Annotated in this window: 49 protein-coding genes and 9 pseudogenes (2 of these 58 cut by a window edge); 50 read left to right on the top strand and 8 right to left on the bottom strand. The window is 49.3% G+C overall.

Annotation, left to right across the window (positions count from 1 at the left end; all coding sequences use genetic code 11):
- From SCU88_RS16110 to SCU88_RS16025, 18 genes are all read left to right on the top strand, one after another.
- Positions 1–684 carry the end of a hypothetical protein gene (locus tag SCU88_RS16110; RefSeq protein ID WP_175342269.1) on the top strand. It extends 1,392 nt beyond the left edge of the window, so the window shows 684 of its 2,076 coding nt (coding positions 1,393–2,076); the start codon falls outside the window, past its left edge; it ends in the stop codon at positions 682–684.
- Positions 685–754: 70 nt separating this feature from the next.
- Complete coding sequence (locus tag SCU88_RS16105; RefSeq protein ID WP_175342268.1) at positions 755–1,756, top strand: Ig-like domain-containing protein; 1,002 nt, start codon at positions 755–757, stop codon at positions 1,754–1,756.
- Positions 1,757–2,977: 1,221 nt separating this feature from the next.
- The gene (locus tag SCU88_RS16100; RefSeq protein WP_175342267.1) at positions 2,978–4,837 is read left to right on the top strand and encodes an autotransporter outer membrane beta-barrel domain-containing protein; all 1,860 of its coding nucleotides are present in this window, start codon (positions 2,978–2,980) and stop codon (positions 4,835–4,837) included.
- Between the two features lie 203 nt (positions 4,838–5,040).
- Entirely contained in the window at positions 5,041–5,391 is a 351-nt protein-coding gene (locus tag SCU88_RS16095; protein ID WP_175342266.1) for a hypothetical protein, read from the top strand.
- Between the two features lie 1,192 nt (positions 5,392–6,583).
- Positions 6,584–6,820, top strand: a complete 237-nt coding sequence (locus tag SCU88_RS16090) for a Flp family type IVb pilin (RefSeq protein ID WP_431810025.1) — start codon at positions 6,584–6,586, stop codon at positions 6,818–6,820.
- A 49-nt stretch (positions 6,821–6,869) separates the two neighbouring features.
- Positions 6,870–7,316 (top strand): prepilin peptidase, encoded by a 447-nt coding sequence (locus SCU88_RS16085; RefSeq protein ID WP_175342265.1) that lies wholly within the window; start codon positions 6,870–6,872, stop codon positions 7,314–7,316.
- Between the two features lie 17 nt (positions 7,317–7,333).
- On the top strand, positions 7,334–8,254 hold the full coding sequence (locus SCU88_RS16080) for a hypothetical protein (protein ID WP_175342264.1): 921 nt from the start codon (positions 7,334–7,336) through the stop codon (positions 8,252–8,254).
- The gene (locus SCU88_RS16075; RefSeq protein WP_175342263.1) at positions 8,251–9,510 is read left to right on the top strand and encodes a pilus assembly protein N-terminal domain-containing protein; all 1,260 of its coding nucleotides are present in this window, start codon (positions 8,251–8,253) and stop codon (positions 9,508–9,510) included. Before SCU88_RS16080 ends, SCU88_RS16075 begins: the two co-directional genes overlap by 4 nt.
- Positions 9,497–9,970 carry a hypothetical protein gene (locus tag SCU88_RS16070; RefSeq protein WP_175342262.1) on the top strand — a complete coding sequence of 158 codons (474 nt, stop codon included), beginning with the start codon at positions 9,497–9,499 and terminating at the stop codon, positions 9,968–9,970. The genes SCU88_RS16075 and SCU88_RS16070 overlap by 14 nt, the downstream gene beginning before the upstream one ends.
- A complete protein-coding gene (locus SCU88_RS16065) occupies positions 9,960–11,096 on the top strand; it encodes a hypothetical protein (RefSeq protein WP_175342261.1) in 1,137 nt (378 codons plus the stop codon). Before SCU88_RS16070 ends, SCU88_RS16065 begins: the two co-directional genes overlap by 11 nt.
- Before the next feature lie 3 nt (positions 11,097–11,099).
- Complete coding sequence (locus tag SCU88_RS16060; protein WP_175342260.1) at positions 11,100–12,353, top strand: ATPase, T2SS/T4P/T4SS family; 1,254 nt, start codon at positions 11,100–11,102, stop codon at positions 12,351–12,353.
- The gene (locus tag SCU88_RS16055) at positions 12,346–13,269 is read left to right on the top strand and encodes a type II secretion system F family protein (RefSeq protein ID WP_175342259.1); all 924 of its coding nucleotides are present in this window, start codon (positions 12,346–12,348) and stop codon (positions 13,267–13,269) included. The genes SCU88_RS16060 and SCU88_RS16055 overlap by 8 nt, the downstream gene beginning before the upstream one ends.
- Positions 13,266–14,177 carry a type II secretion system F family protein gene (locus SCU88_RS16050; protein WP_175342258.1) on the top strand — a complete coding sequence of 304 codons (912 nt, stop codon included), beginning with the start codon at positions 13,266–13,268 and terminating at the stop codon, positions 14,175–14,177. The genes SCU88_RS16055 and SCU88_RS16050 overlap by 4 nt, the downstream gene beginning before the upstream one ends.
- Entirely contained in the window at positions 14,174–14,923 is a 750-nt protein-coding gene (locus SCU88_RS16045; RefSeq protein ID WP_175342257.1) for a hypothetical protein, read from the top strand. Before SCU88_RS16050 ends, SCU88_RS16045 begins: the two co-directional genes overlap by 4 nt.
- Positions 14,923–15,387 carry a hypothetical protein gene (locus SCU88_RS16040; protein ID WP_175342256.1) on the top strand — a complete coding sequence of 155 codons (465 nt, stop codon included), beginning with the start codon at positions 14,923–14,925 and terminating at the stop codon, positions 15,385–15,387. The genes SCU88_RS16045 and SCU88_RS16040 overlap by 1 nt, the downstream gene beginning before the upstream one ends.
- Positions 15,371–15,895 (top strand): tight adherence pilus pseudopilin TadF, encoded by a 525-nt coding sequence (gene tadF / locus SCU88_RS16035; protein ID WP_175342255.1) that lies wholly within the window; start codon positions 15,371–15,373, stop codon positions 15,893–15,895. The genes SCU88_RS16040 and tadF overlap by 17 nt, the downstream gene beginning before the upstream one ends.
- Positions 15,896–15,906: 11 nt before the next feature.
- Positions 15,907–17,562 (top strand): hypothetical protein, encoded by a 1,656-nt coding sequence (locus SCU88_RS16030; protein ID WP_175342254.1) that lies wholly within the window; start codon positions 15,907–15,909, stop codon positions 17,560–17,562.
- Positions 17,549–18,202: a hypothetical protein gene (locus SCU88_RS16025; RefSeq protein ID WP_175342253.1), complete on the top strand. Its 654-nt coding sequence runs from the start codon at positions 17,549–17,551 to the stop codon at positions 18,200–18,202. The genes SCU88_RS16030 and SCU88_RS16025 overlap by 14 nt, the downstream gene beginning before the upstream one ends.
- Before the next feature lie 431 nt (positions 18,203–18,633).
- On the opposite strand, the gene SCU88_RS16020 is transcribed toward SCU88_RS16025, so the two are convergent.
- From SCU88_RS16020 to SCU88_RS16010, 3 genes and pseudogenes are all read right to left on the bottom strand, one after another.
- The gene (locus SCU88_RS16020; protein ID WP_431810192.1) at positions 18,634–19,581 is read right to left on the bottom strand and encodes an F-box protein; all 948 of its coding nucleotides are present in this window, start codon (positions 19,579–19,581) and stop codon (positions 18,634–18,636) included.
- A gap of 21 nt (positions 19,582–19,602) precedes the next feature.
- A pseudogene (locus SCU88_RS16015) lies at positions 19,603–19,662 on the bottom strand (hypothetical protein); the annotation flags it as partial.
- A 430-nt stretch (positions 19,663–20,092) separates the two neighbouring features.
- Positions 20,093–21,205 carry a hypothetical protein gene (locus SCU88_RS16010; RefSeq protein WP_175342342.1) on the bottom strand — a complete coding sequence of 371 codons (1,113 nt, stop codon included), beginning with the start codon at positions 21,203–21,205 and terminating at the stop codon, positions 20,093–20,095.
- Between the two features lie 477 nt (positions 21,206–21,682).
- On the opposite strand from SCU88_RS16010, the pseudogene SCU88_RS16005 reads away from it, so the two are divergent.
- Positions 21,683–21,742 (top strand): annotated as a pseudogene (locus SCU88_RS16005) (hypothetical protein); the annotation flags it as partial.
- A gap of 21 nt (positions 21,743–21,763) precedes the next feature.
- Positions 21,764–22,639, top strand: coding sequence for a hypothetical protein (locus SCU88_RS16000; RefSeq protein ID WP_431810191.1), 876 nt, complete (start codon positions 21,764–21,766; stop codon positions 22,637–22,639).
- Between the two features lie 403 nt (positions 22,640–23,042).
- Here the strand turns inward: SCU88_RS16000 and SCU88_RS15995 are convergent.
- Positions 23,043–23,411: pseudogene (locus SCU88_RS15995) on the bottom strand (autotransporter outer membrane beta-barrel domain-containing protein).
- A gap of 449 nt (positions 23,412–23,860) precedes the next feature.
- Between SCU88_RS15995 and istA (SCU88_RS15990) the strand changes: the two are divergent.
- From istA (SCU88_RS15990) to SCU88_RS15980, 3 genes and pseudogenes are all read left to right on the top strand, one after another.
- Positions 23,861–25,360: an IS21 family transposase gene (gene istA, locus SCU88_RS15990; RefSeq protein WP_175342317.1), complete on the top strand. Its 1,500-nt coding sequence runs from the start codon at positions 23,861–23,863 to the stop codon at positions 25,358–25,360.
- Positions 25,357–25,777, top strand: a pseudogene (locus tag SCU88_RS15985) (ATP-binding protein). Before istA (SCU88_RS15990) ends, SCU88_RS15985 begins: the two are co-directional and overlap by 4 nt.
- A gap of 53 nt (positions 25,778–25,830) precedes the next feature.
- Positions 25,831–25,974 carry a glycogen/starch synthase gene (locus SCU88_RS15980; RefSeq protein ID WP_175342327.1) on the top strand — a complete coding sequence of 48 codons (144 nt, stop codon included), beginning with the start codon at positions 25,831–25,833 and terminating at the stop codon, positions 25,972–25,974.
- 116 nt (positions 25,975–26,090) lie between these two features.
- On the opposite strand, the gene SCU88_RS15975 is transcribed toward SCU88_RS15980, so the two are convergent.
- A complete protein-coding gene (locus SCU88_RS15975) occupies positions 26,091–26,615 on the bottom strand; it encodes an NlpC/P60 family protein (RefSeq protein ID WP_175342318.1) in 525 nt (174 codons plus the stop codon).
- A 714-nt stretch (positions 26,616–27,329) separates the two neighbouring features.
- On the opposite strand from SCU88_RS15975, the gene SCU88_RS15970 reads away from it, so the two are divergent.
- From SCU88_RS15970 to SCU88_RS15950, 5 genes and pseudogenes are all read left to right on the top strand, one after another.
- Positions 27,330–27,515, top strand: coding sequence for a hypothetical protein (locus SCU88_RS15970; protein ID WP_175342319.1), 186 nt, complete (start codon positions 27,330–27,332; stop codon positions 27,513–27,515).
- Between the two features lie 159 nt (positions 27,516–27,674).
- Positions 27,675–29,510 (top strand): Wzy polymerase domain-containing protein, encoded by a 1,836-nt coding sequence (locus SCU88_RS15965; RefSeq protein ID WP_431810172.1) that lies wholly within the window; start codon positions 27,675–27,677, stop codon positions 29,508–29,510.
- Between the two features lie 7 nt (positions 29,511–29,517).
- On the top strand, positions 29,518–30,288 hold the full coding sequence (locus SCU88_RS15960; RefSeq protein ID WP_175342321.1) for a thioredoxin domain-containing protein: 771 nt from the start codon (positions 29,518–29,520) through the stop codon (positions 30,286–30,288).
- A 53-nt stretch (positions 30,289–30,341) separates the two neighbouring features.
- The gene (locus tag SCU88_RS15955) at positions 30,342–30,989 is read left to right on the top strand and encodes a DsbA family protein (protein WP_175342322.1); all 648 of its coding nucleotides are present in this window, start codon (positions 30,342–30,344) and stop codon (positions 30,987–30,989) included.
- A 47-nt stretch (positions 30,990–31,036) separates the two neighbouring features.
- Positions 31,037–31,281, top strand: a pseudogene (locus SCU88_RS15950) (Hha/YmoA family nucleoid-associated regulatory protein).
- A 77-nt stretch (positions 31,282–31,358) separates the two neighbouring features.
- Here the strand turns inward: SCU88_RS15950 and SCU88_RS15945 are convergent.
- Positions 31,359–32,516, bottom strand: coding sequence for an RHS repeat-associated core domain-containing protein (locus tag SCU88_RS15945; RefSeq protein ID WP_175342323.1), 1,158 nt, complete (start codon positions 32,514–32,516; stop codon positions 31,359–31,361).
- A 388-nt stretch (positions 32,517–32,904) separates the two neighbouring features.
- Between SCU88_RS15945 and SCU88_RS15940 the strand changes: the two genes are divergently transcribed.
- The 13 genes and pseudogenes from SCU88_RS15940 to SCU88_RS15880 all read left to right on the top strand — a co-directional run.
- The gene (locus SCU88_RS15940) at positions 32,905–33,498 is read left to right on the top strand and encodes a lytic polysaccharide monooxygenase (RefSeq protein WP_175342324.1); all 594 of its coding nucleotides are present in this window, start codon (positions 32,905–32,907) and stop codon (positions 33,496–33,498) included.
- 1,289 nt (positions 33,499–34,787) lie between these two features.
- Positions 34,788–35,369: pseudogene (locus tag SCU88_RS15935) on the top strand (phage integrase N-terminal domain-containing protein); the annotation flags it as partial.
- A pseudogene (gene tssD, locus SCU88_RS15930) lies at positions 35,285–35,729 on the top strand (type VI secretion system tube protein TssD). The pseudogenes SCU88_RS15935 and tssD, both read left to right, overlap by 85 nt.
- 313 nt (positions 35,730–36,042) lie before the next feature.
- Entirely contained in the window at positions 36,043–36,564 is a 522-nt protein-coding gene (locus SCU88_RS15925; protein ID WP_175342326.1) for a hypothetical protein, read from the top strand.
- 232 nt (positions 36,565–36,796) lie between these two features.
- Positions 36,797–37,384: a TIGR03757 family integrating conjugative element protein gene (locus SCU88_RS15920; protein WP_431810024.1), complete on the top strand. Its 588-nt coding sequence runs from the start codon at positions 36,797–36,799 to the stop codon at positions 37,382–37,384.
- Positions 37,385–37,397: 13 nt separating this feature from the next.
- On the top strand, positions 37,398–38,420 hold the full coding sequence (istA, locus tag SCU88_RS15915; RefSeq protein WP_431810023.1) for an IS21 family transposase: 1,023 nt from the start codon (positions 37,398–37,400) through the stop codon (positions 38,418–38,420).
- Positions 38,420–39,199 carry an IS21-like element ISSen3 family helper ATPase IstB gene (gene istB, locus SCU88_RS15910; RefSeq protein WP_431810022.1) on the top strand — a complete coding sequence of 260 codons (780 nt, stop codon included), beginning with the start codon at positions 38,420–38,422 and terminating at the stop codon, positions 39,197–39,199. The genes istA (SCU88_RS15915) and istB overlap by 1 nt, the downstream gene beginning before the upstream one ends.
- Before the next feature lie 367 nt (positions 39,200–39,566).
- The gene (locus SCU88_RS15905) at positions 39,567–41,732 is read left to right on the top strand and encodes a TonB-dependent siderophore receptor (protein WP_175341702.1); all 2,166 of its coding nucleotides are present in this window, start codon (positions 39,567–39,569) and stop codon (positions 41,730–41,732) included.
- A gap of 10 nt (positions 41,733–41,742) precedes the next feature.
- Positions 41,743–42,732: an ABC transporter substrate-binding protein gene (locus SCU88_RS15900; RefSeq protein WP_175341706.1), complete on the top strand. Its 990-nt coding sequence runs from the start codon at positions 41,743–41,745 to the stop codon at positions 42,730–42,732.
- Between the two features lie 17 nt (positions 42,733–42,749).
- Positions 42,750–43,808, top strand: a complete 1,059-nt coding sequence (locus SCU88_RS15895; protein WP_175341701.1) for an iron chelate uptake ABC transporter family permease subunit — start codon at positions 42,750–42,752, stop codon at positions 43,806–43,808.
- On the top strand, positions 43,805–44,572 hold the full coding sequence (locus SCU88_RS15890) for an ATP-binding cassette domain-containing protein (RefSeq protein WP_175341700.1): 768 nt from the start codon (positions 43,805–43,807) through the stop codon (positions 44,570–44,572). Before SCU88_RS15895 ends, SCU88_RS15890 begins: the two co-directional genes overlap by 4 nt.
- A 116-nt stretch (positions 44,573–44,688) precedes the next feature.
- Positions 44,689–45,132 (top strand): annotated as a pseudogene (locus SCU88_RS15885) (helix-turn-helix domain-containing protein); the annotation flags it as partial.
- Between the two features lie 111 nt (positions 45,133–45,243).
- A pseudogene (locus tag SCU88_RS15880) lies at positions 45,244–45,360 on the top strand (IS200/IS605 family transposase); the annotation flags it as partial.
- Between the two features lie 77 nt (positions 45,361–45,437).
- Here SCU88_RS15880 and SCU88_RS15875 read toward each other — a convergent pair.
- Together SCU88_RS15875 and SCU88_RS15870 are read right to left on the bottom strand one after the other, a co-directional pair.
- Positions 45,438–46,232, bottom strand: a complete 795-nt coding sequence (locus SCU88_RS15875; protein ID WP_175341699.1) for a DeoR family transcriptional regulator — start codon at positions 46,230–46,232, stop codon at positions 45,438–45,440.
- A gap of 37 nt (positions 46,233–46,269) precedes the next feature.
- Entirely contained in the window at positions 46,270–47,166 is an 897-nt protein-coding gene (locus SCU88_RS15870) for a PfkB family carbohydrate kinase (protein WP_175341698.1), read from the bottom strand.
- Between the two features lie 173 nt (positions 47,167–47,339).
- On the opposite strand from SCU88_RS15870, the gene yihU reads away from it, so the two are divergent.
- The 9 genes from yihU to SCU88_RS15825 form a co-directional block, all read left to right on the top strand.
- Positions 47,340–48,230 carry a sulfolactaldehyde 3-reductase gene (yihU, locus tag SCU88_RS15865; RefSeq protein ID WP_175341697.1) on the top strand — a complete coding sequence of 297 codons (891 nt, stop codon included), beginning with the start codon at positions 47,340–47,342 and terminating at the stop codon, positions 48,228–48,230.
- 23 nt (positions 48,231–48,253) lie between these two features.
- The gene (locus tag SCU88_RS15860) at positions 48,254–49,138 is read left to right on the top strand and encodes an aldolase (RefSeq protein ID WP_175341696.1); all 885 of its coding nucleotides are present in this window, start codon (positions 48,254–48,256) and stop codon (positions 49,136–49,138) included.
- Between the two features lie 31 nt (positions 49,139–49,169).
- The gene (locus tag SCU88_RS15855; RefSeq protein ID WP_175341695.1) at positions 49,170–50,180 is read left to right on the top strand and encodes an alcohol dehydrogenase catalytic domain-containing protein; all 1,011 of its coding nucleotides are present in this window, start codon (positions 49,170–49,172) and stop codon (positions 50,178–50,180) included.
- A 70-nt stretch (positions 50,181–50,250) separates the two neighbouring features.
- Positions 50,251–51,681 carry an MFS transporter gene (locus SCU88_RS15850; RefSeq protein WP_175341694.1) on the top strand — a complete coding sequence of 477 codons (1,431 nt, stop codon included), beginning with the start codon at positions 50,251–50,253 and terminating at the stop codon, positions 51,679–51,681.
- A gap of 109 nt (positions 51,682–51,790) precedes the next feature.
- Entirely contained in the window at positions 51,791–53,146 is a 1,356-nt protein-coding gene (locus SCU88_RS15845; RefSeq protein WP_175341693.1) for an MFS transporter, read from the top strand.
- A gap of 1 nt (position 53,147) precedes the next feature.
- Positions 53,148–54,038: an aldose 1-epimerase gene (locus tag SCU88_RS15840; protein WP_175341692.1), complete on the top strand. Its 891-nt coding sequence runs from the start codon at positions 53,148–53,150 to the stop codon at positions 54,036–54,038.
- A gap of 1,522 nt (positions 54,039–55,560) precedes the next feature.
- Positions 55,561–56,151: a fimbrial protein gene (locus SCU88_RS15835; protein ID WP_175341691.1), complete on the top strand. Its 591-nt coding sequence runs from the start codon at positions 55,561–55,563 to the stop codon at positions 56,149–56,151.
- Positions 56,152–56,207: 56 nt separating this feature from the next.
- Positions 56,208–56,894 carry a fimbria/pilus periplasmic chaperone gene (locus SCU88_RS15830; protein WP_175341690.1) on the top strand — a complete coding sequence of 229 codons (687 nt, stop codon included), beginning with the start codon at positions 56,208–56,210 and terminating at the stop codon, positions 56,892–56,894.
- A gap of 47 nt (positions 56,895–56,941) precedes the next feature.
- Positions 56,942–57,671, top strand: the beginning of a protein-coding gene (locus tag SCU88_RS15825; protein WP_431810021.1) for a fimbria/pilus outer membrane usher protein. The gene runs 1,796 nt beyond the window's last position; only the first 730 of its 2,526 coding nucleotides appear in the window; it begins with the start codon at positions 56,942–56,944; the stop codon falls past the right edge of the window.

Below are 57,671 nucleotides of genomic sequence, written 5' to 3'. Positions count from 1 at the left end.
GCGGTTGATATTATCGAAGGCGGAACCATCAACGTGCACGAACAAAAAGAATCCACTACGGATTTGATCGTGCAGATTGAATCTGACCCAAATAGCCTAAGCAAACGCGGCGTAACATTTTCTGTAACAGATCCGAACGTGCTGCTGTCTGATGGCACGGGCACCCCTGGTAGCAGTCAGACTATCTATACCAATAGTCAAGGTGTGGCCTCGGTCCATGTCGTTGGGGGAAAGAATGCAGCGGATAACGTTCCCGTCACTGTAGTCTGTGCTGGAAAACAACCGGCTACCCCTCCTGTTGTTAATGTCCGTCCTATGCCAACTACTCTGGGATTACAGGATCCTTCTACGTGGACATGCAGGCCGGGGAGTGAGGCCGTTACTCCCTTTGTTATTACGCTTACTGGTGCTGCTGCCGGTGAGGCGATTGACCTGGATTTTGAGCATTACGGAGACGATGCCTCTTCTGCTCATCTCTATGATAATATTAATAAAAAACCTGTTGATCATTCGTCGTTGAAAGGATTGCTTGTAACAGATAGCAGCGGAACGGTGACGCTGGCGAAAACTGAAACGTACGGTATTTTCTGTGGCAAAAACATGAAGTCCTTAGTAGTAACAGTAAACTACGAGTCTGAAGATCCTACTTTAACGAACAGCGAGACCTATGCTGTGAAGATTTAGTAATTTTCTGTTCCGACCCGGGGATAACGTCCCCGGTTTTTTCTGTCTACAATGAATGGGTTCGATATCTATGAAAGCGAGTGATTATCCTTATACCATATCTTTGTCTGCTGCAAGCTTGCAGCTCTATCCGGAAGCGCCTTGTGCACTGACTGCCTGGGTTTTTTATGATGTTGGAAGCCCTCCTCCTACCCAAAACATTTCCATTCAGGTTGAGGGAGATGATGAGGGCCGTCCTGAAGTCAGCCTTAGAGGGGATGTATGGAAACACCACCTATCAACACCGGTTGGCAGCGACGGGACTGTCACCTTTTTTGTCAGGGGAGGAACACTGTACGAAAAATTCCAGCTGGAAGTATCCATGCCTGGAAGTGCCAATCCAGCCCCCTGCAAGCTTGACGTCAAAGAGCGCATTAACCCTGACCCGACTCCGTATGTTACTGCGCTGAAATATATATCAGGCAACAACCAGTTTGCCTGGGACCTTAGCCAGTATGATCTGTTTCATGAGCCGTTAATAGTCCAGGCCCTGGATGCGAAGGGACAGGTAGTAAAGGATGCACAGGTGGAGTTCAGCACAACTTCATCCTCTGTTTTGCCCTGTTCTGCGCCTCAGTTGACGGACCAGGATGGGAAAACTACCAGCGCATATTTGAGGGCAATCAGCATGAGTACTCAGGGAGCCACGGTTACCGCGACGTGTAACAAAATTCCATGTCAGTTTGAGCAGTTATTTGTCGTCAGCAAAGATCTGCAGGCTGATTTAGATTCCCCGGGTGTCATCAGAGTCGGGGGAAGGAAAGTTTATACCTTCACTGCCGCAACTGCCGATGGGAAAGCATGGGATGGATTGTCTTTGCAATTGAGCATGGAGAAGGGGGAGAACAGTGCCTTCTATTTTCCAGACTCAGATAGTGATTATTTAATAACAGTTCAGTGCGATGCAGAGGGGAAGGCCAAGCTCACTATTGGCTGCCACGACGGTATAACAAATGGTTACAAGGAAAATATGACAATTCAGGCTCAGGGCCGCCCGATTTTGCCATCCATCGAATTAGAGGCTATAAAATAAGATTATAAATCTCGATTTTATAGCTGGTAATAACATCATCTCCTTTCTATTGTACTGGTCTATCTGTTACTTGTTGATTTCATTATGGTTATACCATTAGCCTATTGCAGTAAACGAATGATGAAGTCAGTAGTCAGGGATAAGGTGATGCCATCAGTCAATGGCGTGTAATACCAGAAACAATGCTAGTATTAAACCTCAGTCGTTTTATTTTAAGTTTAGTCATGTCCTAAGTTTAATAGTGCCTTCTGCTGGCCTGAGAGGGTAAAGACAATCTATCCCACTACTATCCTCTAATTTTCTGAATTCGGAAGGATAGTTGATGGACTACTATACATACTAACAATGTTATTAAATATGAAACTAAATCAATTCCATATGAAAGCATACCCACTCCGGTTCCTTGCTGGGGTGATATCACTCTGCGCCACGTCAGTTATGGCAGCCCCCGGGGTCCATGTTATTGATGACGGGAACAACCACTCGATAGATAAAAATACGCCCAATGAAGCGTATGATATTGAAAATAATAGCCAGTTAATTATTGAAAACGGTGGCGTTGCTGGTAATAACAGCAGCAATAACTGGATTGGGACTGGGGTGGTAGAGGTAAAAGGAGGAGGGGTACTGACAGGGCGATGGACAACCAGTCAGGGGAAACTGCTGCTGTCTGGCTGCAGCGGAGCCGCGGCCAGACTCAATGGGGGCGCGACCCTGCAGGGGGGCGAAGTATCTCTTGATAATGCAATTGTTGATGACTCGTCGGATGTCTTTACGTTTCTTTTGTTAGGCGGCGGAACGCTGAATACCACGTCCCGCTCAATCATCCATGCAGGGGATACCGCTATAGCGACCATGCCTGGTTTTGATGGAAACACAATAAATATCAATGGGAGCCAGGTGACGGCGGATAAATATGGCATTTATTTAGACGCAACTGAAAGCGCAGTAACGCTGAATCAGGCCGTTGTTAGCGCAGGGACGGCAGCTCTGGCTGTTAGTGATATTAAAAATACAATTCAGATTCACGGTAGTACATTGATTTCAACAGGGAAAGAACCACTTGATCTTGATTCCGTCCCTGCCCCGGATGTCAAAAGTGGTGCGATGATTTTCGATCTTTATACACCGGGTGATGACGGCTCCGGTGAATCCTCATTTGCTGTGGATTCCGGCTCTCTTCTTGAAGATGTGACGCCAGATGGTACGGGGCTTCTTATCATGAACAGAGACGATATGCCTGTTTCTGGCACCATTGCGGACAGTACCGTCCACGGTGGTATCTATGGTGTTTATATCGGTACCGATCCCCGTAGCGACAATCCTGCCGGTGTCACGAACCTGGAGCTGGATCACTCCCTGGTCTCCGGTGATGGCGGTGCTGCTATCCGGGTAGGCAACGGAGCAACGCTTAATCTTGAACTGAAAAATGGTACCCAGCTTACCGGAAGGGACAATATCCTGGCTTCGGTCGACAGCGGAAGTCAACTTAATCTGTCCGTGACAAATGCCGGCCTGACGGGAAACCTGTTAAATAATGAGGGGGGAACAGAAAACGTCTCTCTGAATAAAGATGGAATGCTTACCGGCATGATGCAGGGCATCAGCTCACTGACGCTGGCAAAAGAGTCTGCCTGGAACCTGACCGGCAATTCCACCATCGCCGGCAACGTGGCGAACGACGGTACCATTTCCCTGGCGTATGACAGTACCCCGGGCACGGTTCTGACCGTTGGCGGTAACTACACCGGCAACAACGGCAATCTGCTGTTCAATACCGCTCTTGGCGGAGATAACTCCCCCACCGACAAACTGGAAATTAAAGGCAATGCCGGTGGCAGCACGAACGTCTCCGTCACCAATGCCGGCGGTACCGGCAACAAAACGCTGGACGGTATCGAGCTTATCCATGTGGACGGCACTGCTACCGATGGTGCCTTTAAACAAAAAGGGCGTATTGTGGCCGGGATGTTTGACTATACGCTGGATAAAAAGGGCAACAGCTGGGTACTGGACAGCAGCTATTCCGGCCCTAATCCGGGGCCGATACCCGGGCCTAATCCTGGTCCCAACCCAGGCCCTGACCCGATTCCTGATGACCACAGGGTGCGCCCGGAGGCCGGCACCTACATTGCCAACCAGGCCGCTTCCTCCATGTTCCTGACCACCCTGCATGACCGTGCCGGGGAGAACCGGTATATGAATGTGCTGGATAACGCAGGGAATGTCACCAGCCTGTGGCTGCGCCAGGTGGGTACCCACAACCGTTTCCGTGACAGTACCGGCCAGCTGCGCACTACCGGTAATACCTGGGTGGCCCAGCTGGGTGGCGACCTGGCACAGTGGAGCAGTGATGACCACGACCGCTTCCATCTGGGGCTGATGGCCGGATACGGCAACAGCCACAACAATACGCAGTCTTCTGTGTCCGGGCATGGTTCAAAAGGCTCAGTAACCGGCTACAGCGTCGGGCTGTACGGTACCTGGTACCAGAATGATGCAGATAACACGGGTGCCTATGTGGACAGCCAGGTGATGTACAGCTGGTTCGATAATCATGTGAACGGCGATGATATCAGTTCAGAGAAGTACAAATCGAAAGGGGTGACGGCGTCAGTTGAGACCGGTTATACCCTGGCGGTGGGACAGTCTGGTGCGCAGGACAACCCGACCCGCTACTTTATTGAACCCCAGGCGCAGGTCACCTGGATGGGTGTAAAGGCGGATGATCTGACGGAAGCCAACGGTACCCGGGTCAGCAGCCAGGGAAATGACAATGCCCAGACCCGGCTGGGGATGCGTGCGTTCATGAAGGGACACCGTGGTCTGGACACCGCAAAGAACCGGACCTTCCAGCCGTTTGTGGAAGTGAACTGGTTGCATAACACGAAGCGCAACGGTGTGACCATGAACGGCGTATCGCTGGAGCAGGCGGGGGCGACCAACATCGGCGAGATGAAACTCGGTGTGGAAGGTCAACTGACAAACCGGACGGCCCTGTGGGGTAACGTGGGTCAGCAGCTTGGCGATAAGGGCTACAGCAATACTGAAGCCACGCTGGGCGTTAAATACAGCTTCTGAGTCTGGTTCCTCGCCCGCTTTTCCCGGGCGGGGTTTGCCATTTACTCTGAAGGGTACCGGTAAATGACGTACAATCATTCGTGGTCAGGCTTATTTCGCTTTCGTTGGGGCGGGCATGAGGGGGCTGATGAGAAATAATGCTTTTTTATTAGTGTATTATCTTCTGATGGCTCCTTTCTCATTTTTAAAATCAGCGTATTGTTATGGTAGATAAATCCACTAAAGATATGATTACCCATGCGCAAAGGCTGGAAGTTGCTGGCTATTTACGGCGAGCGATATCGGCATGGCAGAGTGTTATTTTGCACTCGGGAGCCACATCACAAGAGCAGGAGTTTGCATGCGATTGTATTGTAAGAATCAATGAATTATTGCAGCACAGGGGACTTTCCGGACAACAGGATAACTCACAACGTAAGTCGCGTCGGGAGCGTGTTAGTCAGGATAAAGAGGCGGTACGAAAGTATCTGGAAGAGGGGAGGAGACCTGAAGAAATTGTCTTTATCACCCAACGGTCTCGGGCGTTTGTTTATAAGTGTATGAAAGAACTATAATAATCAGAGCACCAGGGCAACAGGCGCATAACGTCATTCAGTCGGGTAGTATCAATAACATCCGGGAGGATTCTCGCTATTAGCCCATTATGCTATTACCAGTGGCAGTATTAAGGGGAGCTATTTTAAGTAATGTGATAGTGGTGTGGTAAAAAAAATCCCGCCGGTTCAGGCGGGAAAAATGATCAAACGTTCTCAATTCTCATAGAGAGTATATGCATCCGACATGCCTTTAATCCACCTTTGTTAATGAGATTAACGGTTTTAATAATGCATTCAGGAGCCCGATCTGGCAGTCATCGTGCCGGATTTCATTCCAGCGATGAACCTGCTGATTTCATCTGAACTCTTCTTTGTGCCAGACAAGGCTCCGTACAGCTATAGCGCGGATAGCGTCCCTCAATTTCATCCTGCATCAGAGTAATTTCCCACGAGGCATGCCGACTCCGGCATAGATTCATTAGCTTGCCGTGTTACGAGGCCCTGTGGGTCTCGCCTTCTCAGGGCCGCACAAAGTGCGTTCAAATTTGTTCCTGACAGCTTTGTCACCCCAGCCACATAGTTTTAGCTATGCTCCTGGGGATTCCGAGCCTGCGGCTCACCCTACAGGCCAACGAAAGCGTTGTTCAAACCGATAAACCGATTTGTCGTTCGCGGTGCCGTGCATGGATGCGTAAATGTCGCGAACACATGGATGTGCAGGAGCGACCCGCCTGGAAGCCGCTCGAATTATTTAGGGTATAAAACGGACATGCTTACAGTTGTTTTATCCGGACGCTGTTTTTTGTTGATTTAAACTCTTTCGGGATTGTCTTATTTGATATTATATATATCATAATTAAAATGTTGAAATTTGTGGTGATGATTGTTCAATTTTTTGTGACCGTGCGCTAAGAATGCATCGTCGTTATTTAGCTGATTCAGAAGCATTTTCCTGACCTTTGTTATCAAATAGATCGACACAAACGATCGAATGGCATTTTTTAATAGGAAAATTCTATTAAAAAAGATTTTTCCGATCGAAATAACCATTTTCTTTTTTTTCGACAATCATTAATAATTCGCCGCGATTTATCAGCTTTAGCTGTCTGGTATTTCCGGGTTTGAGTAGGCTGGCGTTTTTTGGTTCGTTAATCATTAACGCCAGTATATACAAGCACTCAGTGTCTTTAATTTTGTTTTGGTACTTATTATGATTGACGATATGGTTTTAAAATCGTGTACAACGCTTCAGGTAGGCCTGCAATCCGTTACTGCGCGTCTGCGCCGTGAAGATGGTATTACCGCTATTGAATATGCCATTATTGGTGTAGCAATGGCCTCTGTGCTATTTTTTATTTTCGATAAAGGTGGGTTCCTTAAAGCGCTGGAAGGTGCCTGGAGTACGATGAGCACCAAAATTACCGGTGTTGAAAGTATTATTAAATAAAGATATCATTTTTAGACAGGCTGGCTGCTGTTGTAGCCAGCAATATCATATGATCTACCATATATTTATTGTTGCTATATCCATCTATATTGTGTTTATGGATATCCGCTATCGCAGAATTCCTGACGCGGCAGTCAGTGCCTTAGTGCTGGTTGGCTTTTGCTATATGTTGAATTATCAGAGTTATTCGCACCACATTACTGGCGGTGTCATTATTCCGCTGGTCGTGTTTGGCGTGGGCTTCATGCTGGCAGTTCACAATATTATTGGTATGGGGGATATAAAATTACTCAGCGTGACATTACTGCTATGCCCTGCCCCATGGCAACCCGATATTATCTACTTCGTGATTTTTAGCGGGGGAGTCTGGGCGCTAATGTGGCACTTTCTGCTAACCAGGATATCTATGGTTTTCAGGATTGATACGGTTAAAGAGGGAATTCCCTATGGCATTCCCATTGCGGCGGCTCTGTGTTTGTTTACTTTCATTCGTTAAGTTGAAAGGTAAAAGTTATGCGCTATCGATATATAGCAATTCTGGCCATTATTATGATGTTTGTTGGCGTAGCGGGAATTTATAAAAGCTTTAGCCCCGCCCCGAAGCAGCAAAATACTCACGATAGCGTTGAATATAGCTACTTTGTCGCTACACATGGCATTATTGCCGGTACCATTGTAAACGGCAGTTTTTTCATGCGTAAGACAATAAAACTGCGACCCGGTGAGCATCCGGCCGCTCTGGCAGGTGCACTTAATGAGAAAAGCCTGTCAGAGGTGCTGACCGGCGGAGCTGTCGCTATTACAGATATTGCCCGGGAACAGGCAATTACAGCGAAAAATGTTAAGAATTTGCCTGATAAAATCAATGCCGAACTTATTGCCTTCCCTTTGTCTGTCAGTGCTGAAAGTATACTGAACCCGGATGTCGGAGACTATGGCTTTGTAAATCTCTATCTGGTTTCTAATGATAATAGTATTTATCGGGAGGATATTTATCAGCAAGATCGGAGTGGCGGTTCGGGATTGGGCAAAGAGTATAAAGATACACGAGTGAAGAAATTTGCCAGTAATGTCTGGATGGTAAAACGTCTTGCCGATCGTAATGGGAAAAATAACACGACTAACCTGTCCGCCGTTTCAAAAGGGCAGGTCCTTCAGGATCAAGCGAGTGAAATCGGCAAAATCGGTAACGAATTGGCAACGAGAATCGTCTACGCCTATTTTAATAAAAGAGATATTGATAGTGTTATTCAGGCCCAGGTACTGGGCACGTTTGTGGTTTCACCGGTTAAAGTGAATGTACTGAGAAATAAACTTTCCAGCATCGATATAGATTCCCGGGAGGTTACGGCTGCTGATATTGTCTCTGGTGCTCCTCTGGCAGTGAAGAAACCAAAAGTGATAGAAATTAGAGGGAGCGGGAGCCGTCAATGAATGCGATCACCAAATCAATCCTGGCTTTAATTATACTGGCTGTTAGCCAGGTTTGCCTGGCACTGGATATTGATGTTAACAAAGCCAGGGAGTATACCACTGATTTCACTGTCGGTACCGTTGTCGTAGGCTCACCTGAGGTGGCCGACTTTAAAGTTATTGACGACCATAGTATCTATATTTTCGGGAAGTCCAGCGGCCAGACAAATATTATCATTAATGGTAAGCAGGGTGAAACACGTACCCTTCCTGTTACCGTCAATGATTTTCACGGCCAGGCAACAACAATTAATACATTACTGGCTAATGAAGGGTTTAAAGACGTCAGAGCTATTGATATGGGGAGTTCATTAACCATCAGTGGCAATGTCAACACCAGTGAAGATATCGACTATATCAAAAAGCTGGTTCAGGAGCACTTTGCTGAGGATCAGATTAAATATTCTCTGATTACCCAGAAAAACCAGCAGATAAAAATACGGGTTACCGTAGCGGAAGTCTCAAAAAAGGTGACAGAGACCTTAGGAATTGACTGGGGTAATGGCACGCTTTCTGGCTCTAATAGTGCGCTGTCAATTAGTGGTGGTCTTTATAGCTCCATGATCAGGGGAATGAATTTTAGTTCACTGGGGGTGGCTATCAATGCATTAGCTAAGAATAATCTGGCAAATGTCCTGACGACACCGAGCCTGACGGTAACCAATGGTAAAACCGCCAGCTTTCACGGCGGTGGGCAAATCCCCATTTTCCAGCGTAGCGAAAACGGCTCTAGTGTAGAATGGAAAGATTATGGTGTGAAACTTAATTTTGCACCGGTAATCAATACCGACTCATCTATCAGCATGGATGTAACGGTAGAATCATCACAGCTGGGTGGCTCTTATAAATATGAGGATACCGAACTGCCCATTATTAATACACGTAATGTGGCCACGTCGGTTCGCATGCGCGATGGTGAGAGCTTTGTGCTGGGGGGGTTGATCGACAATAGTCAGACCCAATATGTCAACAAAATTCCGGGTTTGAGTGATATCCCGATACTGGGGGCGCTGTTTAAGTCTGCCAGCTTCGATTCCGGAAGAAGCGAACTGGTTATCTTTGCCACTGTAGAATATGTGAAACCAACAGAGAGAAGTGAGATTAATCTTCCCTTCTCCAGATTGTCCAGCCCCTGGCAAACCTTTTTTGATATTAATGATTCAAACGATAAATCCACCGTGGAAATATTAAAGGAAGCAGACTATGTCATTGATTAAAACTATCGGCAGCGGGTTACTGACTGTCTTTCTGACATCCTGTTCAGCTCCGGTCAGTTGGTCCTCCGCTAAAGATAATGATGTGTTTGCAATCAAAATGACAGACCGGCCGGGGAGCTATGACTTCACACGTATTGAACGGGCCATCGTTGAGAAAGTTCCTGAAGGATTTACCGATGTCAGTATTTTTAGCAATGCACAAAACCATATGGCGGCACAGCGAGTCAGTGATTATTTTGAAAACACATTCTCGATAAAACCACATATGCAAGTGATCGATGATTTTGCTGATATTCAGATACAGCTGGCAAGATACCGACAAGCAGAGTGCTACACCAGTCAACTTGATGATTTCAACTGGTATAAGAGTTCCGCGACTGAGCTACATCAATATATCCAGTTAGCCCCCTGCGCGACTAATATAAATGACCGGAATCTAAGGGTTTATAATGAATCTTGATAAACTGAAGAAACGCTTTGGTACGGCCAGAAAAAGAGATTTGGTTATTATCATGGGGAATCCTGGCCAGCAATTCTCAAAAGTAGCAGAGGCATTGCATATCTATGGTATTGGCGTTGAATATCACCAGTCGGCACCGGCTGATATTATTGCGATTATCGAAAGTAACATTTCGAACCGGCTGTGGTTTATTATTGAGGGGAGTGCTTACAATGACAGTGCCGTGGCTGAGTTCTCAATGATATTACGGGGACGCTATCCTGCTGTTCTGACCGGTAGCAGCAATTCCCTTGATGCATCATGGAAAGCAGAAGAGCAGGGCTATGCCGCTTATTTTACTGAAGGTGGTGACGTTACTCGTCTGACTAAAGTGCTTTTAAAGGGCTTCGGCTATATTCGCACCCGGGCATCAATGATCATTTCGCTGTGCAACACCACACCGGATGTGAACCTGAGCTACCACGTTTTTAATAATTTGAAAGATAGCGCATTATTGAAGTCTTACTCAACGTTGCTAATCAACTGTGACCTTGCGAATATTTATTACGATGCCGAACTGGGGGTGCGCGCTAATCCCCAGGCTGTTCAGCATATCACCCGTGATGGTGAGGAACTGGATGCGCCATCTTCTCATAAATTAATTAACAAATTTAACGACCATTTTGATTATATTTCATTTAATTTGTTAATGGATGATATTGATGTAGCCAGCACAGATTCATTAGTGAAAGGAATTGATACATTCATTGACTCTGTTTCCGGTATTTATGGATTTATTTTTATTAATCTGCCTTATTATTTAATTACCTCCCATTCAGGGTTGGATCTACTGGCAAATAGCGATATCAGAGTTTTATTGACTAATAGTCAAATAGAATCTATCTACAATCTCAATTATTTGCAGGAAAGGATTTCCTTCAAAAAGGATAATGATGGAAAAAGTAGGGATAAACTATTTTGCCTCCGGACACCGCAGCAGTATTCAGGGTTGCGGATAACCGATGGCGATATCCAGTCAAAACTGGCAATGAAGGTGGATTTTTCAGGTCATCTGGGGGGAAACCATAGGTTCATCCCATGGTTAAAAAAATCTAACGCCAACCTGATTGATGAGATTTTTAGGTGATATATGCAAGCTTCTGAATATGAAAAAGTTCGCAGTATTCTGATAGACCGTCTGAATATCGATGCTGCTGAACAGCAAGAGATGGAAGAAACACTAAAGTCAATTGATCAGCTGCTGGCCATTATCCTTGACCAGGAAAATATTATTGTTACCCGACGTAATATGGATAAGCTGGTGAAGAGCTATTATGACGATATATTTGGCCTTGGTCCACTCCAGGAGCTTCTGAACGATGGGTCAGTGAATGATATTATGGTTAATGGTACCTCGTCTTTGTATATTGAACGAGCGGGTAAGCTTATTCGCCAGGATGGTGTATTCAAGACTAACGATCAAATTATGCGTATTGCACAGCGTATTGTTGCACCAATTGGCAGACGCGTAGATGAAAGTTCCCCAATGGTTGATGCGCGTTTGCAGGACGGTAGCCGGGTGAATATTATTATTCCCCCGGTGGCGTTAGATGGCTGCACGATATCCATCCGAAAATTTAAGGAGGACAAGCTCGATCTTGCCGACCTGATTAACTTTAATTCTATGACGGTAGATATGGCTCACTATCTGAGTCTGATGGTCCGGGCCAAAGCCAATATTATTATTTCAGGTGGCACCGGTTCAGGAAAAACGACACTGTTAAACGCGATCTCTAACGAAATAGATGATGGCGACCGCATTGTGACAATTGAAGATGCCGCGGAATTACAAATTCAAAAGGCCCATGTGGTACGGTTAGAATCCCGCCCGCAGGGTGCTGATGGCGGGGGAAGTATCACTATCCGGGATCTGGTTATCAATTCACTGCGTATGCGTCCGGACCGTATTATTATTGGTGAGTGTCGCGGTGAAGAGGCTTTCGAAATGTTGCAGGCAATGAATACCGGACACGATGGCTCTTTCTCAACAATCCACGCCAATACGCCAAAAGACGCTCTGGTTCGGCTTGAAAGTATGTTAACGATGGCCAATGCAAACATTCCAACCCGTACTCTGAAAGGTCAAATATCACAGGCGGTGGATATTATTGTTCAGTGTGCCCGTTTACCATCAGGTGAGCGTAAAATTACCTGTATTAGTGAGATTGGTGGAATAGAGGAAGATGTGGTGCAAAGTCAGGATGTGTTTGTACTGAATAGCACTAAGCAGCCGGATGGCTCAATGATCTACGAACATCAGTGTAATATTTCCTGTACTTTGCTGGAGCGTAAAGTCTCTTTTAGTGGCTTACAGCAGGAGATAAAGGAAATCCTTAATGGCTAGTTTCTTTGAGCTCCTGTTATGTTGCATTCTGGCGGGCTGGGGAGTCTATATCAAAATAAGGGGACAGCTGCTGCAACGCAAACTACGGCTGGTCTTTGGTGAGGAGTTTTCGAGCAGAAGACCAAAGATAAAGGTAGCACCAAAGCAGAAGAGGCGCTTATTCATCAACTCAACATTACAGTCTCCTGATTTTTTGTTGGTTTATGGCGTTAAAAATATTGTCATCACATCTCTGATTGTAGCAGGGTATGCGATCTTCGCTATTTTTTGTTGTATGACATTTGATACTTCGCCGGTCGTCTATGTTTTATCTGCTGGCGTTATACTGATCAGTGCCGGCATGATAGTGACTAAGAAGTATAAAAGAGCCTTCAGCGATTATTTTGAGAGTCAGTTCCCCTACGCGCTGCGTCTGATTAGTCGTAATCTGGCGGTGGGGCAAACTATTTATCTCGCCGTTGACGCCGCCGCATTGAATCTGAATGGAATTATGCAACGCGAATTTAAAAGGATTTCTTCACAGTTAAAGAATGGTATTAGTTTTGAAGAAATTCTTGATAAAGGCGAGCGTATCTACCCCTATAAGGGATATTATGTTTTTAGCGCTTATCTTAAAATCTCTTTACAGAAGGGAAGTAGTTTGAAGGAAACGCTGATGGCGCTGGCCGATGACCTGGTATCAGCACAAGTGATTAAAAAGAAAACCCGGGCGCTGACCTCTGAGGCTCGCGGTGCTGCTAAAATTCTGGCCATACTTCCGGTCATCATGGTAGGTATTCTTTATTCCTTTGCCCGTGATAATTTTATTTATATGTTTAGTGCCTTGTATGGACACTATATTGTCATTTATGTCGTCATTAGCGTATCGCTGGGCTTTGTTATTGCTGCCAAAATGATCAATAAGGTTGAACTATGATTAAGGCCATTTCGATTATATGCTTTGCTGCCGGAATACTGGTTTTTTTTCTGATTGTTCGCAAGCAAAAAGTCGAAGAGGAATATTACGATCGCTTTTATTTTATTGTTTCGAAACATAACACATTCTCAGAATATATTAAGTTGAGTAACAAGCTAAGAGATGCATTTATATATGTTCGTGCACGACTCTACAAATTCAATGAGAAATATTTGTTCAAAACCCAGTTCCATAACTTGGTTCTGAAAGCAGGCTATTATAAAACAGGAGAGGCCACTCTTTTTTATCTTATTGCATCAATTGTTTATTTGATTGTACTTATAGTATTAGTGATCAAAGTACTATCCGCCAGTGTCTCTGTTGCGAGTTTGCCCTGCTTTAGTATCGTATACTATATCGCGGTTAAATTCTATCTGGAGCGTAAGCATATGCAGGAGATAAGAAAATTTAGAACCAATTTCATATATTTCCTGGACTTAATGGCTACCTGTATTAAAACGGGAATGACATTCAATGCATCTCTTGATGTTATTTTACCTTTGTTACACCGCTTTTCACCTCTTTTAGGGCATAGTATGCAAGACTTTAGTAACACTCTTAAATATGCATCGCTTGATGAGGCCTGCGACCGTATTTATCAGGAAGTGCCATTAACTGAAGTCCAGGAGTTTAATGCAACAGTTAAAAACTCGATTCAGTTTGGGACGGGGATGTCATCCAGCCTTCAGACTCTGGCAATGGAAATACGTCAGTTTCACTTTATTGAGACAGAAGAAAAGATAGGGGCAGTTAACGCAAAAATGGGGATCCCGCTAATCCTTTTTATTATGTTTCCGGTTATTGTTGAAATTATTGCCCCCGGCCTGTTACGTGCCATGCAAAATATGTCACTGGATATGATCTCATGAAAAAATTTCTTATATTACTTGTGTTATCTACCTGTTCATGTTCGCAGATTCACGCGTCACATCAGACACAGGATACTGCCGAACTTGCCGTAGAGGTTGGAGCATTAGATAAAGCACTGGAGCTGACACGAGCGCAGGTACAAAAAAATGTCCATGATGTTACGGCCCGTTTTCATCTTGCTGACATTTATCATAAGCTGATGCGCTATGATATGGAATCTGACGAATTAACGGCCCTTGAAAAAGAGATCGATTCGTCACAAAAGGACTACCCCCGATTACAGATGGCGCTGATGCGTAATGCCCTGCAGCGTAACGAGTTTGATACTGTCATACAGAAGTATGCTGATTTTATTCATTCCTCTGCTTTACGTTCTGACACAGAAAAGGGAAAAAGTATGATGTATGCAGCGGTCGCACACTGTAAGAAGAATGAACTGGATATTTGTTTAGATATGTTGGATAAGGCTAAATCATTTTTACCCGGCGATGATGCACTGGCACAAAATATTAGTCTTGCGTCATGGATGAAGAAAGCAAGAAGTGGTAAGGCGTTGCGCGGAGACGATAACCTCTATCAGGCATATCATGATGTTAGTTCCCCACAGATGTTTTCCAATCTAGTTCTTAGTTTAATTAGCGAAGGTGATAATGGGCATGCTTATGAGTTATTACTTTCGCGCTATTCTGCCCAGCAGGCAAATAACATACTGGATGACCTTAAAAACATCAAGGTCATCCAGTGATGAACAGTTATACTGACACGCTCTCCTGCGAGAGAGGGGTTGCCACAATAGAAATGTCTATGGTTTTTATGATTATTTTTGTTTTCATTGTATTCACTTATGAACTTCTAAAGTTTCAAAATGATGTAATGATGATAGCATTTAATGAAGATCTGGCAGTTGCTCGCATCGATCTGGCGAAGTTAAATGACAACCCGGTTCAGCTGGCCACGGATTTTGACCAACAAATACAATCTTCCGGACAGTGGGAATATTTTAATTCCCTGAGTTATAAGCCCTCTCAGATTCAATGCTTTGATAATATTTCCCAGCGAACTCCTGGAAATTGCAGTGAAAAGAGTAAACTTATTAAATTTACCTATCAGGTTGAGCGGGAGAAATCTGCTGAAGAAATCTGTGAACTTTTGGGGCTACCAATTACACTTTCACGAGAGGTTATAACAGTAAATGATTATTTTAAATAACTCTATTGATTGTGAGAAAGGAAGTGTCGCTATTGAAGCTGTTTTCGTACTTATGTTTTTTTCGGGACTGTTTATCTATAGCTTTCAGCAATCTTATGTCATGATGCTTACCGTGAGTGCGGAAAAGACTGCATCGCAGCTGGTTGTTTTGATTTCTCAGAGAAGTACTTTATTTTACAATAAAAATCTACGCTCTGAGGATGTTGCACAAGTAAGGAAACATATACCTGCTATTGCCGACAGTAATCAAGATTTCTTTGATGTTTATATTGAGGAGATGTCCTACCAGAATGGGAATTATCAGGTTGTGCATTTACCCTCCAGCTCTGGAGTGCAATGTACTCTGCGTAAGCCGCTATCTGATTATAACATTGATATCAGGACATCTTTCGCAAAGAGAAACTCAGTATATCGGGTAACAGTCTGCCGAAAAATTAACGGTATTTTTTACTCTGCAGATGATTTTGTGTCAGGTAGCAGTACTGTGATGCCTGGAGTTCACCATTAACAGGATGTTTTATGAAATATTTACAGAAAATAAGCTCAGAGCAGGGGAGTCTGCTGCCACTGTGGGCAATAGGCGGTATGATGGTAATGATATCTATATTCTGGGTAGAGAATGTTTCATACAGTATTCTGGAAAAATACAAAGATCTTCATATTTCAGATGCTGTCGCCCGAGCTGCGTTACTGAGCCATAACCAGTCACCGGCGGCGCTTCATCAGCTCACTGCGGCTTCTGGTGCTTTGGGAGATAAGGACTATTATCAGTTTGTTCATCAGTTTGCTCAGGCTTCAGTTAACGAACTGGATGAAGAAAAAAATAAAAAGCGCCTTGCAGAGATTATTTCTGACAGAACAGCAGTCACTAAATCAATTGAGGTACCGTTTACCTCACTGAATAATTCACTAAAGCTACCTGAGAACCTTCAGCTCAGGTCACTGGATAATACGGTGAAGGTATTACGCCCGCTTAATGTCGTATTTGTTGTGGAGGCGACACCAGAGAATAAATTGGTTATTGATCGGGTTTCTGCACCACTTTACAGCGCACTGGGTCGGTTAAGTGCGGATGCGCCGACATCACGCTTTAATATTATCCCCTATTCCTATCGTGTCAATTATGGCGGACGGTGCTATACAAATATTCCCCGGGATGACGAATTTAGTTTTTCTTGGTGGGAAGAGGCCTTTGGCCAGGAGGATGAACTGGCAGCAAAGGAACAATCTCTGGATCAGGCAAAGATGAACCTACAAAATGTTAAGGATCTCATCGATTCATCGGTTATTTTACTAAATGACCTGAACAACCAGCTATCAAAATACCCTCAAGGGACCCCTGAGTATAAAAGTATTCAGTCAAAGATTAGCGCTGTTAACAGTAAACTTAGCGAGGCGCGCAGCCGTATTCCAAAACTGGAACAGGATTTAGATAATATGCAGAAAGAATACGACCTGCAAAAGAAAAAAGTTGATGATATCCATAATAGTGAAATCTATAAAAAATATTTTCCACTGGCACGGCATTATGCCAGGCGTTACGATAATTATCGTTACTTCGAGGATTATACTGACCAGTTCGCTAATTCAGGTGATTACTCTATACCTGAGGGGAGTTTCACCAGGGCGGCCTCTATGATAACGGCCTCGCCAACCGGTTATCAGACCTTATCGGTATCACGGGATCGCTATTTTGGTGATACAACTACTTGTCCGATTTCAGCTATTGATGAAACTATTTCCACTCCTGCATCGGCGCTAAGTGCGCTCACCAGCGTGGATTATAGCGGAACCGCTCTTCTTTCATTAGAAGGGTTGCTCTGGGCAGGTAAATCTATTTATTCAGGAACCTCCAATTTAACTAGAAACCTGGTCTTTATGTTTGTCTCTGGTAAAAAAAATACGATAGATCCCAACCGACTACCTGGTGTTAAAGAAGCCTGTAGTGCATTACGTGATACCTTTGTTTCAGGGAAAGTGAGTAAGCTGGTTATTGTTGCACCTAATCAAGAAGCCGCAGAAGAATATATCGGATTGCAATGCGCAACTACCTGGGGTAACAATACCGGATTTATTCTTCTCGACCAGTTGGATGGGGATTTAAATGAATCCCTGGAAGCTAAATTTTTATATTATATGTCTCAGGAGTCAACAACAAGAAATGTTAATGGTTAGGTTGTTTATTACTTTACTGATGTTGATGTTGTCAACAGCCCCGGTAACAGGAAAGACCCTCAAGGGCCTAACGGTATTTAATTGCCAGAATATGAGTCTCCAGTCGCCGACGCTGGGGGCGACAGTCAGGAAAAAGGAGATACTTGACTATGACGGTCGTATTCATTCGGTCATCTCCGGTGAGGTCATTGAGCAAATAAACTTAACTCGCCTGTTTCTGACCCATATGGGTGAGTTGTGTTCTGCTTCGCATGCCAGTATTCCATCAGAATATCTGAGCATTATGCAGAGCAATTTGGGGGTTAAACCAATATTTATCGGCAGTGTTTTTTTTTCCAACGGTAGCGCGGTAGTTCCTCGCCCGGATTTTGTGCAAATGAGCCGGGCTGTGAAAGAATATACTGGCAAGCAATATGCCTTGCTGATTATTGGTAGTGCTGACTTGTCGGGGGAAGCATCCTTTAATGACTGGTTGTCGCTGGAACGTGCTCAATATATAGTGGGCCAGGTTGAACTTAACAATCTCAAAACCTATATTCTTGCTCTGGGGGGGAGGGGTAGTATAAATAAGCTAAGACAAAGTAATCCACAGTATCGTAGGGCGGATCTTTATGCTTTGAAAATACATGAGTCACAATGAGATTCGATAGACTGGCTTCATAGATCATCAGAAACTTCGCCTCTCTTAAAAGAGAGGTAGTTCTGGAACTATGTTTAATACTGGTCAAAATAACAAGATTGTTGAAGTGTTATCAGTACCTGCTTGTCGCCACTCGTGAGCTGCCGGGGAATCAGACTAATTTTGCGGTAACAGGTCGAATGTTTCCCGGCCGCTGACGCAGTCCCTCTGTCAGCTTATTCAGTACCCGGACAGTGTGTACTAAATCGCCGTTACATTTGACACTACACCCGCTGTGCCCACAGCCAGCGATACTACCCGGCTCGACGCCACCGAAGCCATCATATTGTCCGTAGCCGCAATGGCAGCGCCGACGGTAAATACCGCCAGCCCAGGACCAATTATCTCTTTCCTTTTAATACCCGGAATTTCTTCGTTAACACAACCGACGTCTAATAATGAAGCGGATATCCTTTGCTGTTTAAGAAAGCTGCATACCGGGCATCCATTTCGGCATCATTCCCGATATAGACGCCACCATATACCTCCATCTGTGAAGTATAAAAATGAGCCATCATATATCTTCGAAGATTGTCAATGGGAAATCTACATATTGAAATTTGCTCAGCAGTATATCCCGCCTCTCTGGCTCTTTCAGATACCGTTGTTGGCAGTTCATCATGAAGTACCCGCATGGGCATAACGCCTCTTTCTTCACCCATGATAACCCGTTGTAGCCAGCGTATTTGCTGACGGGATATGTTTATCCCCTCAGGATTAAGAATGAAACTGGCATCAAATATCGTATCCGCTGTAAACGGCACGCCAGGAGCAACCATGACAGGTCTGGCAATACCAAGAGGTGGCGACACCGCCAGTGCGTTTGCCCGCATCCGGCTGGAAGTACTTGCCAGGCTTTGTAAATCTCCGCCATCAAGATACCCCATAATGTGCTGAATAGTTTCATTAGAAAGTTCACCGAGTGAGGCCGTATTTTGTGATAAAGTGGATGAAACCGGTTCAGCCCTGGGCGTCTGTCCCCCATCCATCATGAGTCCCCCGAAGGGGCGGTTACTGGTGCCTTTCAGCAGACTCACCAGTGATTTGGCTTCCGGAGCCACTTTGCTGAGCACCCCGGAGCTCAGCCCGCTCACTATCCCCGTTCCCAGTGCGGCCCACCCCAGCGCCGCCGCCGTTTTCGGGTCCGACTCCTCCACAAACTGTTGCGCCACGGCCAGACCGGTTGAGGCCACTGCCGTGGTCACGGACACCACGGACAGGGCCACCGCCAGGGATGAGCCTCCTGAAACCGGGGTTAACAGCACCCCCAGCGCCACCCCGGCAGCAATCCCTAACCAGCCCCAGAAGCTGTGATGCCCGGTCGGGTCGGCGTGGTTCACCGGGTCACCGGCACAGTAGGCGTACGGATTGAGACCGTCGGCCCCGAACGGACTCAGGCTGTCCGGGCAGGTAAAGCGCATCAAAGGCTGTACGCCCGGTAGCCGTTGCCCAGGTGACAGTGCCCGCTGACGGGGTCCGTTCGTTCACCATTAAATCCTGTCATGCTGTGATTTAACACTCAGTCCTCCTTTCCGTCATCTGAAGAGGGGAGCGCCGTCCGCTCCCCGTAGGCGGTGTAACACCAGGTCTGTGTGCCGGATGGGGCCCCCTTCCTGTTGCCAGATGTCTGTCTGGGCGCAGGGTGTCTGAAAGGTCACCGGCTGCTGGTCAAACGGGATCTCAGGCACAATCGGATACCGGACTTCCTGGATGCGCGTGCAGCCCCCACTGTGGTAAAGGGCATTGTCTTCACGCATGGTTTATTACCTGATAAAAACAGACAGAAATACCGGTCCGGTCTGTACCGGACCCCCGTAAAAAAACCGCCCTCCTGACAGAAGGCGGGTCACGTCAGTCAATGATGAGATTGGTGGCTTCTGCACTCCAGGTAATTAAGAGCTCGCCGCTATTACCATATTCATCCCTCGCGTGGAGCTCCTGTTCAGGCAGGAAGTCGTCCACCTGATTGTCATTTGTACGAATATCCTCCAGTGTTGACCACAAAAAGAACCGGTGAAAGACAAAGGCATTATTTTCCACGGAAGAAAGCTGTCTGTGGTAATCAGGTCCTCCTCCTATCCAGGAATCTCCGTACGGGAAATAAATATATGAACTTTCCGTCTCACTTAATCCGATATCGCGGGGTTGAGCTTCGTAACAAAAACGGTAATAATTATCCGGAGGCATTCCGCCCACAAGCCAGATATTGGCGCACTGTCCCCAGGCCGCGGCAAGAACGCATGATTCCGGGGTATAGGCCATGTGGTCGTCCTCACCATGATTTTTATTCCCGAACTTGACGGCATGATCGACCGCATCAATAAAGCACCAACCCTCATAAAGAAAGCGATAAGGGTCTTTGGAAAACAGCCTGACCATTTGTACATACATTTTCTGGGTAACACGGGGCCCCTCACTCCAGGGCTCCATATAATGAGTATCATTGCCAATATCGTCGGGCTGTTTCCAGTTGGCGGAGTCGGAATAATCGATGCCTTCCTGAGCCTCAATATGCAGTTTGCAGCGCTTAAGAATACTGTCATCGCCGGAGGTATTCGGTGGCGTCGGAAAATCGGTGGTATTGAGCCCGTCAAACTGGACGTAGACATCATAGCCCCTCACGCCCGTATCCCTGCAATGCAGGTAAAACGTAACGCTGTGCTCACCCGGCTCGCCTTCGCGGTGGTCTCCGGTTGCCTGTGTCTCCTGGGGGTATTTCAGTGCCTTACAGTACTCATTTTTCTCTTTATAGAAGCACAGGGGATTATCCTGCTCCCCCGAAAAATAGTCACAGGTAAGAATATTACCGTTGCCACTGTACAGTCTCGTAATGGCCATAAAGTCGTCATCTGAAAGCTGAACGGGGGTTTTCCGGTCGCTTTTAAACAGCCGCGCGGTGACGGTCACCTCAACCTGGTTCCAGTTATTGGCAAAAATAACGGCGCCGGTATAACTTTCATGCATGTCCCGGGAAAATGAATTTCACCTCGGGGTTAATAAATCCGACATCACTGATACTGTCATACGTCATAATTTTTCTCCTACAGAGGATAAGGGTTTCCGCATAAAGAGGTACCGGAAAACCATTTAAAAATCACGCCAGGAATATTCAATGTATTACAAACAAAACTGTCGGCGATGGCGGTCACCCCCTTCTTTCCGCCATCAACGGGGCACGCCGGATATCAGAAATCCAGCCCCGCGCACTCTGAAGGTCAGTGTCCGACATAAAAGACCGGAGGCCATTCCTGTCAGATTCACATTTCCCTGAATTTTCCTGTTTGCCTGCCGGTTATCGCTGCGGTATGACATCGGGAAATGAATGCAAAAGGGAGTATCGCCAGACATGAATCACTGTCTTTTCGGATTTAACGGTGAACGGACTGACCCCGTCAGCGGGCACTGTCACCTGGGCAACGGCTACCGGGCGTACAGCCTTTGATGCGCTTTACCTGCCCGGACAGCCTGAGTCCGTTCGGGGCCGGCGGTCTCAATCCGTACGCCTACTGTGCCGGTGACCCGGTGAACCACGCCGACCCGACCGGGCATCACAGCTTCTGGGGCTGGTTAGGGATTGCTGCCGGGGTGGCGCTGGGGGTGCTGTTAACCCCGGTTTCAGGAGGCTCATCCCTGGCGGTGGCCCTGTCCGTGGTGTCCGTGACCACGGCAGTGGCCTCAACCGGTCTGGCCGTGGCGCAACAGTTTGTGGAGGAGTCGGACCCGAAAACGGCGGCGGCGCTGGGGTGGGCCGCACTGGGAACGGGGATAGTGAGCGGGCTGAGCTCCGGGGTGCTCAGCAAAGTGGCTCCGGAAGCCAAATCACTGGTGAGTCTGCTGAAAGGCACCAGTAACCGCCCCTTCGGGGGACTCATGATGACGCCATCTCATGCCGGAGAAGGCGCTGGTGCTGCGGAAATTTCACGGGATATTACATTACCTTTTCGTAATGAAAATGGACTTATTGAAGAACGGGCAACCAGAACATTATTCAGGTTTGACACACGAGCTCCGGGAGTTATCCGTAAAGACGGATTTGGTCCTTCCCGTGATTTTTCATATATTCCGGATATGCTTAATACGGCAGCTGAAACAGAGAAAACACTTATTGTTTCTGAAACCGAAGAGGGTGTGAAGGCATACAGTAATTTGATGGGGGACAGAGGATACATATATAAAATAAATGTAACCAATGCCCGCGGCGTCTCACTGGCTAAAAATTTCCAGGAGAATAAAGATGCTTTATTAGATTTTATGAGAAACAGAAGATACCCTGGCGTCAGAGACCTGGACTATCGTGAAACACGAATTGGCGAATTACTCGAAGAATCTCTTGATTATAAAGAATATCATCTTTCTACAGATGATGTGTTTAAGGGAAGCATAGAGGTACTGGGATAGCCCCGGGAAACACCAGATCGTAGTTGCAGGTGCCTGCAAACAGAAACCGTCATGTTTGCACACCGGGCGATGACTCATGGTAGGATGACAGGAGCCGGATGAATCGGGAAACTCACGTCCTGTTGCCTGAGGGCCTGAGGATGAGATTGTCCCCGGCGACCCGACCCCTTAACGCCGGAAATCATTATGCCATACCGCCATGACACTTCCGACGTCAGCAATAATCAGGGGGGCATTGCCCCCTGTTCCAGACGGTGCTCACAAAACTCCGCCCGGCTACGGGCCCATTCACGACTATCCGGATGCCGTGCCGGCATGACGCCATTTTACAATTTTCCATATAGCCGTTTTTTCTCATACTGATGTTAAATTCCTGCCCGGCACCGGCGCGGGGATACAGAACTCAAAAGCTGTACTTCATCCCCACCGGGGCGGTATTGTTGTAGCCCTGGTCACCTACCTGCTGACCCACGCCGCCCCACAGGGCTGCCTGTGTTGTTAGCTGACTTTCCACACCCGGCTTCATCTCGCCGATGTTGGTCGCGCCAGCCTGCTTCAGCGACACGCCATTCATCGTCACGCCGTTGTACTTTGTGTTATGCAGTCAGTTCACTTCCACATACGGCTGGAAGGTCCGGTTCTTTGCGGTGTCCAGACCACTGTGTCCCTGCATGAACGCACGCACCCCCAGCCGGGTCTGGACATTGTCATTTCCCTGGCTGCTGACCCGGGTACCGTTGTCTTCCGGTAGGTCATCCGCCTTTACATCCATCCAGGTGACCTGCGCCTGGCGGGGCGGGTTGTCCTGCGCACCGGACTGTCACCCTGCCAGGGCATGACCGGTCTCAGCTGGCGCCGTCCCCCCGGCGGTGCCAGTCCGGGGGGGGCTTTGAGCAGGCCTCGTCGTGAGGACCGGGGTGGGGGCAGTCCAACCCAGAAATGAAAAGTTAGCTATACTCACTTCTGAGGCCCTGTGCAATACAAGCCTCACTCATATTCCGTGTTCAATATCAATGGGTTATACCCTTAAACTCGAGGGTGATTAACGATGGAAGAATCGATGCGTGAATTGTCTGAACAAGAAATTTTAGATGTCAGTGGTGCCGGGCTTTTAGAGAGCGTTGCAGGGTATTAGGCGACAATTACCCCGTCCGCATCGCGACAATTACTCTGGCCTGTTTGTAATCTGAGCGTCCTGTTTCTTCTTTCCAGGGAGAGGTTGTGACGCTGAATACCAGACAGGTCAGTTTTTACATGGCTCAACGTAATAAAGGTCTTACCCAGGAAGCCGCTGCGGCCACCACCGGTATCTCTGTTCGCTCCGGACGACGTATTGAAAAAGGGCAGTGGCAATCATCAGGTGAGCGACACTGGCGAACACGTCAGGATCCTCTGGAAGCGGTCTGGCTCAGTGATGTGCTTCCTTTACTCGCTTCCCGTCCGCAGATCTCGCCGACAACGGTTCTCGAATATCTGCAGGATAAATATCCGGGCCAGTATCCCGATAAGGTGCGCCGGACGCTGCAGCGCCGTATCCGTACCTGGAAAGCCTGCCACGGTGAGGAACGGGAGATCATGTTCCGCCAGGAGCATCTGCCGGGAATGCGGGCACTGTCAGATTTTACCCAGCTGAAAGGTACGGTTATCACCATTAACGGTTGCCCGCTGGAGCACAGGCTCTTCCACTTCCGCCTTGAATGGAGTCGCTGGAGCTGGATGCGGGTTGTCACCGGCGGTGAAAGCTTCACCGCTCTGGCCGAAGGACTACAGGAGGCGCTGGGTCAGTTGGGTGGTGTACCAGCAGAGCACCGTACAGACAGTCTGGCTGCGGCATGGAAAAACCTGAGCGAGGAAGACCACCGGGATCAGACAGCGCGCTATGCCGGGTTGTGCAAACACTACGGTATGACCCCCTCCCGCAATAACAGCGGACGGGGTCATGAGAATGGTTCAATGGAGTCGGCTCACGGGCACCTCAAGGAGCGTATACGGCAGGCCCTGCTGCTGCGCGGAAATAATAACTTCGGTTCCCTGAATGAATATCGGCAGTTCGTCACACAGCAGGTACTGCGTCATAACCAGCGCAATCAGGATCTGGTTCGTCAGGAACTGATGCACCTGAAACCCCTTCCTCAGCGGCGGTGTGCGGACTACGAGGAGCTGTCTGTCCGGGTCAGCAGCAGTAGCACCATCAACGTCAGACTGGTGGTGTACAGCGTCCCGTCCCGGCTTATCGGACAGATGCTGAAGGTCCGTCTGTGGGATGACAGACTGAGTTGTTACGTTGGCAGCGATGAAGTCATGAGCTGTCAGCGGGTCCGGGCACCGAAAGGTAAACGGCGGGCCCGCAGTATCAACTTCCGGCACGTGATCGGTAGTCTGGTCATGAAACCCGGGGCGTTCTATCACGCCACGTTGCGCAATGACATCCTGCCGGATGATGAATGGCGGCAGCTGTGGCAGCGGGTGTGTTCACGTCTTGCCCCTCAGCTGGCCAGCCGCCTGATGGTTAATGCCCTGAAACTGGCGGCAGAGCGGGAAGACATCTCAGCGGTCGCGAAGGGTCTGAACCACCTGCTGCTGGAGCCGGGAGAGCCGGATCTGCAGAAGCTGCTCAACTGGCTGGGTGTGAAAAATAAACGCCCGCTGCCGGACGGGAAACTGGTTCAGCACAGCCTGAAGGGTTATGACAACCTGATGCGTAAAGGAGGCCTGCAGTGACCGATATCCATACGCTTGAAAGGTTGCTCAGAAGGTTACGTCTGACGCGCATAGCCACCGAGTGGCACAGCCAGGAGAAACGCGCACTGGCCGAAGGGTGGACCCCTTCACGTTATCTGCTGTCACTCTGCAGTGAAGAGGCGACGCACAGGGAAAGCGAACGGCTGCGGCGATATATAAAGGATGCCCGGTTGCCAGTGGGGAAAACGCTGGCTGAATATGACTTCAGCCAGGTCCCGGAGCTGAATGCCGCACAGGCATCCGTTCAGCACATGGGGCAGTATCTTCGTGGACGAAACAATGGCGGTGGCAGCGGCCGACAGGCTGATCCATCACGGGTATATCTTTGAAGTAACAGGAGAAAGTTACAGAAAGAAAACATCAAAAGCAGTCACCCAGAAGTCAGCTAAGAAATAACTCAAAGGCGGTCAGAGTAGTTGACGCGTACCGGCCAGAGTAGTTGACGTCTAATAGCAGGGAATGTTGTTAATACAGGCGCTGAAATTGCTCCATGGTCTAAGACCGGGGGGCTTGGTGACGTTCTGGGAGGACTTCCCCCAGCCATAGGTGCTGTTGGGAAAGGACTTGGTGGTGTGCTAAGCAATTCTCTTTAAATCAGCGGTTGGGAAACAGAAAACGGGGTTCTACGCCGGAACCCCGATTTTTCCAGCAGTGAGAATTATCCCTGTCCGGGCTGGCGCTTCCTGTCACCACCTGCCTTCTGAGCCTCTCACGAAAGCGGCAGACGACGGGCTGCCTCATAATGCGCGACCCAGTAAGGATTATCCAGTCGAGACAGTGTGACCCCTCGACTCCCCGACGCATGCATAAACATCCCGCCTCCCGCATACACCCCCACATGTCGTGTTGTCGCCGACGTCCTGAAAAACACCAGGTCTCCGGTCTTCAGTGCCTCTCGTGCTACCGCCTGACCCTGACGCTTTTGTTCCGTCGAGGTCCTCGGCAGCCGGATATGAAACTGTGCCTTAAACAGCCCCCGGATAAACGCCGAGCAGTCTGTTCCGCGCCGGGAGTCGCCTCCCCACTGGTAAGAAACCCCTTCCCATGAACGGAAATAGGCCTGAAGTCGGTGACGTACCGTCGCGTCGGAACGTGGGGGCCCGCAGGTCAGCGCCGGGGAGAATGTCCCGCCCGGGACATCTCCGGATGCCCGGACCGGGTGTGAAAAACTTCCCGCTGTCAGCAGCAGGGTGCCCGCAAGCAGAAGCCCGCGGCAGGTGAATGAAAACAGCATACAGGTAACCCCGATAATGAAAACAGCATACAGGTAACCCCGATAATGAAAATAAATTACGCGGGTCATCCATGAGAAAATATAAAGACAGACTATCAACACAGACGATAAAAAAGAAGGGCTCCGCCGGCAGAAACTGGCGGTCCTTAATAACGGCGCTTATCTGGTCTGATGAGATGCGCAGAATATAAACAGTTCGTCGGTCGAAATCAACGTCTATTCTTTGTTTATTATTCGGTGAGGGCATCGGACCGGGGGTGCGTATTTATTTCCGGAAAGGCGCGTCTCCCGTCGAGTTGTTCTACGGTGTTAAGCATGTTGGTATTATGTTGCATTGTTGGCTGGCTAATGCTTCGGGTTGTTTGCGTTTTTACTGTGTTTCAGCTAATAATGGACTGTATCATTAATGATATCAGTTATTCCGAATATGATATATTGAAAATCGTCGTGTGACTTGTGGTTTTTTTGTGACTAAAGTCACATTTGGTTTGCTGCTAACTCACTGAACAGGAAGCGTATATGGGATTCACGTTAGTTTTTTGATCATAAATGACGATCGGTAATGTCTTTCTGATAGGTGACAGCCACCATGCTGCTGGATTCCGATCGGAATAACCGCTTTCATTCCTTTCCCCTTCTGATTAATAATCTCCTCCGTCAATTATCCGGGCATCAAGATTCTTATTGTGAATATCACCCGTTTAAAACAAATGAATGCCTTCCTTTGGTTTGCTGATTATTTCAGGTAAGCCCTCCCCGTCGGAGGGAAAATCTGACCCCCAGACATTCCAGCCTGGCATAACCACGATTGAACTCGGCTTCACCCCGGTGGCAGAGAAAGGGAAAAACGTGGATGGCGACTTTTCCACCTCCGCCACCCGGGTGCTGACCAGTGACTGACGCGGGGTGGGATGGCATGCAGCGACGGGACCTTCTTTTAACCGGCCGGGCGTTTTTGCTTCAGCGGTCCGCGGTGTGTTGTTGCCGCGCTGACGTCGCCGTTGCGGGCCCCCTGCAAAGGCGTGGCCGTTTCTGCGGCCGCCACCGGAGCGTATTGTGATGCTGTATTCTTCTGTGCCGTACGGGGCAGAGACGCCTGCCCGTATGCAGGCCCGGGCCAGGGGACTGGTCACCGGGCTGCTCGCCCTGTGGCTCTGTGCCGGGCTGCTGATTTATCTCCCTCATAACGGCGGGGCCGGGCTGGCACTCCCGTTTAATCTCCTGACCTGGACTGTGATATGCCTGTGCAGTGCCGTGTCGTGCCTGACCCCGCTGCCCGGCCCGCCCGGCGCCCGGCGCGGGGAGCGGCTGTTGCTCGCCGGTGCCAGTCTCTGGTCGCTGCCCCTGCTGTGGTCTCCTTCCCGGGAGGCGGGGCTGGCGGCGCTCCCGCACGTGCTGGCCCTGTGGGGGCTGATACTCTTCTTTCTGCTGCTGAAGCGTCTGCCGCTGCGCGGTGGCCGGCGCGCAGCCTGGCTGTGGCTTATCGCGGTGGCGGCCCTGATGCAGGCCCTTCTGGGGGGCGCACAGGTGCTGCTGTTCACCGGCAATAGCGATGCTGCCTTCCACGGCCTGCTGGTTACCGGTCCCCGTCCGGTCGGGATTTTTCAGCAGCCCAATGTTCTGGCTTCACTGATGGCCACCGGGGTGGTGTGTCTGCTGTGGCTGGCCGTGATGCCCCGTCTGGCTACCGGGGCCGGGCAGGGGCGGGGTGGTCTGCGCCATGCCGCCCTTTTTATCCTGACCCTGATGCTGACCCTGACCGGAAGCCGGGCCGGCTGGCTCGGGGCCCTGAGTGGCACCCTGGTGCTGGCCGCAGTGACCCGCCGGCGGTACGGGCATTTCCGCCCTCTGGCCGTGCCGCTGGTCGTAGCCCTCGCCGGAGTCCTGATCGCCCTTGCCTGGCAGCACCTGCCGGGGCTTCACGGCGATCTGTTTCCGGTCATCGACAAGACCGGGTCTGACAGCGCCCGGTGGGCCATCCTGCGGACCACCTGGCAACTGATACACATGCACCCCCTGACCGGGGTGGGCTACGGCGGGTTTGAGGGGGCCTTTGCCCGTCAGCAGATGCAGATAAGCGATGGCCACTACCCGGGGGCTATTTACCACCCCCACAATGAGCTGCTGTATGCCTGGGCGGAAGGGGGGCTGCCGGCGCTGGCCGGCCTGCTGCTGATGGTCGCGGGGAGCCTGGTGATGCTCTGGCAGCCCGGGGGATGGCGCGGGGCCGGGGTGGCCCTGCTGCTGCCAGTGGCGCTCCACGTGAACCTCGAGTACCCGCTCTACCAGTCCGTGGTGCACGGCCTGGTGCTGGTGATGCTGCTGCATGTCGCATCCGGGTATCCGGAAGCCCTGCCCGACGGGGCCCGACGGCGCCGGTCGCTGGCGAACCTTCCGGGGCCGGCGCTCCTGAGCCTTTGCCTCGCCGCGGTGATGGTCGCCGGTCTGCAGACTCAACAGGCGCTGACCCGCATCGAGCGGGCCGGACTGCTGTCCCTGGCCACAAACGAGACTGCCGCCGTGGAGGGGGTGTGGGCGCCCTGGACTCAGCGGGAGCGCCTTGACTTTGACCGCCATGTGGCCCTGCTGGTCCGCTACAACCTGATCCGGGACCCGCAGCTTCTGGTGACCTTTGATACCTGGGCGACGAGGTACTTTCTCCGCCGGCCGGATAAAAATATCCTGCTCAGCCAGCTGATGATTGCCCGTGGCCTGCACACGGGCAGGGCGCCGCAGCTGTGCAGCCTGGGCAGCCGCCTCTGGCCGGACGACCCGCGCTTTGTCTGCGATGAACATGACGAACGCAAACAGCCCGCGGTGTCCTTCCCGGTGCAGGCCCCTGCCCGGTCCGGACATCCGGCCCCCCGATACACACACGATACCCCTGAACACTGAGGACAGTATGATGCGACACCGACACCTTATTTACCTCCTGCTTGCCGGTCTGCTGCCGGCAGCCTCACACGCCGCCCCGGTCTTCACCCCGGACCAGGAAGCCCGTATTGGCCAGATTGCCGGGGACTACCTGCTGGCTCACCCGGATATTCTGGTACGCGTCAGTGAGAAGCAGCAGCAGGCGCAGGAAGAACAGGTCAGGGCGATAACCCGAAAGGTACAGGACCACCAGACCGCTCTGCTGCGGGACCCGGGCACCCCGGCATACGGGCCGGCTGACGCCCCGGTGAGCGTGGTGGAGTTCTTCGACTATCAGTGTCTGGTCTGCGCCCGGCAGGCCTCGGTGCTGTCGCAGTTTATGCAGGCCCCCCCGGAAGTACGGTTTGTGTTTAAGGAGTGGCCCATCTTTGCTTCTCGCTGGCCCGTCTCCGGCCAGGCCGCCCGGACCGGGTTGCAGACAGCACAGCAGAAGGGGGCGGACGCGTACCTGACTTACCACAATGCCCTGTTTGCCACCGGGCACAATGAAGGAAACCTGACCGCTGATGATATCCGCACGGCAGCGCGGGCCATGAAACTGACGGCAGGGAAGGGGGCCGACGTGTCTGCCACCCTGGCCGGGACGGATGAACTGGCCCGGACGCTGGGTCTGCAGGGCACCCCGGGGCTGATAGTGATGCCGTCCCGCGGGGCCACGGCGGAGAGCATCACCGTCATCCCGGGCGGTACAGACCTTGCCACCCTGGAGCAGGCTCTGGCGCGCGCCACCGGAAAATAACGGCCTGCGGTAACCGCAGCGAGGGGAAGATAATGATAAGGAGGAGAGACGTAATGATGATACTAGGATATGTGAAATCTGCTGCCGGCCTGATGCTTCTGCTGAGCCTGTGCAGCCTGCCGGTCCGGGCTGCCACATCCCCGGCCCCCGAAGCCGGCAGGGAATACACCGTGCTAACCTCCCCGGTCACCCCGGCTCCCCGGGTGGTGGAATTCTTTTCCTTTTACTGCGGGCACTGCCGGTTGTTTGCGGAGCGCTACCCGGTCAGGCAGACCATCAACCGGGTACTCCCCTCCGACACCCGGGTGGTCCGGTATCACGTCAGCGCCATGGGGCCCCTGGGCCGTGAGCTGACCGAAGCCTGGGGCATGGCCGTTGTCCTGAACAAAACAGACGCGGTGGAGCGTCTGCTGTTTGCGGCGGTGCAGAATGGTACCGTACAGACGGCGGATGACATCAGACACCTTCTTGCAAAAGCCGGGATTGATGAGGGCCGCTATCTACAGGCCAGTCACAGCCCGGCGGTTCAGGCGGAGGTGGCACGTCAGAGCAAGGCGGTGGTGGAGTATGATGTGCGGGGTGTGCCGGCCTTTTATATCGATGGAAAATACCACATTAACAATGCAGGAATCAGTGGTGACACGCCGGCGGACTATGTCAGCCACTTTACCCGGGTGGTGACCTCGTTGCTGCAGTATTAAGTACCGCTACCGGTCGCTGACAGCGACGCCCCCTGAGAGCCCTTATGATGAACGAGACAGAACATAAACGTAAAAGCAAACAGGGCTGGCTGTTGCAGCTACGCCGCTGCACTTCCCGCGACACGCTGGAGAAGGTGATTGAGGCAAATCATTATAAATTAACCGTGGCTGAGTGTGTGGTGTTTGATGTAGCAGACCATCGTCTGGCTGAAATTATCATGAACCGGCTTTGTGATCGGGGCCGGTGGCTGTCTGGTTGCATGTCATTGGCTGCAGGGCGTACATGGTTTAGATGTGGTGACATCTTGGGTGTGAGAAATATTACAGGTATCACAAATATGTCATCCTGGTCCGGAAGAAGCCGATAATTCACAGTTGCTGAGGAAAGAACCAGGCCGGGAAGTTGTTCTTTATCTGTCCTTTTGATAAGAAGTTTCCTTGTCTTACATAAAAATAATAATAATCCTCAGTACGTATTCTGTTTAGCGTCTGACCATTATCAATCATACGCTGCAACTCATTTTTGTTTATATTTATTGCATCCACGATGTGATTATAAAAACCTTTCGGAAAATCAAAGTGTACTTTTCCGTAAAACCCCTGTACAGGCAGGTATGTGATATCTGAAAGCGTCTGGGCCAGACCATTCTCGGCCCCGTGACACGAAGCCAGCCTTATCGACGAGATATTGCTCAGGCTCACGCCTTGACTTTCAATCTCATCAAGAATCTTACTCGCCTCAACGTAAAACGTTGTCCCGTCCGGGTGGTAAAATTTTATTCCACATTCTGACTTTGAGCCATGTCCGCATATATTTAATCGCCTTGAACCTGGTGCGGCTTCATCAATAAAAGCAAAAGCTGCATTTAGCTTTGTTTTACTCCCTCCGATTTCAGGTGCGCTTAATGGCGTGAACTCTCCCAGTCCCCATTCTGTAGAATGGTAATCTACAGACGTTGACATTACAGGCATACGCGAAGCAAATTTGTCCAGATTTTGATAAACAGCCCTTCCCGCACTGTACACCCCGTGCGCCAGTCCCACAGCTCCGGTCCCCAGCGACACCCAGCCCAGTATTGCGGAAGCCTGAGGATGGCTTTCTTCAGCCGCACCACTCGCTATCGCCGTCACATCTGAGACCACACCCGTGGCACCCACGGCCAGCGACACCGCCGAGGCGGACTCCACTGCCGCCATCACACCGCCCGCAGCCGCAATGGCGGCGCCGCCGGTAAGGACAGCCAGTCCCAGTCCGATGATTCCCATCCCGATACCCAGCCAGGCCTGCCAGCTCAGGTGCCCGGTCGGGTCGGCGTGGTTCACCGGGTCACCGGCACAGTAGGCGTACGGATTGATTCCTCCGGCCCCGAACGGACTCAGGCTGTCCGGGCAGGTAAAGCGCATCAAAGCCGGGCTGTACGCCCGGTAGCCGTTACCCAGGTGACAGTGCCCACTGACGGGGTCAGTCCGTTCACCGTTAAATCCGAAAAGACAGTGATTCATGTCTGGCGATACTCCCTTTTGCATTCGTTTCCCGATGTCATACCGCAGCGATAACCGGCAGGCAAACAGGAAATTTCAGGGAAATGTGAATCTGACAGGAATGGCCTCCGGCCTTTTATGTCGGGCACTGACCTTCAGAGTGCGCGGGGCTGGATTTCTGATATCCGGCGTGCCCCGTTGATGGCGGAAAGAAGGGGGTGACCGTCATCGCCGACAGTTTTGTTTGTAATACATTGAATATTACTGGCGTGATTTTTAAGTTATTTCCCGGTACGCTTTTAATATTGTTGTCGATGGAAAGGGAATTATGGCTTGTGACAACGTCAGAAATATCGAATTTATTAATTCTGAGGTGTGGTTTGTTTTTTTTTGTGTGAAATTTTTTCAATTGATATAAGGTGGATGTGTGTGCATGAATATGAATAAATGTTTTATCACTGGGCTGGTCGTGACCTTCATTCTTAATACTGGTGTTATTCAGACTGCCAGTGCCCACGGTTACGTATCGACACCAGAAAGCAGGGCCTTTTTGTGTAAAAAAGGCCAGAATATTGATTGTGGCACAATTAAATATGAGCCACAAAGTGTCGAAGGCCCTAAAAATTTCCCGGCAGAAGGCCCTGCCAACGGAACTATTGCCAGTGGTGGAAACTCCCGATTCCCTGAACTGGACGCCCAGTCTCCAAATCGGTGGGCTAAAGTTAATCTACATACCGGGAACAACTCTTTTATCTGGACTCTGACACAAGCACATAAGACAACAAACTGGAGATACTTTATTACCAGACAAGGTTGGGATTCATCTAAAAAACTGGAGCGAAATTCCTTTGATTTGATCCCCTTTTGTCAGATTAATGGTAACGATGCTGTTCCTGTTTCACCGGTACAGCATACATGCTCTATTCCATCGGATCGCTCCGGCTATCATGTTATTCTTGCAACGTGGGATATTGCTGATACTGGCAACGCTTTTTATCAGGTCATTGACGCAAATATTATCCAATAGAAGAGCAGAGCATTCTTGGTTGAGGAGGGGAGGGCCAGGAATGCTCAATATAAAAGTGATTTAACATCATTTTTCCCCTACGGTACACAGCCAACAAAAAAGACAAGCAGCAGAAAGAACGAAAGAAACCATTCCGATATACAGGCTTCTTAATTTATTTGTTCAAGAATATAATGGTAATTTTTCTGTAGCCTCTGCAATAACTGACTGAGAGAGACTGCGGTACTATAAACAGCCATGGTGAATTGTCATCGATTAGGGCCCTGATGAGAGACGCGCGTGAGGCTCTTGTTCGTTGAGCGGATACGTATACCCTGTACAATAATCAGATATACTTCGTGAGGTCTAATCCTTTATCACCAGCGAGTTGCAGGTAAGATGGTTATACAACGTTGTGTGTTTGACGTGCTTTCTGGTTATTTGGTATGCTCGCTTTGCAATATTGTCGCCTGTGAGCGACCACCAATGTTCCGGGTAGCCTGTGAGGAACGCCTTCGGGTGGCTACTCAATAAACTCTCCCGTACCCTGTGAATGGAAAGCACAGAAAGTTCTGTGGGGAAATCTGCTCACCTTTGAAAGTAGATATCGCCAGAATGCGCACTATGACGCGGCGATGAAGGTCAGTTGTCAGTGATATTTGATGACATACATTCCCGGCCGGCAGAAGACCGTCCGGCAGCCTCCGGCCAGTATGGCAGGAGCGCATCAACAATCCGTTTTCGTAGTGATACGCCCTGAGTTTCATACGACTTTTGCATCAACGTATAAGGCCATTTGGTACATTTGGCCGCTTACGGAGTTGCATCAGGAGCATGAAGCTGCGCGGCGTCACTTGTGTGCGAGCGAAGCGAACACCAAGTGACGCGCGCAGCGCATAACGACTCAACCCACGCGCTACGTGGTTTTCAACGTTTCTGTACCATCTGACACACGCGTAGTCCGTGTAATAAGGGCTGAAACATATTTCAACTTCGACGTTTAAGGTGATGAAAGAACCTGAACGTTTCGTTAATGAGTAAGGAGGAAAATCGACTCGGTATCGAGGCGACACTACGAGCTAAGTAGTGTTGGAGGCAGCTTGACGAACGTCAGCTCTGCAATAGCAGCAAACAGGTCAGAGACCTGAGGTGCCTCGCAAGAACTCAACATTTCGCCGCCCCGATGCACAGGTACCAGTCGAGACGCAGGAAGCGCAAAAGCAACCGTGTCGTCGGGGTTAAAAATGTGGAATACAGATCTGCCCGCTTTATGAAAGCTGGTGGATGTGTATTCCTGATGGAGATAGGTGATGTCCAGATTCAGTAAACAGTTGGGGAAGCAGCTTATTACTCTTGCTCGTCAAAAAGGGGGAAGCTTTAAAACTGTCTCTGATCGTTCTAAAATTGCCAGCCGTTTTACGGAACGGCTGGCAAAATTTAATATTCAGATAAGAGACGTAAAGCATATCAAAGTTGTGCACGTAAAGAGGTATATTGATAGCCGTAAGGCAGAAGCGATTTCAAACCGAACACTACAAAATGAAATGTCAGCGATACGGGCGATTATGTCTGTAGCCGGGCGGAGTAAAATGTCTGATCCAAACAATGGCCAGCTGAGTAATCAGGCACTGGGTATTTCCGGCGCAAACCGGGATGGAACTAAACGTCCGGTTACCGATGAGAAGCTAAATGCTGTTGTTAGTTTTGCATCTGCGAAAGATGAGGGTGTTGCGCTTGCTGTTCAATTATCCCGTTATATCGGTCTCAGAACGGAGGAGGCTGTTCAGGCTGCAAAGTCTTTAAAAACATGGAAGCAAGAATTAGCGAAAGGACACGATCGTGTTCGTGTAGTTTTTGGAACAAAGGGGGGGCGCCCACAAAAGGCAGTGTTGAAGTGAGTGGTAGAGAGGGAAACATCGAAGTTAGTGAACTGATGCACTCCGTGAAACTGCCTGTCGATCCTCTGACAGGTAAGGCTACAGCAAAGCGTTTACATAGCTCATATTCATTTATGGAAAGCATTGATAATTCCTCTTCCTATTTATACAATGCTTTGTCTACGGGGTGGATAGCTTAAAAAAGCTGTGTTTAAGTTCTATCGAATCAACTACGATGGGCAGGAGGAAGAGTATTTCAGAACTACCCGGGAGAACGTAAAAGCCACGGAAATAGAGCCATTTATGATGGGAGTTAGGAGGTCATAATGGGAAAGGTATGAATATCTTGATTTAGCCTGCGAGAAAATTACATAGCATTATCTGGATGGTAATGTTATTCATTCTGATTCATGGAAAGGGCGGGTGGCATAATGGCATGGGAATATGATGTGGTAACATGCATTCTTACCTGTAATGGTGAAACATATACTGCAGATTATGTGGGGAGCCGGGTTATAAGAATGATGGTTTTAAGAAATGTGTAAAAAAAGCCCACTTCCCAGAAGTACCTATATAATCGGTGTTTCTCATAACTTAGCCCATACGAGAAAATACACTCTCGATCTTACTCCTGGTCTGAGCAATAACATGTGTGGGCGCGATGCTTTCCGAATTGATGGCTATGTAGATGGAGGGTTTTGGAGCCGACTATTATCACGATGATTCATCTGTTATTAGCCACGATGCCAATAAAAATTTAGTGCCAGATGTGATTGTTGGCAGTGACTTCTTTGTAATGGAATTTATCCGTCTTGCAGATATTGCAAAAGACACAGGCGTAGTGGTTAACCAGGACGATAGGGCATCATGGCTTTGCCTTGCATCTGGAGGTGTTAACTACTGGTCTATCTCTGATAATGAGATAGGGCAAGGAGATTTAACCTCTATAGCGATTGCCAGAGATGGGCAGCAAATAGGTTGTTCTCCTTATAGCAATGATTTAAGCGTCAGGGTTAAGGGGATTTCTTTTCTGGGGGCATCATCAGAAAATTTCGCATTAATGTCCGAAGACGAGCAAGGTAGCAATACTATTCAATACTGTACTGATACTCAAAGCTATGGTGATTTTATTCAGATGAATTGTCTTCAATATTATGTTGAGAATAAAAGTGTTAAAGGCGTGCTTATTATCCAGGTTACATCCAACTAAATATCACTACCGAGGCTACCGGATGGGTAGCCTTTTCTACGGAATTAACTTCATCACATCGACCTGCTCCCCGATGATGACCGATGCCCTCCAGGTTGAGCGGGTATCGGGGCAATATCAACTGCGACAGCCTTACCGAATTAATTTTTAACCACGGATTTTTAGTTTATTGCAGCTTTCCTGAAAGCCTGGGAGCACGCTGTCAGGCGATTTGGTCTGATGGAGTCTCTCAATGAAATTACGTCATTTTATCCTTATGCCGACGCTTCTGCCGGCGACGGTGCTGGCGGGCACGGTGATTTATACCGACAGCCGTCATCTTCCTGAAAATCTTCCCCCGGATATTCCGGTAGTGCTGTTGGATGGAGCCGAGCGGCTGCTGGCTGAGATGTTTGGCCAACTATCGGCCGATCCTGAGCGGGCGGCGGCACAGGCCAGTCAGATTATTGCATCCCCACAGTGGCAGCAGCGACAGCAACAACAGGTTACCTCATACCGCCAGGTGGTCCGTGCCTGGGAGCTGGGTATCCGGAAAGTCCCTGCCGTGGTGTTTGACGATCGGGACGTGGTCAGTGAGCCAGCCTGTTTCACGTCTCAGGGCGACATTCTGCGCTGTGGCCGTTGCATCTGTGTTGGGAACTGCCTCGATGCCAGCGGAGGTGGCTGCGTTAAATACGGCCCAGATAGTGGCCTGCGCCATTTCTCAGGATTGCATCAACTAAGATCTCGCTTAACCGCGCGAGTCATTGTTACCAACGGTGCGAAAGTGATCCATATCCGGCGCCTGAAATCAGATCCAGGGGTTAATCTGCTCTCCTGATTCGGGAGAGCTTATGGTCACTTTTGAGACAGTTATGGAAATTAAAATCCTGCACAAGCAGGGTATGAGCAGCCGGGCGATTGCCAGAGAACTGGGTATCTCCCGTAATACCGTAAAGCGTTATCTGCGTGCGCAGTCTGAGCCGCCAAAATATACGCCGCGTCCTGCAGTGACTTCGCTTCTTGATGAATACCGGGATTATATTCGTCAGCGCATCGCTGATGCCCACCCTTATAAAATTCCTGCGACGGTTATCGCCCGCGAGATCACTGAGCAGGGTTATCGTGGTGGCATGACCATCCTGAGGGAGTTTATACGTTCGCTCGCCACACCTAAGGAACAAGAGCTCGTTGTTCGCTTCGAAACTGAGCCCGGACGGCAGATGCAGGTTGACTGGGGCACCATGCGTAACGGCAAATCACCGCTTCATGTGTTCGTTGCCGTTCTGGGATACAGCCGAATGCTGTACATCGAGTTCACTGATAACATGCGCTATGACACGCTGGAAGCCTGTCACCGTAACGCGTTCAGCTTCTTCGGCGGTGTGCCACGGGAAGTGCTGTACGACAATATGAAAACAGTCGTGCTACAGCGTGATGCTTACCAGACCGGCCAGCACCGGTTCCATCCATCCCTGTGGCAGTTCGGCAAAGAGATGGGCTTCTCTCCACGGCTGTGTCGCCCCTTCAGGGCACAGACTAAAGGCAAGGTGGAGCGGATGGTGCAGTACACCCGCAACAGCTTCTACATCCCGCTAATGACGCGCCTGCGCCCGATGGGGATCACCGTTGACGTTGAAACAGCCAACCGATACGGCCTGCGCTGGCTGCACGATGTCGCTAACCAGCGGAAGCATGAAACTATCCAGACCCGTCCCTGCGATCGCTGGATCGAAGAACAGCAGTCCATGCTGGCCCTGCCACCAGAGAAAAAACAGTATCACGTACAGGTAGACGAAAGCCTGGTGACCTTCGACAGGCAGCCACTGCATCATCCGCTGTCCATCTATGACACGTTCTGCAGAGGAGCCGCATAATGGTCGAGCTGCAACATCAGCGGCTGATGGTTCTCGCCGAACAACTGCAACTGGACAGTCTTATCAGCGCAGCGCCGGCGCTGTCGCAACAGGCTGTGGATCAGGAATGGAGCTATATGGACTTCCTGGAGCATCTGCTTCATGAGGAGAAACTGGCCCGCCATCAGCGTAAACAGGCAATGTATACCCGGATGGCGGCCTTCCCGGCGGTGAAAACGTTCGAAGAGTATGACTTCACCTTCGCCACAGGTGCCCCGCAGAAGCAAATCCAGTCGCTGCGTTCACTGAGCTTCATAGAGCGTAACGAAAACATCGTGTTGCTGGGGCCATCCGGCGTGGGGAAAACGCATCTGGCAATAGCAATGGGCTACGAAGCGGTACGTGCGGGTATCAAGGTTCGCTTCACAACGGCGGCGGATCTGTTACTTCAACTGTCCACCGCGCAACGTCAGGGCCGCTATAAAACAACGCTTCACCGTGGCGTGATGGCACCAAAGCTGCTCATCATCGATGAAATAGGCTATCTGCCGTTCAGCCTGGAAGAAGCAAAACTGTTCTTCCAGGTCATCGCCAAACGTTATGAAAAGAGCGCGATGATCCTGACCTCCAACCTGCCGTTCGGGCAGTGGGATCAGACGTTCGCCGGTGATGCGGCGCTGACATCCGCGATGCTGGACCGGATCTTACACCACTCACACGTTGTTCAAATAAAAGGAGAGAGCTATCGACTGAAACAGAAACGAAAGGCCGGGGTTATCGCTGAAGCTAATCCTGAGTAAAACGGTGGATCAATATTAGATCGTCGGTGGAGATGTAAGTGGATCACTTTTTACCCGTCGTTGACAGTCATAATGCTGTCAACGACATTCCAGCTCCGTTCGAGTTGTTTCCTGACAGCATCAACAGTGCTGATTTTTAGCCATGAAAGCGCGAATAGCGGTTCCGTACGCGCCATATCGCCGTACGTGGAAGCGAACTGGATCCATAATAGCGAAATCACCACGGGAAGGTGGCCATTCGGATATGCTCCTGTAATGCCTGTGATAGTCTGAATTATAAATAGCTTATATTCATGTGTGATCTCGATCATGATTTTGCCTGCATATTGATCGTAATATAATTCTTTATATAACGATCATGTGATACATGAAAACTCAAATATCTTTCGCTACGCTTTTGCCAGTATTAGTGTCTTTGGCATCTCTCCATACGTATGCCGCGTCCATTTCTGAAGATGAAATGATTGTCACTGGTAATACCGCCACTGACACCATGGATTCTGCTGCTGGTGCAGGGTTCAAAACTAATGATATTGATGTCGGTCCGCTTGGCACGAAATCCTGGGTCGAAACGCCTTATTCCAGCACCACCGTCACCAGAGAAATGATTGAAAATCAGCAGGCGCAAAGCGTTAGCGAAATGCTGAAATACTCTCCCAGTACGCAAATGCAGGCGCGTGGTGGGATGGATGTAGGGCGTCCACAAAGCCGTGGTATGCAGGGAAGCGTGGTGGCTAACAGTCGTCTTGACGGGCTGAACATCGTTTCGACCACCGCGTTTCCAGTGGAAATGCTTGAACGTATGGATGTGCTTAATAGCCTGACCGGTGCGTTGTACGGCCCGGCGAGCCCGGCCGGGCAGTTTAACTTCGTGGCGAAGCGTCCAACCGAAGAGACGCTGCGCAAAGTGACGCTGGGCTATCAAAGCCGCAGTGCGTTTACCGGCTATGCCGATCTGGGCGGTCATTTTGATGAGGACAAACGGTTTGGCTATCGCGTGAACCTGCTCGATCAGGAAGGCGAAGGCAATGTTGATGGTAGCACGCTACGTCGCAAACTCGTTTCAGTTGCGCTCGACTGGAATATTCAGCCGGGAACTCAGCTACAGCTCGACGCCAGCCATTATGAATTTATCCAGAAAGGCTATGTTGGCAGCTTTAGCTATGGCCCGAACGTCAAACTGCTGTCTGCGCCGAATCCGAAGGATAAAAATCTGGCGCTCAGTACAGCGGGTAACGACCTGACTACCGATACCATCAGTACCCGCCTGATCCACTACTTTAACGACGACTGGTCTATGAACGCTGGCGTGGGCTGGCAGCAGGCCGACCGCGCGATGCGCAGTGTTTCCAGCAAAATACTCAATAATCAGGGCGATATCTCGCGCTCGATGAAGGATTCCACCGCTGCCGGTCGTTTCCGCGTGTTGAGTAATACTGCCGGGCTGAATGGCCATATTGATACCGGCTCTGTCGGCCATGATCTGTCGCTTTCAACCACGGGTTATGTCTGGTCGCTTTATAGTGCGAAGGGGATTGCTTCCAGCTATAGCTGGGGTACCACGAATATGTATCACCCGGATGCGATAGATGAGCAGGGCGATGGCAAAATCCGCACCGGCGGGCCGCGCTATCGCTCCAGCGTAAATACTCAGCAGAGCATTACGCTTGGCGATACGGTGACTTTTTCGCCACAATGGTCGGCGATGTTCTACCTGAGCCAGAGCTGGTTGCAGACTAAAAATTACGACAAGCACGGCAATCAAACCAGTCAGGTTGATGAAAATGGGTTAAGCCCGAACGTGGCGCTGATGTACAAAATCACCCCTGACACGATGGCCTATGTCAGCTACGCCGATTCGCTGGAGCAGGGCGGCACTGCCCCTATGGACGACAACGTAAAAAATGCTGGTCAAACGCTCGATCCGTATCGTAGCAAACAGTATGAAGTGGGGCTGAAATCCGACGTCGGCGGGATGAACCTGGGCGCGGCGCTGTTCCGCCTGGAACGCCCGTTTGCCTATCTCGATACGGATAACGTCTATAAAGAGCAGGGGAATCAGGTTAACAACGGCCTCGAATTAACCGCTACCGGTAATGTTTGGCAGGGGCTGAATATTTACAGCGGCGTTACCTTCCTCGACCCGAAACTGAAAGATACGGCGAATTCATCAACCAGCAATAAACAGGTTGTGGGCGTGCCGAAAGTGCAGGTTAACCTGCTGGCGGAATACAGCCTGCCGTCCATGCCGGAATGGGTCTATAGCGCCAACGTCCACTATACGGGAAAACGCGCGGCAAATGACACTAATACGTCTTATGCCAGCAGCTACACCACCTGGGATCTGGGAATGCGTTACACCACCAAAGTGAGCAACGTACCAGCCACCTTCCGCGTGGTGGTAAACAACGTGTTTGATAAACATTACTGGGCTTCAATCTTCCCGTCGGGTACCGATGGCGATAACGGTTCCCCGAGTGCGTTTATCGGCAGCGGTCGTGAAGTGCGTTCTTCCGTCACCTTTGATTTCTAACGGATAAATGATGAAATTTTCTCGTTTATTATCGCTACTGGCGTTACTGCTGGCGGTCAGCCTGCATGCAGAAAATAGGCACAAGGAGGTGCGTATCGCTTCGCCATGGCCGGCGCAAAACACCATCATCGCCATGTTGGGGTATGGCGATAACATCGTCGGAACGTCGATGGTTGCCAAAAAGATCCCCCTTTTTCGCCAGAGTCTGCCGCGCATTGAGGATGTGGCGGTGGTAAGCGTAAACAGCGGACATGAAATCAACCCTGAACAGATTATCGCGCTTGGGGTCGACATGCTTTTTGTGCCGCAAAATATGGTGGTGCCCCGGCAGGATTTACTGAAACAGGCAGGAGTGCAGGTGCTGGCGTTCGAAGCGAACTCTCTGCGGGCGTTGACCCAACGCGTACAGCGAACAGCGGTGTTGCTGGGGCCAGATGCGCAGCGAAAAGCGCTCGCCTATCAACGCTATTTTGACCGCAACATTGCCCTGGTGACCGGTCGCCTCAAAGATCTTCCCGCTTCACAGCGCGTGCCGCTCTATCACAGTATGGGAAATCCGCTGACCACCACTGGCAGGCCATCGCTCAACCAGGACTGGATCGATCTGGCTGGTGGGAAAAATATTGCCGAAAACTGGTTTGGTGGGAATAAACAAAACCGCTCAGGTGAAGTGGCGCTGGAGAAAATTGTCACAGCCAACCCGGCGGTTATTGTCGCGATGAACAAGCGCGATGCTGATGCCATTTTGAGCTCTCCGCAGTGGGCAAGCGTGGACGCAGTCATTCATCATCACGTGTACGTCAATCCGAAAGGGATGTTCTGGTGGTGTCGCGAAACCAGTGAAGAGGCGCTGCAATTTCTGTGGCTGGCGAAAATGCTCTATCCCGGCCGCTTTGCCGATGTGGATATGCGTAAAGAGACACGTGAGTTTTATCAACAGTTCTTTGGCCTGACGTTAAGTGATGCGCAGGTGGGTGATGTGCTCAATCCACCACGCTAACCGAGAGTGAGAAAACCATGACTGTTATGGAAAGTACGTTGTCGGTAGAAAATCACTACCGACAGTTGTATCGCCAGCGGCTGGCGATACTGACGGTTATTTTTATCGCTATTATCGCTTCGCTGCTGCTTGATTTTACGCTCGGTCCTTCGGGGCTCCCTATACATTCACTGGTGCAAACCTTGCTGCATCCGGCCCAGGCAGCTACCGGCATACGGGTTATCGTTTGGGATATCCGTTTACCCTATGCACTGATGGCATTACTGGTAGGAATGGCGCTGGGGTTAGCCGGAGCTGAGATGCAAACCATCCTGAACAACCCACTGGCCAGCCCGTTTACACTCGGCGTTTCTTCAGCGGCGGCCTTTGGCGCGGCGCTGGCGATTGTGCTGGGTATCGGTATTCCCGGCGTCCCGGAAAGCGGGTTTATTCCGGCTAATGCTTTTCTTTTTGCGCTTTTTTCCGCTCTGTTGCTCGACAGCCTGACCCGCTGGACATGCATGCCGACGTCGGGCATTTTGCTGTTTGGCATTGCGCTGGTCTTTACCTTCAACGCGCTGGTTTCCATCATGCAGTTTGTCGCCGATGAAGATACCTTGCAGGGCCTGGTGTTCTGGACGATGGGAAGCCTTGCCCGCGCCTCATGGGAGAAACTGGCGGTGCTGACTGCGGCGATGGCGATGGTTTTACCCTGGTCACTGCGTCGTGCCTGGCAGCTTACCGCGCTACGTCTTGGTGAAGAGCGGGCGATGAGCTTTGGTATTGATGTTCGTCGTTTACGCCTGGGATCACTGCTGCGCATCAGCCTGCTGGCAGCCCTTTCTGTTGCTTTTGTCGGGCCAGTTGGCTTTATCGGTCTGGTCGCACCGCATATTGCCCGCCTGCTGCTGGGGGAAGATCATCGCTTTTATTTGCCCGGAAGCATACTCACTGGTGGGCTGGTTCTGTCGCTGGCTTCAGTGGCATCGAAGAACATTATCCCCGGCGTAATTTTACCGGTAGGGATCGTTACCTCGCTGGTAGGTGTGCCGTTCTTTTTGAGCACTGTGATGCGCCATCGGGGGAATATGTCATGAGCGGGCTGTCGATTAATGCACTGTGCGCCGGTTACGGCAAACGAAAGATTATTGATAATCTGACGATTTCTACGTTGTCACGCGGCGAGGTCACTGTACTGTTAGGCCCCAACGGCTGCGGTAAATCAACGCTACTGCGCGCGCTGGCAGGGTTAAATCGCGCCAGTGGCGAAGCCTGGCTGGACGAGGTGAATCTGTTATCGCTGCCGCTTGCCCGACGGGCTGAAAAAGTCGTATTTCTGCCGCAGTCGCTGCCGCAGGGCGTGCATCTGCAGGTGCTGGAGTCGGTGATTGTCGCCCAGCACGCCTCTGGCGCAGAGCAAAACCAGGCGCGGGCGATAGCTCTGCTCGAAGAGTTAGGCATCGCCCATCTGGCAATGAACTATCTCGATAGACTGTCCGGAGGTCAGAAACAGCTGGTGGGACTCGCGCAGTCGCTTATTCGCCGCCCTTCTCTGCTATTGCTTGATGAGCCGCTGAGCGCACTGGATCTCAACTATCAGTTTCACGTGATGGACGTGGTGTCCCGCGAAACACGGATACGCGATATGGTCACGCTGGTGGTGGTTCATGATATCAATATCGCGCTGCGGCATGCTACCCAGGTCATCATGCTGAAAGAGGGTAGGCTTATTGACAGCGGAGACCCGCAAACGGTGGTTAGCGCAGAAAGCTTTGCGCAGGTGTACGGCGTGCGCGGGAGAGTAGAACGTTGTTCGCAGGGAAAAGCGCTTGTGATTGTGGATGGTGTAATCGAAAAATAGTCGGGTTGAAGTGGTTTTAAGCCTTCGGGAAAGATCAATGGAAAAGAATGTACTGCAACATATAGACCGCCTTAACAGTATGATTTATAGACATCGTTTCACTATAACCCCTTACTATGAACAGGGGAGTTCAACAGCAGCTACAGTGGGTAAAACTCTATGAAAAACGTTCGGTGATGTTGGGTTCGGTTCGTATACCGTCGCTGTGGCATTTCTCGATCCACATTGCGTAAATGGTGGCGAGATATTTGGCTCAGGGCATCACTGGCCTGGAAAACCAGCGATCACCATCAACGAAAACCGGCGCAGGCGAAGTCGCTCTGATTCTTGAATTACGTTCCCAGCAAAATCTGGGTGCAAGACGGATTCAAGGCGGATTAAAACGACTTCATTCAATCTCATTGGCAATGGTAACGATCCACAAAGTCCTCTGCCAGAATCAGGTTAAATCTGTAGCTAAATTCCGGTGTAAAGGTGATTTCATTCGCTACGAACGCCCTGTTCCCGGTGATTGGGTTCAGATGGATACCTGTAAAGTTGGCCCCGGTTTATATCAATACTGAATCGCCACGGATAATCTAGATGCTCCTGGAATGCGTCTGGTGACTCATACCAGTCCGGTGCGCACGCCTTTCTATTGGCGATGAACTTAACAGTTTTGCTTTTTGGCGGCGCGCCAGGGGCACGTTGATATCGTAGGTATGAACGAAGAAATGATCAGGAAATATGTGAAGTGCCAGAAAAAGCATGAAGTTGAAGAGAGCCAGTTTCCAGTAAAAGAAGTGTGAAGGGAAGGCTCTCTGAGTCTGGACTTAGTATGCCCCTCTGGGGGGCAATCAATGCCACCAGCTGTGCGGGTGTTTTTTTACCCAGTATGCGCTCTGATTTTGGTAACAATCAGTTCAACATTTTCTTCATTCAATAATTGTTGAAATGAACCTGATGGAGAGGTATCAGTGAAGAATGCACGTACATTTTTTGCATTACCAATAGATACGGCAGCTGAAGCGGTGAATTTAGTATGGTCAGCAACCAATAGCGTATTACGCGCATATTTCATCATGGCTCTGGCCACCTGGGCCTCATTGACGTCAAATTCCAGCAGTGTCCCATCATGCTCTATGGCACCAGTGCTGGTGATAAGATAATCAGCTCGAAACCCCTCAATAAAGTTTACTGCTCCGGGGCCAATAATTCCGCTATTGTGCGCACGTAACGAACCACCAGGAACCATCACCTCAATTTCCTGGTTTTTATATAATATCTGAGCCACTCGTAGACTATTTGTGATAATTCGTAGGTCACGCCGATTGAGTAAAGCGCGAGCAACGGCTTCTACTGTTGTACCGATGGTGATAAATACGGTGCAGCGTTCCGGGAGGTAACTAGCCACCGCTTCCGCGATTGCCTGCTTTTCCGGGACCAGAGATAATTCACGTTGCTCAAAAGCCGTATTCATTATGCTGGATATTCGTCCTGCCCCTCCATGATGACGGGTAATCAGTCCTTGTTCACTCAATTTGCGAATATCCCGGCGTATCGTTTGTGTAGATACATCCAGCAACTGCGCCAGCTCTTCGATATTCATATATCCCCGTTCGGCAATATAATGGATAAGCCGATCGTGGCGTGGGTTACCGGTGACTTCAGCGATAGTCATGGACACTCCTGTCTTTCTCCTGTGTATGCTCACTATTCTACGCATAAAGTGACAGAAATGACTCGATTTGTTCACGATCAGGAATGCCTGCTCGCCCACCAGGATGAGTACATTTCATTGCTGCTACGGCGCTGGCAAAGCGAATGGCCTGTTCTGTGGGCTTTTTTTCCGCCAGTGCTACAGCCATCGCACCGTGGAAGACATCACCAGCCCCGGTAGTATCCACGACATTAACTGAAAATGCAGCCTGCTGATACAAACGTTCATTTTCAATCCACTTAGAGCCCTTTCCTCCTTGGGTTACATATACTTTACCCTTAGTACGTCCTGCTGCCAGATAGAGGCTCTGGATGACATCATCCTGTCCGGTCATTTTCTTTAGGCCCGGGGCGGAGAAAACCGCATGATCGGCTAGCTTTACCAGCGGAGTAATATCCTGAGGTGTTGTATCAGCATCTAATAGCGTTGGTACGCCAGCTGCGCGCGCCAGGGTAAAGGCGGTCAGAGCTCCTTCGTGCCAGCGGACATCTGCCAAAACCAAGTCGTAGCACGCAAAATCGATCGATTCCAGCCAGCTGGCATCAGTATTCAGATCGGGGCTGGGATAATTGACAATAATACGCTCTCCCTGTCCATCGACCAGTATTGCAGACTGGGATGAACGAGCGCCTGGATACTGGCGACAATATGAGGTATTTACATCCCAGCCCTGAAGTTCAGTAAGTAACGTGTTTCCACAGCTGTCATCACCTACACGACCAATAAAATCAACATCGCCCCCCAGCCTGGAGATGGCAACTGCTGCGGTAGCTGCTGGTCCGCCGCCTACTTCAATGTATTGATTAGCCTGGTATTTACCTCCCTCGAAAGGCAGGTTTTTCAAAGAGTAAATTCGATCCTGTACGGTGATCCCGATGCAAGCGATTCTGGTCATATTTGTTGATTCCTGTGCAATTTCATCTTTGTTGTGTCCATTTTAATGATGAAAATGATCAAATTGGTGATGTGTGTCGTGTTTTTCGTCATAAATAACAAATATGATCAAAAAAGACCACGAATGACTTTGTTTTTTGTTGTTGTTTGTCAGTAATGAATCGGAGAAGTGTCATGATAACAATTGCATTTTTGGGGTTGGGACAGATGGGCAGTCCGATGGCCAGTAACCTGCTGCAGAAAGGATATGCCTTGCGCGTATTCGATATTAATCAGCAGACAGCCAGTGAGTTAGCTCATAAAGGGGCTGTTGTGGCTAAAACCCCAGCAGAAGCAGCTAAAGGGGCGGAGTTTATCATCACTATGTTGCCAAATGGCGATATCGTGCGCGAAGTGTTATTGGGTGACCGTGGGGTGAGTGAGTCTGTATCTCATGACGCGCTGGTGATCGATATGTCCACCATTCATCCCTTACAGAGTGATGCCTTGATCAGTGAAATGAAAAAGAAAGGGATCAACATGATGGATGCTCCTGTAGGGAGAACTTCCGTTAATGCGGTTGATGGCACATTGCTGATTCTGGCAGGAGGTATGCCGTACCAGGTGGAGCGAGCACGCCCGGTATTGATGTGTATGGGAAATGAGTTGGTTGAGGCTGGTGGGCCAGGGATGGGCATTCGGCTGAAACTCATCAACAACTATATGAGTATCGCTCTAAATGCGCTATCGGCAGAAGCCGCGGTACTTTGTGAATCGCTAGGGCTGAGCCTTGATGTGGCGATTAAAGTTATGAGTGGTACGGCTGCAGGAAAAGGGCATTTTACGACAACCTGGCCTGGCAAGGTATTGAAAGGCGATCTCTCTCCGGCGTTTATGGTGGATTTGGCATTAAAGGATCTGCGAATCGCTGTTGATGTCGCCCGGCAGAAAAAAGTCCCGCTGAGTATGGGGTGTGCAGCAGAAGATTATTATGTTCAGGCCAGTGAAGAAGGTTGGGGGCGTCAGGACTGGAGTGCTCTGTTGTCCCTGGTCCGCCAGAAAGCAGGAATTTTAGGTTCATTTTAACTTAATCGATTACAGGAGTGACTATGTCTAATAATACCCTTTACACACTGGCAGATATCTCTCGTCCCGGAGGCGGTTTTGCCATGCTGGCCGTTGATCAGCGTGAAGCTATGCGTCTGATGTTTGCGGCAGCCGGACATTCTAAACCGGTAACCGACAGTGTTCTTACCGACTTTAAAGTTGCCGCTACAAGTATCCTGTCTCCCTATGCTTCTGCTGTTCTGGCAGATAAACAGTTTTGCCTCGAGCAGATTGTGTCACAGGGCGCTGTGGCGGATTCATGTGGTCTGATTGTGGCTGCCGATCATTTTATACCCGGTAATGGTATTCCAGTTGATAGCGTAGAGATTGATAAGACTATTGATCCTCATTACGCCCGCCAGATGGGCGCAAAAGCAATGAAACTGCTGGTACTCTGGCGTGAGGATGAGTCGGCACAGGCGCGTCTGGCAATGGTGGAGGAGTTTGTTCAACGTTGTCGTAGCGCCGGTCTTGTCAGCATTATCGAGCCTGTTGTTCGTCCACCTCGCTGTGGTTGGGAATTTGACAAAGAAAGAGCCATTGTTGCAGCGGCGGCTGAGCTTGGTGGTACCCGTGCCGATCTTTATAAGGCTGAAATGCCATTAGGGGGCAAAGGAGACGAGCGGACATTGCTTGCAGCGTGCCAAAGACTTAACGATCAAATGAAGATGCCATGGGTCATCCTCTCCTCAGGTGTTGATACGGATCTTTTTGGCCGCGCAGTACGCATTGCTATGCAAGGGGGAGCCAGTGGGTTTCTGGCAGGACGAGCTGTTTGGGCTTCAGTTATTGGCGCGCAGGATCCACAAACGATGTTGCGTGATGTTTCTGTTCCACGCTTACAGCGATTGGCTGAAATCGTCGATGAAGGTATTTCTCAACGTTAATTCCCCATATTAATGCATCTGGAGCAGATTCATGGACAAAATTACTCAGGTATTATTTTCTGATATTGGAAAAGTGACGACCCAATATGTTGAACTGCCACACCAGCAGCTAAAACCTTATGAAGTCCGTATATCCCCGGTATTTTACGGTATTTGTGGCTCTGACCTGCATGTACTCAAAGGAGGGCATCCGTTTGCAAAGCCTCCTGTTGTACCTGGGCATGAAATTGCAGCGCGAGTGATAGACATCGGGAGTGAGGTAACGAACATTAAACCCGGTGATCATGTTGTTGTTGACCCGATTATGGCTTGCATGGAGTGCCGTGCCTGTAAAGCGGGTCGCTTTAATCTTTGTGAGCCTCCCCAGGTTGCTGGCTTTCGCGCACCTGGATTTGCCCGCTCGCAGCATATCGTTCCAGCGCGCAACTGCCACGTTGCTCCATCGACGTTGCCATTGAAAGTTTTGGCTTTCGCTGAACCGGCAGCCTGCGCCCGCCATTGTGTTAATCGAATGCCGGAAGCTTCTCTGGAAAGTGTACTGGTGATCGGTGCTGGTACTATTGGGTTATCTATTGTGCAGGCATTACGCATTATGGGGGCAGGAAAAATTACTGTTATTGAACCTGATGCTGCGAAACGGATGCTGGCGTTAAGACTTGGTGCGGCAGAGGTCTGGGCCCCTGGCGCTCTTGATGCACAAGTTCGGTTTACCGGTGCGATTGATGTTGTTGCTGCGCAGGCCACGCTGAATGACGCCTGTAGTCGAGTATACGCTGGCGGAACGATTGTATGCATGGGAGTACCCGACGGCCCGCGAGAAATTCCTTTACCTATGATGCAGCGTTTCGAACGTGACTTGCTGAATTCCGGTATGTATATCCCCGAAGATTTTGATGTGGTTATTGAGTGGCTTGCGGATGGTCGGTTTGATACCAGTGAACTGGTGACTGACTTATTCCCTGTCAGTGATGCAGCAAAGGCCTTTGAACGCGCACAACAAAATAACTCGATAAAAGTCATGCTGCAGTTTGTTGAAGATTGATGATGTAGTCCTTTGTCTGGCGCTGTGCAACGGCAGCGCCACCCTACAACGATGAAAAAAGGATACTGCGATGAGTCAAATCACCAGTCCTGCTCTTTATTCAATCAGCCGTCCTCAGGACGTGATTGATATTGTAAATAAAAATTCAGCAGTAAATACCAGTGTCGGTGTCATTTTTATTGCCCTGGGCGGGATTCTTATCGATGCTTACCAGGCTGCAATGGTGGGGTTTGGTAACAAATATATTGCCGCACAGTTCGGTATTTCTCCGGGGCTGGCGGCTACCGTTAATGCCTCTGTCCTGGTCGCAGCACTGATTGGCGGGTTATTAGCGAATCGGGTCATAAATCGCTGTGGTCAGAAGCGCGCTTTTATTATTGGAATGGGGCTATGCACGATAGGTGCCGCCGCCGTTGCCATAGCACCCAACATCTGGTGGGTACTGGTATGTCGTGTGATAATGGGGTTTGGCCTCGGCATCGATTTCCCCCTGGCGACAAATGCAGTGGCGGAGCTTAGGGGGGCAGCCTCAAAGAAAACCGGTTCGTCTGTGAATCTCTGGCAAATGGCCTGGTATGTATCAACCACAGTTGTCTATCTCGTACTGCTCCCACTACTTTTATCCGATATTAGCGAAGAACAATTGTGGCGTTATGGTATTTTTATCGGTGCTGTTTTTGCTGTCATTATCATGGTGCTGCGATACTTTTTTATAGGTGAGTCAGCTATGTGGGCTGCTCGTGTGGGCCGCTATGATGAAGCCTGCGATATTCTGAATAAACGTTATGGAGTTAGCGCATGTGTCGTTGCCCCTCCGCCATCATCAATGATTGCTGAAAAACCAGAAAGCAAATATCGAGGCGGATATGGCATCCTGTTCAACTCCCGTTATCGTAAGCGTACTATTCTGGGATGCGTTGTCGCTACCATGCAGGCCTGGCAATATAACGCGGTGGGAGTTTATTTACCCTTAACGCTGGCGGGGATATTGGGCGGGGGATTAGCCGGAGCGCTTACTGGTGCTGCGGTAGTGAATGCATTATGCGGCGTTACCGGGGGCTTAATAGGTTCGCTTATTCTTCAGCGTTTAGGCACGCGCCTTCAGTCTATGTATGGATTCGCTGTCGTAACTATCGCTCTGCTTGCGTTAGGAGCTTTGGCCACCACTAATCCATGGTTTTCTTTAGGCTTACTGGGGGCCATTATTTTCTTCCATTCCGCAGGACCTGGAGGGCTGGGTATGACAATTGCCACACTCTCTTACCCACCAGCTATTCGTCCAACGGGGGTTGGATTCACTCGTGCTATCATGCGTACGGGGGCGATTGCCGGGCTTATCTTCTGGCCTATGCTCTGGGGGGCGTTAAAAACAGAGGCTTTCTATTGGCTGGCGATAGTGCCTTTTCTGGGATTTCTGACTTGTGTCTTGATCAAGTGGGAGCCACTTGGTGCGAATGTAGATGCAGAGGATGCTCAGGTGTTAGCTGAGCTTAATAAATAATCATAATACACGTCGGTATTAATATAACCGACGTGCTTAACAGAATATCTTGACCACTTTCGCGGTGGCCTTGCTTCATAGCTTTCTCGCCTATCGGGAGAGGGATATTATGTCTGAAATATTACCTGTACCACAAGAAGAGTTATCCAGAAAAGCCATGAGGCGCGTTGTTCTGGGTAGTTTTGCTGGCGCGTTGATGGAATGGTACGATTTTTTCATTTTTGGAACGGCGGCAGGACTGATTTTTGCACCATTATTTTTCCCGGATAGTGAACCATTTATTGGTTTGATTGCTGCATTTGCTACCTTTGGCGTGGGTTTTTTAACTCGTCCTCTCGGGGGCATTGTTTTTGGTCACTTTGGCGATAAGGTCGGGCGCAAGATAACACTTATCTGGACGTTAGGCATTGTCGGCTCTACGACCTTTTTAATCGGATTTATACCAACATATCAGGATATTGGTATTTGGGCACCCGTTATCTTGATGATTCTGCGATTAATTCAGGGGTTCGGACTGGGTGGGGAATATGGTGGTGCAGCATTAATGACTATTGAGTCAGCCCCTCAGGAGAAAAGAGGTTTTTTAGGCTCATTGCCGCAAACGGCCGCTTCTGTTGGGATTATGCTGGCGACAGGTGTGTTTGCTTTATGCAATTATTTTCTTACTCAAGATCAATTTCTCTCCTGGGGATGGCGTATCCCATTTTGGTTATCAGCTGTGATGTTAGTTGTGGGGATGTTCATACGACTTCATACTGAAGAAACTCTGGATTATAAAACACAAAAAATGGTGGCGCCACGCGAAAAAATTGTGCCTCCGCTCATTGAGCTTTTCCAAAAACATCCACGAAATACCCTGCTGGCTTTTGGAGCCAGGTTGGCGGAGAGTGTATCATCAAATATCATTAATGCCTTTGGGATTGTCTATATTTCCAGCCAGCTGGCATTGTCAAGAGATATTCCTTTAACCGGTATGCTTATCGCTTCAGCTATTGGTATGGTGTGTTGTCCCCTGACAGGTTGGATTTCAGATCGTATTGGGCAGAAGAGGGTGTATTTATTTGGCGCGGGTTTTTGTGTTTTTTTTGCATTCCCCTTTTTTTTACTGCTGGGCACTGAAAGTAAACTTATTATCTGGTCTGCTATGATCCTGGGTTATAACTTGGGTCCAACAATTATGTTTTCAGTACAGCCTACGTTATTCACGTCTATGTTTGGCACGCATGTTCGTTATACCGGCCTTTCATTTGCCTACCAATTTTCCGCTATTCTGGGAGGGATGAGCCCTCTTATCGCATCCAGTTTACTGGCGTTAGGAGATGGAAAGCCGTGGTATGTCGCCTTTTTCCTGTTTATCATCTCAGGACTTTCATTTATCTGTGTCTGGCTTATCGAACCATATTCACACAATAAAAAAGATACGAGAAAAAAATTCACCTCTTACCGCTATAGTCGAGAACACTGACATGAGAAAAGAATGTAATAAAGCACATCAGCAAGCACTACAATATGCTTTTGATACACCATGGCCAGGTCCAACAGGTGATTCCGTATTGCTGAAAAAAGGAGATATCCATATACGAGTTTACCCACATGATGGGGCCAGAATCACATCATTGCAGGCTTTTGGTTATGAAGTTCTGCGGCAGTGGGGACCTCAAAGAAAAGCATTTCAGTATGGATGCTTTCCAATGGTACCCTGGGCTGGCCGGTTGGGATACGCAACCCTGAACGTTGGCGGCCAGAGTTATACGTTACCTGCGAATAAATCGCCCCACGCCCTGCATGGAATGGCATGTTATTCATCCTGGGAAATTGTGGAGGAAACGGCTGACAGGCTACGATTACGTATGCATTTGGATTCACCCTGGCCCTGGCAGGGGGAGGTTCAACAAATACTAACGCTGAAAGATGATGGGGTGATTTTACGCCTTGAGGTTGGTTCAGCGTCGGAAACATTTCCTGCTTCCGCTGGCTGGCATCCGTGGTTTGCTAAATACCTTACTGATAATGCAAAAGGAGAAGAGTTACAGGTGCTTTTCCATGCTGACTGGCAGGAAGAATCTGGTAATGATGAATTGCCGACAGGCAACCGGATTGCTCCATGCCCGGGGCCATGGGATGACTGCTTTGGTTTTTCTTCTCCACTTAATGTCAGGTTGCAATGGCCTGGCCAACTGACGATGTCGATGGAATCGACTGCGAAAAGTCTGGTGGTTTTTGATAAGCAGCAGGATGCCACTTGTGTTAACCCTCTTACTCAGGCTCCGAATGCGATTAACCATGCGCCGCAGTTTGTCAGACCGGGCGAGCCTTTGGTCATTGAGACAATCTGGAGATTTAAAAGAGAAACCTGATTTTATTTATAGACATTAAAATTGGATAAGCCGCTGAAATTGTCGTTTTTTTTGGGGTGGAAGTGGATAAAATGCAGCACATATTGTTCGGGATGTTATCAATATGACGGATTTTATTCGTTAATTAGGGGGGTATTATGACCTCTACCCTCATTGATTTCAGTGGCTGGTTGCAGTTTTCCTGAGCACCGGGGAACACGCTGTCAGACGATTCAGTGAGAACCGGGGATCTAAAAGGTTCCTGCCGTGGGGTTTGACGGCCGGGACGTGTCTACGGTACCACTAACGTGGCACGGGATACAGCGTTGCGCCAGCAGGCAGGAGATGGTTAGTGGGCGTGCGTTTCAGGGTAACGCTCTGTATTGATCTGGTCGATGGTTTAGTCAGTGATTATAAATTCGTGGTGGAGGCCGCCCTACGCGGTAGATAACTTTCTTTGAATTTCTCAGGCTCTCTAATGTTTGCAAACTTCCCGGCTGCATATGAAACCCGGGTATCCGTTATCACCTGAATAAATCCACATCAATTGAGCATACAAACGCTAATGTTCGTTGGAAGCCATGACGATCGCTGGCTTACCCCGCATGCGGGGTTAAGCTGCCGCCTGGCTATGACGGGTACGGTCGGATGCTATGGCTGAGCGGCATGGTGGCGTATTGAAGGATAGGCGCTGGTTATTGTATTGGTCATTTCCCTTAATTTTTTTGAGCCTTTAGTTGCTTGCAGATATTGGCCGGCACAGAAAATCTTGTGAACCATTTGTTGTATGGTTGTTCAGGTATGCTTTGCCTCACTGAATTTAGTCAGATATAGCCGGAGCAAACAGAACGATCGCCTGAGAATAAGGACGACAGAAAGAATAGTGATGAAGTTATATAAGAGGCTGTTTCGTGATGAAAATGGTTTAATGATGATTTAGTGTTAAAAGTGTTGCTTTATGGTTTGCTGTTATGAATGATATTTGTTTGCGGAGTTTTCTGTTTGTGAAGTGAGAAGAGGTCATCCCCTGCCAATGAAAGAAACCTGTCTCTTATTGATATATGGGTTCCTTCCATGATGGCATAGTGAATGATATTGCATTTTTTGTTTTATTTGAGTTTTTGTTTTGGGTTCTGCTTTTTCCATCTCCGTTAAAGTCTGTTTTTTTCTTTTTGTGTGGTTTGTATGACTTTGGTGTTTTCCTTGCGGGTATGTTACCGGGATTGTTATCTTTACTCTTATGGTATAAGATTTATCTCACGCACATCTTTTGTGCGTGATTGTTTTTAATGGTAAGTTGTTATTTATTTGTTGCATGGTTTTGGGGTTTTGGAACGTTCGGTTAAGTTTTAACGCATATATATTATCCCGGTGCCGATATTCTGCTTCAGGAAGCTTTGTTCACCCGTATTTTGACCTTGTGGTTAAAAGGCTTCCTTATTGTTTATGGAAAATCCAGGGATGTTTGATAATGGATTATTAGGTTAAGGGACTGTCTTGTAATTGTTGTAGAGAGGGCTTCCCTCACTATATTGGAAATTATATGTTCAACGTAAAAAAAACGCTTCTTGCTGTATTTGTAGGCAGTAGCCTGATGATCTCTGGCACGACTTTCTCCGTGGCGTCTGAAATTTCTCCTATGAATGTTAATCCAGGCTCTGAAGCTGGTACTCAGGGAACCGGGGGAGTTGTAAATTTTATCGGTGAAATTACGGATGTGTCTTGTGATATTACTCCAGGGTCAAAAAGTCAGACAGTAGATTTAGGTAAATGGGCGGCATCCTATTTCCCGGATAACAAAGAGTCCACTCAGACACCTTTCCAGATTAGAGTGGAAAATTGCCCGGACTCCGTGAGCACTGTTGCGGTACTTTTCGATGGTGAAAAAGATGCTGCAGACGATTCCCTGCTGGCTGTTACCGGCGGCGCGACTGGTGTCGGAGTGAAGCTGTATGAAGAAGATCGGAGCTCATCAATCAAGATTGGCTCCGTCTCTGAAGCCATGAATGTCACTCAGGGTGAAGATGGGGGAGAAGCCACCCTGACTTTCTACGCAGACTATCGTGCTGACGGACAACCTATTAGCGTAGGTCACGCGAATGCCGTATCTAACTTCGTGATGGTTTATAACTGATTTTCTGGCGGGGAATATCCCGCCAGTACCTTCCTTTTGATGCCGGAATCCTTATTATGAAAATATTCTCATCAAAAATCAGCACTGTACTGTCGGTCGCTATATTGCTGTTACTGAGTCCCTTTTCACGCGCTGGTGTGGTTATGGGGGGGACTCGCGTTATTTATCAGGAAGGAAAAAAGGAAGCTTCCATTTCGATCAATAATCAGGACTCATCCGCACCCTATCTCATTCAGAGCTGGCTGGAAAGTGCGGTATCCGGGGATAAACGGCCAGTGCCTTTTATCGTCACGCCACCTCTCTTTCGTCTGGATCCGGAAAAATCCAGTGTGTTGCGGATTAGTTATACCGGCGCCCCATTACCTGAAGATCGAGAGTCTGTATTTTGGCTGGATATTAAATCGATTGCGCCCAGTAATCCTGATGGCGGCAACCAGCTACAGGTTAACATTAAGTCAAAATTCAAGCTCTTCTATCGCCCGTCAGGACTGGATGGCAATCCGCTAGAGGCTTATAAAAAAGTGACTTTCCGCCGCCAGGGGAACCAGTTGATTGCCCATAATCCCACCCCTTATTTTGTCTCCTTTTATAAAGTGAGTATCGGTGGGCATGAGATAAAGAATCCAGGAATGATACCTCCAAAAGGTGATAGTCAGTGGAGGCTAAGCGGCGGTAGCACGGTTTCCTGGCAGGCAATTAATGATTTTGGTGGCGTCACAGAGGTAGCCAGGCAGGTCATATAACCCGCTATGTCCGCCTGATTCAGCTTTCTTAAAATATAAGTACAGTGATGATGTTTAAACAAAAACACCGTCAGGGAAGACGTCGTCCTTATTTCTTTTATTTACCCTCATGGGTTATCGGTACTCCTGGTTTGTTATTATTCATATGGCAGCCGCGTATGGTACTGGCAACCGACTATTTTGACCCCGCCGCTCTGGAACTCTCTTCGCAGCGACAGAGTGAGGTGGATCTCAGTTATTTTTCACGCGAGGGGGGACAGCAGCCTGGTACTTATAAGGTCAGTATATTTCTTAATCAACGACTGATTGATGAAAGAGACATCGACTTCGTTGCGAACCAGGCAGGGCTGGCGCCTGTTCTTACACAACGTCAACTGGCGGATATGGGCGTTAATATCCGCGCTTTTTCGTCGTTTAAGAAGTTGCGTGATGGGGAAACGATAACCCGGTTGGGTGATTTTATTCCGGATGCCACTGCCCGTTTCGATTTTTCACAGCAGCGTCTGGATATCAGTATTCCTCAGGCTGCAATGAAAACCCGATTGCATGGTTATGTTGATCCTTCTCTGTGGGATGACGGATTACCGGCGGCATTTATTAACTACAGCCTGAGTGGCTCCAGTATTCGAGCCCAGGGTACAGAGTTACATTCTGATTATCTGAATTTGCGTAATGGCATGAACATTGGCGCCTGGCGTCTGCGTAATATCAGTACCTGGCGTTACGATAAGTCAGGGCACTGGGATTCGCAAAGCACCTGGCTTCAGCGGGATATTC

The organism is Jejuibacter sp. L23, from assembly GCF_050815825.1.
In the GTDB taxonomy this organism is placed as follows: domain Bacteria; phylum Pseudomonadota; class Gammaproteobacteria; order Enterobacterales; family Enterobacteriaceae; genus Jejubacter; species Jejubacter calystegiae.
This window is presented reverse-complemented; position numbering and strand designations above follow the sequence as displayed.

Excerpts from the sequence above, each read along its gene's own strand:
- SCU88_RS16050 (WP_175342258.1), top strand. The coding sequence starts at position 13,266 with ATGATTAAGGCCATTTCGATTATATGCTTTGCTGCCGGAATACTGGTT.
- SCU88_RS15965 (WP_431810172.1), top strand. The coding sequence starts at position 27,675 with ATGCTGTATTCTTCTGTGCCGTACGGGGCAGAGACGCCTGCCCGTATG.
- SCU88_RS16095 (WP_175342266.1), top strand. The coding sequence starts at position 5,041 with ATGGTAGATAAATCCACTAAAGATATGATTACCCATGCGCAAAGGCTG.
- SCU88_RS15975 (WP_175342318.1), bottom strand. The coding sequence starts at position 26,615 with ATGCTGTTTTCATTCACCTGCCGCGGGCTTCTGCTTGCGGGCACCCTG.
- SCU88_RS15835 (WP_175341691.1), top strand. The coding sequence starts at position 55,561 with ATGTTCAACGTAAAAAAAACGCTTCTTGCTGTATTTGTAGGCAGTAGC.
- SCU88_RS16055 (WP_175342259.1), top strand. The coding sequence starts at position 12,346 with ATGGCTAGTTTCTTTGAGCTCCTGTTATGTTGCATTCTGGCGGGCTGG.
- SCU88_RS15845 (WP_175341693.1), top strand. The coding sequence starts at position 51,791 with ATGTCTGAAATATTACCTGTACCACAAGAAGAGTTATCCAGAAAAGCC.
- SCU88_RS15890 (WP_175341700.1), top strand. The coding sequence starts at position 43,805 with ATGAGCGGGCTGTCGATTAATGCACTGTGCGCCGGTTACGGCAAACGA.
- SCU88_RS15970 (WP_175342319.1), top strand. The coding sequence starts at position 27,330 with ATGCCTTCCTTTGGTTTGCTGATTATTTCAGGTAAGCCCTCCCCGTCG.
- istA (WP_431810023.1), top strand. The coding sequence starts at position 37,398 with ATGGTCACTTTTGAGACAGTTATGGAAATTAAAATCCTGCACAAGCAG.
- yihU (WP_175341697.1), top strand. The coding sequence starts at position 47,340 with ATGATAACAATTGCATTTTTGGGGTTGGGACAGATGGGCAGTCCGATG.
- SCU88_RS16100 (WP_175342267.1), top strand. The coding sequence starts at position 2,978 with ATGAACAGAGACGATATGCCTGTTTCTGGCACCATTGCGGACAGTACC.
- SCU88_RS16105 (WP_175342268.1), top strand. The coding sequence starts at position 755 with ATGAAAGCGAGTGATTATCCTTATACCATATCTTTGTCTGCTGCAAGC.
- SCU88_RS15945 (WP_175342323.1), bottom strand. The coding sequence starts at position 32,516 with ATGCAAAAGGGAGTATCGCCAGACATGAATCACTGTCTTTTCGGATTT.
- SCU88_RS16080 (WP_175342264.1), top strand. The coding sequence starts at position 7,334 with ATGCGCTATCGATATATAGCAATTCTGGCCATTATTATGATGTTTGTT.
- SCU88_RS16060 (WP_175342260.1), top strand. The coding sequence starts at position 11,100 with ATGCAAGCTTCTGAATATGAAAAAGTTCGCAGTATTCTGATAGACCGT.
- SCU88_RS15860 (WP_175341696.1), top strand. The coding sequence starts at position 48,254 with ATGTCTAATAATACCCTTTACACACTGGCAGATATCTCTCGTCCCGGA.
- SCU88_RS15875 (WP_175341699.1), bottom strand. The coding sequence starts at position 46,232 with ATGACTATCGCTGAAGTCACCGGTAACCCACGCCACGATCGGCTTATC.
- SCU88_RS16070 (WP_175342262.1), top strand. The coding sequence starts at position 9,497 with ATGTCATTGATTAAAACTATCGGCAGCGGGTTACTGACTGTCTTTCTG.
- SCU88_RS15830 (WP_175341690.1), top strand. The coding sequence starts at position 56,208 with ATGAAAATATTCTCATCAAAAATCAGCACTGTACTGTCGGTCGCTATA.
- SCU88_RS16085 (WP_175342265.1), top strand. The coding sequence starts at position 6,870 with ATGATCTACCATATATTTATTGTTGCTATATCCATCTATATTGTGTTT.
- SCU88_RS16010 (WP_175342342.1), bottom strand. The coding sequence starts at position 21,205 with ATGCATGAAAGTTATACCGGCGCCGTTATTTTTGCCAATAACTGGAAC.
- SCU88_RS15855 (WP_175341695.1), top strand. The coding sequence starts at position 49,170 with ATGGACAAAATTACTCAGGTATTATTTTCTGATATTGGAAAAGTGACG.
- SCU88_RS15905 (WP_175341702.1), top strand. The coding sequence starts at position 39,567 with ATGAAAACTCAAATATCTTTCGCTACGCTTTTGCCAGTATTAGTGTCT.
- SCU88_RS16030 (WP_175342254.1), top strand. The coding sequence starts at position 15,907 with ATGAAATATTTACAGAAAATAAGCTCAGAGCAGGGGAGTCTGCTGCCA.
- SCU88_RS16065 (WP_175342261.1), top strand. The coding sequence starts at position 9,960 with ATGAATCTTGATAAACTGAAGAAACGCTTTGGTACGGCCAGAAAAAGA.
- istB (WP_431810022.1), top strand. The coding sequence starts at position 38,420 with ATGGTCGAGCTGCAACATCAGCGGCTGATGGTTCTCGCCGAACAACTG.
- SCU88_RS15920 (WP_431810024.1), top strand. The coding sequence starts at position 36,797 with ATGAAATTACGTCATTTTATCCTTATGCCGACGCTTCTGCCGGCGACG.
- SCU88_RS15960 (WP_175342321.1), top strand. The coding sequence starts at position 29,518 with ATGATGCGACACCGACACCTTATTTACCTCCTGCTTGCCGGTCTGCTG.
- SCU88_RS15850 (WP_175341694.1), top strand. The coding sequence starts at position 50,251 with ATGAGTCAAATCACCAGTCCTGCTCTTTATTCAATCAGCCGTCCTCAG.
- SCU88_RS15840 (WP_175341692.1), top strand. The coding sequence starts at position 53,148 with ATGAGAAAAGAATGTAATAAAGCACATCAGCAAGCACTACAATATGCT.
- SCU88_RS16075 (WP_175342263.1), top strand. The coding sequence starts at position 8,251 with ATGAATGCGATCACCAAATCAATCCTGGCTTTAATTATACTGGCTGTT.
- SCU88_RS15895 (WP_175341701.1), top strand. The coding sequence starts at position 42,750 with ATGACTGTTATGGAAAGTACGTTGTCGGTAGAAAATCACTACCGACAG.
- SCU88_RS16040 (WP_175342256.1), top strand. The coding sequence starts at position 14,923 with ATGAACAGTTATACTGACACGCTCTCCTGCGAGAGAGGGGTTGCCACA.
- SCU88_RS16090 (WP_431810025.1), top strand. The coding sequence starts at position 6,584 with ATGATTGACGATATGGTTTTAAAATCGTGTACAACGCTTCAGGTAGGC.
- SCU88_RS16025 (WP_175342253.1), top strand. The coding sequence starts at position 17,549 with ATGTTAATGGTTAGGTTGTTTATTACTTTACTGATGTTGATGTTGTCA.
- SCU88_RS16045 (WP_175342257.1), top strand. The coding sequence starts at position 14,174 with ATGAAAAAATTTCTTATATTACTTGTGTTATCTACCTGTTCATGTTCG.
- tadF (WP_175342255.1), top strand. The coding sequence starts at position 15,371 with ATGATTATTTTAAATAACTCTATTGATTGTGAGAAAGGAAGTGTCGCT.
- SCU88_RS15870 (WP_175341698.1), bottom strand. The coding sequence starts at position 47,166 with ATGACCAGAATCGCTTGCATCGGGATCACCGTACAGGATCGAATTTAC.
- SCU88_RS15925 (WP_175342326.1), top strand. The coding sequence starts at position 36,043 with ATGGAGGGTTTTGGAGCCGACTATTATCACGATGATTCATCTGTTATT.
- SCU88_RS15955 (WP_175342322.1), top strand. The coding sequence starts at position 30,342 with ATGATGATACTAGGATATGTGAAATCTGCTGCCGGCCTGATGCTTCTG.
- SCU88_RS15900 (WP_175341706.1), top strand. The coding sequence starts at position 41,743 with ATGAAATTTTCTCGTTTATTATCGCTACTGGCGTTACTGCTGGCGGTC.
- SCU88_RS15940 (WP_175342324.1), top strand. The coding sequence starts at position 32,905 with ATGAATATGAATAAATGTTTTATCACTGGGCTGGTCGTGACCTTCATT.